Source organism: Streptomyces sp. NPDC003393 (genome assembly GCF_053589015.1).
Genome location: NZ_JBSFRB010000045.1, coordinates 1 through 57,671 on the forward strand (window position 1 = coordinate 1; position 57,671 = coordinate 57,671).

The following is a 57,671-nucleotide window of genomic DNA, read 5'->3' on the forward strand; positions in this document are numbered from 1 at the left end:
GCTGGGCAGTCTGGCGCTGGTGCTGTGCGTGCACTACGACGCCCCGGACTGGACCCCCGCGTACCGCGGGAGCGGTACTCCGCCCGAGCCGGGCGGGCCGCCGGGTCAGGCCCGGACGTCCTCCGGGATGGAGACCAGCCAGCGGGTGTCGCGGCGCGGGCGCAGGTACAGCGCCCAGTAGAGGGTGGCCACCGCCACGATGCCGCCGGTCCACAGCAGGTAGCTCGTCTCCTGCCGGCTGAGGACGTACGCGAGCACCGCGATCAGCAGGACGGGCATGGCCGGCCACAGCGGCATGCGCCAGGCGGGCGTGTGCTTGTGGGCGCCGCGGCGCGCGAGCAGGGCGGCGACCGCGACGAGGAGGTACATGCCGGTCACGGAGACGCCGGTGACGCCGTAGAGCGTGTCGAGGTTGACGAAGCACAGCAGGGCGCCGGGGACGCCCACCGCGAGGGTGGCGACCCACGGGGAGCCGAAGCGGCCCAGCTTGGAGAAGACGTCGTTGACGGGCTCGGGCCAGGCCTTGTCGCGGGCGGAGGCGAACAGCACGCGGGAGTTCTGGATGACCATGACGATGCCGGCGTTGATGATCGCCAGGGCCACGCAGAGGCTGACGAAGGTGCCGACGGCGGAGTCGGACCAGGCGATCACCATCGCGCTGAGGTCACCACTGGTCAGCTCCTCGAGGTCGGAGGCGCCCATGGTGATGGCGACGACCGGCACCAGGATGATCACCGTGGAGATCGCGAGGGTGGCGAGCACCGTGCGGGCCACGTTGCGCCGCGGGTGCTCCAGTTCCTCGGAGAGGTACACGGCGGTGGAGAAGCCCTGGGTGACGAAGAGGGCGATGGCGAGGCCGGAGACGACCAGCATGGCCGTCACGGTGTCGGTGTGCCCGCCCGAGCCGGCCACCTGCATGGACAGGAGGCTGCCGGCGCCCCGGTGGCCGTGCGTGAAGCCCAGCAGGGCGACCACGCCGGCGGCGATGACCTCCAGGACCAGGAAGATGCCGGTGATCCAGGCGTTGGCGCGCAGGTCCAGCAGGCCGGCGAGGGTGGCCAGCAGCATCACGCCGGCGCCCGTCATCGCCGGGTCGAGGTGCACGATCGGCGCCAGGTAGTCGGCCGTGCCCATCGCGATCACCGGCGGGACGATCATGACGACCAGCAGGGAGAGCACGAAGACCAGCCAGCCCGCCAGCCGCCCGGCCATCGTGGACACCATGGCGTACTCACCGCCCGCGCTGGGGATGAGGGTGCCCAGCTCGGAGTAGCAGAAGGCCACGGCGATACAGAGGAGGGAGCCGATGGCGATGGTCAGGGCGGTGGCGGTGCCGAGCGAGCCGAACAGGTCCGGGACGACCACGAAGAGGGTGGAGGCGGGGGTGACGCAGGAGAGGGTGAGCAGGGTGCCGCCGACGACGCCGATGGAACGCTTGAGCGTCTGAGGGCTGTCGGACGCCTCGGCGAGGTCGGTCTCGACAGGGTGGAGCGTGTCGGTCATGCGGCGGTTCCGATCGACGTGAGCGGCTGAGGGTGGGGACGGGAGCGCTATCGCCTCCGGCGGATCGTCCTCGTGTCTGTGTCGTCCGCTCCCGGCGCTGCATGGAACCTCGGCGAAAACCGCTGCGTCAATGGCCGGTCACCTTCGGATTCCGCACTTGCGGAACGACAGATTCGACATCACTTTCCCAGGCAGCGACGCCTCGTCGGCGAGATCATCAAAATATTTCAGGCCGTGACCTTGCTTTCGCAGGCGGTGAAGCCACAAGACCTTCACTACCCGTTTCGCCCAGGCTGCACGAGAACCGAAGCGAACGCGTCAAAAAAATGTCACCGCGTCCGATATCCGGACGACAAGGGAGGCTCCCGGGACTGTCGGAGCGCCCCGCTAGAGTCGGCAGCCGCAAACGGATCACGGCAATGGGTGGGGAATCATGAAGCTGAAGCACAGCACGGTGTGGGTGGGATTCACGGCGGTGACGCTGCTCGCCGCCTCCGCGTGCGGCGCGGAGACGACGAAGAGGGCCGCCGAGGCCGCCGACGACGCACAGGGCCTGATCAAGGCCGCGCTGACCCGGGCGACGGACCGGACGCAGGACCTCGGCTCGGCGGATGTGCGCATGAGCACGGACCTGGGCAGCGGCACCGGTCCGGTCACCATGGAGGGCACCTACTCCTGGGGCCACGGTTTCGCCTTCGACGTCGAGATGGACACCAAGGCCGCCCAGCTGGGGCAGCTGCACGCCGCTCCGAAGACCCGCACGATCTTCGTGGACGGCGCCTACTACTACGACATCGACCCGCAGCCCTCCGGCCCGCTCAAGGGCAAGGAGTGGATGAAGATCGACGCATCGGCGCTGTTCGGCGAGAAGGGCGCCCAGGCGTTCGACGGCGGCAGCGGCGCGGGCAGCCCCGCGGCCTCGATGAAGGGCCTGAAGTACGCGAGCGACGTCGACGACCTCGGCAAGGAGACCGTCGACGGGCAGCGGACGCACCACTACAAGGCCGTCATCGACCAGGCGCACATGGGCAAGTTCAAGGAGGCCTACGGCAACCAGGACAACCTCTTCGGTTCCCTCACGGGCGGCGGCGACTCCATCGAGATGGAGGTGTGGGTCAACGACAAGGACCTGCCGGTGCGCATGACGGAGCGGTTCGGCAAGGCCACGGTCACCATGGACTTCGAGAAGTTCGGTGCCGCGGCGGCCGTCAAGGCCCCGCCCGCCGTGCAGACCGGCGACCTCACCGAGGCGGTGAAGGCGCAGCAGAAGCAGCAGGGCTGACGGCACGACGGTGCCCCGCCCTCCCGGTGGAGGCGCGGGGCACCGTCGTCGGGGCCGGTTCAGTGGTTGCGCGGGAAGCCCAGGTCCACGCCTGCCGGGGCGTCGGCCGGGTCGGGCCAGCGGGTGGTGACGACCTTGCCGCGGGTGTAGAAGTGCGTGCCGTCGTTGCCGTAGATGTGGTGGTCGCCGAAGAGCGAGTCCTTCCAGCCGCCGAAGGAGTGGTAGCCCACCGGAACCGGGATCGGCACGTTGACGCCGACCATGCCGGCCTCGATCTCCAGCTGGAAGCGGCGGGCGGCGCCGCCGTCGCGGGTGAAGATCGCGGTGCCGTTGCCGAACGGCGAGGCGTTGATCAGGGCGACGCCGTCCTCGTAGGTGTCGGCGCGCAGCACGCACAGCACCGGGCCGAAGATCTCGTCCTGGTACGCCTTCGCGCTGGTCGGAACCCTGTCCAGCAGCGACAGACCGATCCAGTGACCGTCCTCGTAGCCCTCCACGGTGTAGCCCGTGCCGTCCAGCACCACCTCGCAGCCCTCGTCCGCGGCGCCCTTCACGTAGGAGGCCACCTTGTCGCGGTGCGCCTTGGTGATGAGCGGACCCATCTCGGAGGACGGGTCGTCGCCCGGACCGATCTTGATCTTCTCGGCGCGCTCGCGGATCTTCTCCACCAGTTCGTCGCCGATCGCGCCGACCGCGACGACGGCCGAGATGGCCATGCACCGCTCGCCCGCCGAGCCGTAGGCGGCGGAGACGGCGGCGTCGGCCGCCGCGTCCAGGTCGGCGTCCGGCAGGACCAGCATGTGGTTCTTGGCGCCGCCGAGGGCCTGGACGCGCTTGCCGTGGGCGGCGGCGGTGGTGTGGATGTAGCGGGCGATCGGGGTGGAGCCGACGAAGGAGACCGCCTTGACGTCCGGGTGCTCCAGGAGGCGGTCGACGGCCACCTTGTCGCCGTGGACGACGTTGAACACGCCGTCCGGCAGGCCCGCCTCGGCCAGCAGCTCGGCGAGCCTGACGGACGCCGACGGGTCCTTCTCGCTGGGCTTGAGCACGAAGGTGTTGCCGCAGGCGATGGCGATGGGGAACATCCACATCGGGACCATCGCCGGGAAGTTGAACGGCGTGATGCCGGCGACCACGCCCAGCGGCTGCCGGATGGAGGCCACGTCCACCCGCGTGGCGACCTGGGTGGACAGCTCTCCCTTGAGCTGCACGGTGATGCCGCACGCCAGGTCGACGATCTCCAGGCCGCGCGCGACCTCGCCGAGCGCGTCGGAGTGCACCTTGCCGTGCTCGGCGGTGATCAGCTCGGCGATCTCGTCGCGGTGGGCGTCCAGCAGGGCGCGGAACCGGAACAGGATCGCGGTCCGCTGGGCCAGCGAGGTCTGGCTCCACGCGGGGAACGCGTCCTTGGCGGCGGCGACCGCCGTGTCCACCTCCTCCACGGAGGCGAACGCGACCTTCGTGGTGACCGCTCCGGTCGCCGGGTCCGTGACCGGCCCGTACGTCCCCGAGGCGCCTTCGGCGGTCTTCCCGCCGATCCAGTGGTTGACGATCTTCGTCATGCCGGGTTACTCCTTCGCAGATGGCGGCGTCGGGTCGAGACGTGCCGTTCGTACAGCTCGTGGGCCGTGGCCGCGGGCCCTGGGGTCGCGGTCTCGCCCCGTATCCATCCCACCAGGGGCCGCCCCCCGGGCGCGCCCGACAGAGTGTCTGCGGTTGTGGTCGCCGCGTAGACACATGGAGCCGCATGAACACCGCGCGGAGTGTGCGGTGCCCACCGGGCGGGACGGGGGCGGCGGGTCGTGCGGGAGGGGGCGGGTGACCTCCGGCGCGGGGCCGTAGCGGGCGGGGAGTCGGCGCTCGCACTTCGCTCCTGCCAGGGCGAAGCGGCCTCCCGCACCGGAGGCGATCGGTGGCCGGACGGCGCGGGGCCCGGGTGCGTCCACCCAACGTGCTCTGCCCGCCCGGCTCTTGGGACTGCTGGACCGCTGTGCCGTGATGTATCCGGGTGCACCCCGCACCGTACAACCGCCGCCCGCCCGGAACGCGCGCCACTCGCGGGAACGGCCCGCGAATGTGTGTGCGCGCCCGTCGCTGGGACCACGGCGTACGGCGCGAAGGACGCGGCCGGTCACCCGGCCTCGCCTCCTCCCCGCACCGCCCCGGCCTCCAGGGCGGCCTCCACCTCGGCCGGGGTGGGCATCGCGGAGGAGCACTCCAGCCGGGAGGCGACGATCGCGCCGGCGGCGTTGGCGTACCGCATGATCCGTTCCAGGTCCCACCCGGCGAGCAGTCCGTGGCACAGCGCGCCGCCGAAGGCGTCGCCGGCGCCGAGCCCGTTGAGCACGTCGACCGGGAGCGGCGGCACCTCGGCCGACTCGCCCGTGGCACTGACGGCGAGGACGCCCTTGGGCCCCTGTTTCACCACGGCGAGTTCCACGCCGGCCGCCAGCAGGGCGCGGGCGGCGGCGTGCGGCTCGCGGAGGCCGGTGGCGACCTCCACCTCGTCGAGGTTGCCGACCGCGACGGTGGTGTGCCGCAGGGCCTCGGCGTAGAAGGGGCGGGCGACCCGCGGGTCGGCCCAGAACATGGGGCGCCAGTCCAGGTCGAAGACGGTGGTGCCGGCCCTGGCCCGGTGAGCGAGCGCGGCCAGGGTCGCCGTGCGGCTGGGCTCCTGGCTGAGGCCGGTGCCGGTGACCCAGAAGACGCTCGCGTCGAAGACGGCGTCGAGGTCGAGTTCGTGGGCGTCGATCTCCAGGTCGGGCGCCTTGGGCTGCCGGTAGAAGTAGAGCGGGAAGTCGTCCGGCGGGAACACCTCGCAGAAGGTGACCGGCGTGGGCAGTCCGGGCACCGGCGTGACCCAGCGGTCGTCGACGCCGAAGCCGCGCAGCGCCTCGTGCAGATAGGCGCCGAACGGGTCGTCGCCGGTACGGGTGATCACCGCCGTACGGCGGCCGAGGCGGGCGGCGGCGACCGCCACATTGGTCGCCGAACCGCCGAGGAACTTGCCGAAGGAGGACACCCGGGCGAGCGGCACACCCGTCTGGAGCGGGTAGAGGTCCACGCCGATCCGTCCCATGGTGATCACGTCGTACGCCATCGGCTTCCGCGTCCCTTCGCTCGACTCCCCCGGTTGTAGTGCCGTACCCGGAAGGCTGTCAATAGTTTGTCCGGACATTCGGACGAGTGGAGGGGGGTCCGGGATCGTCAAGGTGCTCCCCCGCGTCAGCCCTGTCACGAAAGCAACGCTTCCGTCACACCTGTCTCAGATGTACGGGGCCTTGGTCACGCCCGGTCGACAGGCCCTCGCCATGGGCGCTCCGCGTCGTTCACCGAGCACAGGCTTGTGATCGCCGACGCGGCGCCCGGCTCCCCCGACGGCCCTCCGGCCGCCGCCGTGGCGTGTACAGGGAGGTGCAGTCATGACCGACCGAAAACTCTGGTCGTACAAGGACATCGCGGCTCACATCCGGGTGCAGCCGGACACCGTGCGGTCCTACCGCAAGCACGGTCTGCTGCCGCCGCCGGACCATGTGGAGGGCGGCAGGCCCTACTGGTACCCGGACACCGTCCGCGCCTGGGTGGCCTCCCGGCCCCGCAACCGGGGCCGGGGAGCCGGCTGAGACACGCTTCCGGCGCCCGCCGGGCCCTGCGCCCCTGCGCCCCTCGGTCCTGGTTCCCAGATGCCTCAGCAGCGTGACCTCATGGCCGTGAGCCGGCTCAGCGCCACGGTTCGATGACCGTGACCCCCGCTGCCGGTGCCGTTCCCATCGCCGCGAGCGCGTCCGGGACGGCCGTCAGGGGGATGGTCGACGTCACCAGCAGATCAGGGCGCAGGACGCCCGCCTCGACCAGACGCAGCATCTCCGGATAGGAGTGCGCGGCCATGCCGTGACTGCCGAGGAGTTCGAGCTCCAGCGCGATCGCCCGGGCCATCGGGACCGGGGTGGTCCCGGTCGCGGAGGGCAGCAGACCGACCTGGACGTGCCGGCCGCGGCGGCGCAGGCCGTTCACCGAGGCGGCGCAGGTGGCGGGCGAGCCGAGCGCGTCGAGGGAGAGGTGGGCGCCGCCGCCGGTGACCTCACGGATCCGCTCCGCGGTGTCCCGTCCGTCGGAGGCGTCCACACACGCCGTCGCACCGAACTCGCGGGCCAGCTCCAGGGCCCGCCCCGATATGTCCACCGCCACGACCCGCGCCCCGCAGGCCGCCGCGATCATCACCGCGGACAGGCCCACGCCCCCGCAGCCGTGCACGGCGACCCACTCTCCGGCGGCGAGGCGGCCCTGCTGCACCACCGCGCGGTAGGCCGTGGCGTAGCGGCAGCCGAGTGAGGCGGCCGTGGCGAAGGAGAGCCCGTCGGGCACGGCGACGAGATTCACGTCCGCGTGGTCGAGCGCCACGTACTGGGCGAAGGAGCCCCAGTGGGTGAATCCGGGCTGGCTCTGGCGCTCGCAGACCTGCTGGTCGCCCGCCGCGCAGGCGGGGCAGCTGCCGCAGGCGCAGACGAAGGGCACGGTCACACGGTCGCCGGGCCGCCAGCGGCGCACCCGGTCACCGACCGCCTCGACGACACCGGCGAGTTCGTGCCCCGGCACGTGCGGCAGCGTGATGTCGGGGTCGTGCCCCTGCCAGCCGTGCCAGTCGCTGCGGCACAGGCCGGTCGCCCCGAGCCGGACCACGACCCCGTGGTCCGCGGGCCGCGGATCGGGCACCTCCCGGACCCGGGCGGGCTCCCCGTACCGCTCGAACACCACAGCCCGCATCCGTCGCCTCCCCTTCGCGGGATCACCGCAAGATCATCACCCCGAGATCCCGCCGCCGGCAGCGACGGAGATCGACGTCCGGGGCGAAACGCTACCCGGTGAGTCGCGCCGATCCTTTGGGTTCATACCCCCTAGGGGTATAGTCTGAAGAAAAGAGGGTCCTCCTGGGCCCCGCAGACCCCACCTGCCCGACGTACGTCATGCGCGGGCGCATCCGACGAGGAGAGCACATGACCGTCCAGACCGAGACTCCGGACACCGTCACCACCGTCTACAAGGTGAGCGGGATGAGCTGCGGCCACTGCGAGGGCTCCGTCTCCGCCGAGATCTCCGGGCTCCCCGGCGTCAGTGCCGTCAAGGCCGTCGCCTCGACCGGCGACGTCACCGTCACCTCCGCCGCCCCGCTGGACGAGGCCACGGTGCGGGCCGCCGTGGACGAGGCGGGCTTCGAGCTCGTCGGCCGCGCCTGACCGGCGCGCGCGGCACACCACGTATCTCTCGACACCGGGCCGCATCGACCAGCTGATACTGGCTCTGTGCGGCCCGGTCCGACTCTGGAGTACGGACATGACCAGCGTCACCAGCACCACCACCGACAGCACGGCCACCGGTGGCGGCACCACCGCCGGACACCCCACGGCGGAACCGGCGGCGTCCACGAGGACCGGCGGACAGGCCGGCTCGCCGGACACCCCCGTCTCCCAGGTGGAGCTGCTCATCGGCGGGATGACCTGCGCCTCCTGCGCGGTCCGCGTGGAGAAGAAGCTCAACCGGATGGACGGCGTCACCGCGACGGTGAACTTCGCCACCCAGAAAGCCCGGGTCACCTACCCCCAGGGGGTACAGGTGTCCGATCTGATCACCACCGTCGTGAAGACCGGGTACACCGCCGAGGAGCCACCGCCACCGGACCCGGAACCCGCGGCGCAGGATCCCGAGCGGGCCGCCGCCCCGGATCCCGGGACGACCGCTCTGCGACAGCGGCTGGTCGTCTCCGCGCTGCTCGCCGTGCCGGTGATCCTGCTGTCGATGGTCCCGCCGCTGCAGTTCGACAACTGGCAGTGGCTGGCGCTGACGCTCGCCGCGCCGGTCGTGGTCTGGGGCGGACTGCCCTTCCACCGGGCGGCCCTCACCAACGCCCGGCACGGCGCCGCCACCATGGACACACTGGTCTCGGTCGGCACGCTGGCCGCCTTCGGCTGGTCGCTGTGGGCGCTGTTCCTCGGTGACGCGGGCACGCCCGGCATGCACGACGAGTTCCGCCTCACCGTCTCCCGGATGGACGCCGCCTCCACGATCTATCTGGAGGTCGCCTCGGGCGTCGTCGCGTTCATCCTCCTCGGCCGCTATCTGGAGGCACGTTCCAAGCGCCGGGCGGGTGCCGCGCTGCGCGCCCTGCTGGAGCTGGGCGCGAAGGACGTGGCGGTGCTCCGGGGCGGCCGGGAGGTCCGGGTCCCGGTGTCCGAGCTGGCCGTCGGCGACCGGTTCGTGGTCCGGCCCGGCGAGAAGATCGCCACCGACGGCACGGTCGTGGAAGGCGCCTCGGCGGTCGACGCCTCGATGCTGACCGGCGAGTCCGTGCCGGTGGACGTGGCGCCCGGCGGCGCCGTCACCGGTGCCACCGTCAACGCCGGCGGCCGGCTGGTCGTCGAGGCCACCCGGATCGGCGCCGACACCCAGCTCGCGCGGATGGCGAAGCTGGTGGAGGACGCGCAGAACGGCAAGGCGCAGGTGCAGCGGCTGGCCGACCGGATCTCGGCGGTGTTCGTGCCGATCGTCCTCCTCATCGCCGCGGGCACCCTGCTGACCTGGCTGTTCGCCACCGGTGACGTCACGGCCTCGTTCACCGCCGCCGTCGCGGTGCTGATCATCGCCTGCCCCTGCGCCCTGGGCCTGGCCACGCCGACCGCGCTGATGGTCGGCACCGGCCGGGGCGCCCAGCTCGGCATCCTGATCAAGGGTCCCGAGGTGCTGGAGTCCGCCCGCCGCGTCGACACGATCGTGCTGGACAAGACCGGAACGGTCACCACCGGCCGGATGACGCTCCAGGAGGTCCGCGCCGGGCAGGACACCGACGAGAAAGAGCTGCTGCGGCTCGCGGGCGCCCTGGAGCACGCCTCCGAACACCCGGTCGCCCGGGCGATCGCGGCCGGCGCCGAGGAGCGCGTCGGCCCCCTGCCCCCCGTCGAGCGGTTCGAGAACGTTCCGGGGCGGGGCGTGCGCGGGCAGGTGGACGGACATGACGTCGTGGTGGGGCGCCTGATCGAGGAACTCGGGGAGCTGCCCGACGAGGTGGCCCGGGCCCGCGAGGAGGCCGAGGCGCAGGGCCGCACGGCCGTCGTGGTCGGCTGGGACGGCGTGGCACGCGGTGTCGTGGCCGTGGCGGACACGGTCAAGGAGACCAGCGCCGACGCCGTACGGCAGCTGCGCGCGCTGGGGCTGCGGCCGGTGCTGCTGACCGGCGACAACCGCGCGGTCGCCGAGTCGGTGGCGCGGACGGTCGGGATCGACCCCGGCGACGTGGTGGCCGAGGTGCTGCCCGAGGACAAGGTGGCAGCCGTCGAGCGGCTGCGGGCCGAGGGGCGGACCGTGGCCATGGTCGGGGACGGCGTCAACGACGCCGCCGCGCTGGCCACCGCCGACCTGGGCCTGGCGATGGGCACCGGCACGGACGCCGCCATCGAGGCGGGCGACCTGACGCTGGTGCGCGGGGACCTGCGAGTGGCCGCGGACGCCATCCGGCTCTCCCGGCGCACGCTCGCCACGATCAAGGGGAACCTGGTGTGGGCCTTCGGCTACAACGTGGCCGCGCTGCCGCTGGCCGCCGCCGGGCTGCTCAACCCGATGATCGCGGGGGCGGCGATGGCGTTCTCCTCGGTGTTCGTGGTGACGAACAGTCTGCGGCTGCGGACGTTCCGTTGAGCCGGCGGCGCTCGGGACCGCGGGAGAAGTACTCGGGACCGAAGTAAGAGTCCCTCTAGAGTCAGGCGCGCTCCTCACATAAGCTCTTCACAAGGCTCGCGCATCATCCTTACGCTTGGGTCTCGATCGCCATACCAGGCCTCTTGCGTATCTATAAGGACATATGCAAGAGACACAGATCACAGTGATGTGAACGTAACCATCGAAGGGGTTCGAAGGTCTAAGTTTGGCGATGTCAGGAAGGCGTCTTGGGGGGCGCCGACTGACATCTGGGGATGTCTTGGGGGACTTCCTCAGAGATGCGTTGCCGGGGCACGTACACCGGGAAGCTTTGAGCGGCCCTCCCGGGCGTGCGCTGTCCCGGCAGATCGCACGCCCGTGCGGCCGTGTACGCGGCCGTACGGCAGTGCAAGGGGGACGGCGAGTTCGGCTCGCCGAGCTCACAGCGGTTCAGGCGCTGGTTCTCATGGACGCCCGGCCGGATCCCGTGGGGGGAATCCGCACCGGGACACGGGAAGGCGCCCTGGCCGTCGGCCCGTGGGGGGACCGGCGCACCGGGGCGCCTTCCGCTTGTTCATGGCGCTGTTGTCGTGGCTGGGCCACCGCTCCGGGGGGCGAACCGAGGTCCGCCGAGCCGGGCGGTTGCCGCTCGAGCGGGAAAAAATCGGCCACGGCCACGGAAGGGCACCGCCCGTGCGGTGCCCCTCAGAACGGCAGGTGTGTCAGCGCTCCTCGACCGGGACGAAGTCCCGCTCCACCACACCCGTGTAGATCTGGCGCGGGCGGCCGATGCGGGAACCCGGCTCCTTGATCATCTCGTGCCACTGGGCGATCCAGCCCGGCAGGCGGCCCAGGGCGAACAGGACCGTGAACATCTCGGTCGGGAAGCCCATGGCCCGGTAGATCAGGCCGGTGTAGAAGTCGACGTTCGGGTAGAGCTTGCGCTCGACGAAGTAGTCGTCGGAGAGCGCGTGCTCCTCCAGCTTCAGGGCGATGTCGAGGAGCTCGTCCTCCTTGCCCAGGGCCGAGAGCACGTCGTGCGCGGCGGCCTTGATGATCTTGGCCCGCGGGTCGAAGTTCTTGTAGACCCGGTGGCCGAAGCCCATCAGACGGACGCCGTCCTCCTTGTTCTTCACCTTGCGGATGAAGGTGTCGACGTCGCTGCCGGAGTCGCGGATGCCCTCCAGCATCTCCAGGACGGACTGGTTGGCGCCGCCGTGCAGCGGACCCCACAGCGCGTTGATGCCGGCCGAGATGGACGCGAACATGTTCGCCTGCGAGGAGCCGACCAGGCGGACCGTGGAGGTCGAGCAGTTCTGCTCGTGGTCGGCATGCAGGATCAGCAGCTTGTCCAGGGCGGCGACCACGACCGGGTCCAGCTCGAACTCCTGAGCGGGGACCGAGAAGGTCATGCGCAGGAAGTTCTCGACGTAGCCGAGGTCGTTACGCGGGTAGACGAACGGGTGGCCGATCGACTTCTTGTACGCGTAGGCCGCGATCGTCGGAAGCTTGGCGAGCAGCCGGATGGTGGAAAGGTTGCGCTGCGTCTCGTCGAAGGGGTTGTGGCTGTCCTGGTAGAAGGTGGACAGCGCGGAGACGACCGACGACAGCATCGCCATCGGGTGGGCGTCGCGCGGGAAGCCCTTGTAGAAGTTCTTGACGTCCTCGTGCAGCAGGGTGTGCCGCGTGATGTCGTTCTTGAAGGAGCTGAGCTCGTCGACGGTCGGCAGCTCACCGTTGATCAGCAGGTAGGCCACCTCCAGGAAGGTGGAGCGCTCGGCCAGCTGCTCGATCGGGTAGCCGCGGTACCGGAGGATGCCCTGCTCGCCGTCGAGGTAGGTGATGGCGGATTTATAGGCCGCGGTGTTGCCGTAGCCGCTGTCGAGTGTCACCAGACCGGTCTGGGCGCGGAGCTTCCCGATGTCGAAGCCCTTGTCGCCGACGGTGCTGTCGACCACCGGGTAGGTGTACTCGCCGCCGTCGTACCGCAGTACTACAGAGTTGTCGCTCACGTCTTCCCTCACCGACGTAGTGCCTCATCTTCGAGGTGCCCTGACTGTCTCTACCATCCCCCATTTGGCTCAGGAGAGTGCACTCGGGGTCGACCATTGGGCCTATTGGCGGCACTCAGTGCCGTCAACCTGCTCATCCTGCCCCCTCGATCCGGTGACGGGAAGTGGTCTGTGACCTTCGCGACTCGTTTGATCGATCATTTTTGCCGACGCCCGGGGCCACACCCGGACGGCAGGGGCCCTCGGGGGCAGGTCAGGGCCCGGTCCGGGCCGGTCAGGACACCGCGAGCCGGAAGTCCAGGGCCGTACAGCGCCGGCCCGCCGAGACCGTGCGCACCGCCTGGCCGATCGCCTTGCGCGAACCGACGAGGACGACCAGCTTCTTGGCCCGCGTCACCGCCGTGTACAGGAGGTTCCGCTGAAGCATCATCCAGGCGCCGGTGGTGACCGGGATCACCACGGCGGGGTATTCACTTCCCTGTGAACGGTGGATGGTGACCGCGTACGCGTGCGCCAGTTCGTCCAGTTCGTCGAATTCGTACGGAACCTCCTCGTCCTCGTCCGTCAGCACCGTCAGGCGCTGGTCGACCGGGTCGAGCGAGGTGACCACGCCCACGGTGCCGTTGAACACACCGTTCTTCCCTTTCTCGTAATTGTTGCGGATCTGGGTGACCTTGTCGCCGACCCGGAAAACCCGTCCGCCGAACCGTTTTTCGGGCAGCTCGGGCCGGCCGGGGGTGATGGCCTGCTGGAGCAGGCCGTTGAGCGTGCCCGCGCCGGCCGGGCCGCGGTGCATGGGAGCCAGCACCTGCACGTCCCGGCGCGGGTCGAGTCCGAACCGGGACGGGATCCGTCGCGTCGCCACGTCCACCGCGAGCCGGCCGGCCTCCTCGGTCTCGTCCTCGACGAAGAGGAAGAAGTCCTTCATGCCGTCGGTGACCGGGTGCTGCCCGGAGTTGATCCGGTGCGCGTTGGTCACCACGCCCGACTGCTGGGCCTGGCGGAAGACCCGGGTGAGCCGGACGGCGGGGACGGGACTCCCGTCCGCGAGCAGGTCCCTCAGCACCTCGCCCGCGCCGACGCTGGGCAACTGGTCGACGTCCCCGACGAACAGCAGGTGGGCGCCCGGCGGCACCGCCTTGACCAGCTTGTTCGCGAGCAGCAGGTCCAGCATGGAGGCCTCGTCGACCACCACCAGGTCGGCGTCCAGCGGACGGTCCCGGTCGTAGGCCGCGTCGCCGCCGGGCTTGAGCTCCAGCAGGCGGTGCACGGTGGACGCCTCGGCGCCGGTCAGCTCGGCGAGCCGCTTGGCGGCGCGGCCGGTCGGGGCGGCGAGGACCACCTTCGCCTTCTTGGCGCGGGCCAGCTCCACGATCGAGCGCACCGTGAACGACTTGCCGCAGCCGGGCCCACCGGTCAGCACGGCCACCTTCCGCGTCAGCGCCAGTTTGACGGCGGCCTCCTGCTCCGGGGCGAGGTCGGTGCCGGTGCGGCCGCGCAGCCAGCCGAGCGCCTTGTCCCACGCCACATCCCGGAAGGCGGGCATCCGGTCCTGGTCCGTGCGCAGCAGCCGCAACAGCTGGGCGGAGAGGGCCACTTCCGCGCGGTGGAAGGGGACCAGATACACGGCGGTGACCGGGTCACCGCCCTGCGGGTCCGGCACCTTCTCCCGTACGACACCGGGGTCCTCCCCCGGCTCCGCCGGCTCGGCGGCCAGCTCGGCGAGGCATTCGATGACCAGTCCGGTGTCCACCTGGAGCAGCTTGACCGCGTCCGCGATCAGCTTCTCCTCGGGGAGATAGCAGTGCCCCTGGTCGGTGGCCTGCGACAGCGCGTACTGCAGGCCCGCCTTCACCCGCTCCGGGCTGTCGTGCGGAATGCCGACGGTCCGGGCGATCTTGTCGGCGGTGAGGAAGCCGATGCCCCACACGTCGGCGGCCAGCCGGTACGGCTGGTTCTTCACCACGGAGATCGAGGCGTCGCCGTACTTCTTGTAGATGCGCACGGCGATGGAGGTGGAGACCTCCACGGTCTGGAGGAAGAGCATGACCTCCTTGATCGCCTTCTGTTCCTCCCAGGCGTCGGCGATCTTCTTCGTCCGCTTCGGGCCCAGTCCGGGGACCTCGATCAGCCGCTTGGGCTCCTCCTCGATGATCCGCAGCGTGTCCAGCCCGAAGTGCTGCGTGATGCGGTCGGCGAAGACCGGACCGATGCCCTTGACCAGCCCGGAGCCGAGATAGCGGCGGATGCCCTGCACGGTGGCCGGGAGCACGGTCGTGTAGTTCTCCACGTGGAACTGCTTGCCGTACTGCGGGTGCGACCCCCAGCGCCCCTCCATCCGCAGGGCCTCGCCGACCTGCGCGCCCAGCAGCGCGCCCACGACGGTCAGCAGGTCACCGGCGCCCCGGCCGGTGTCGACCCGGGCGACCGTGTAGCCGTTCTCCTCGTTGGCGTACGTGATGCGCTCCAGCACGCCTTCGAGCGTGGCGAGTCGCCGTTCACCGGGGGCCGCGGATGGCTGGTTGGGCATGATCCGACGGTACCCGTGGGGTGTGACAGAAGGCGCCCCCTCCCGCCCGGCCCAAGGGCTCGCCGAAATCGGCAGGCGCCCCGGGGACGGGACGTGAAAAGGTGCCGTCCGGCCCGGCAACGGCATGGCGGAGGGGGAACATGGGACTGTCCTACAGCTATGACATCCACCTGCGTCCCGGGAACGTGGCTCGCGCGCTGACCGAGGTGGCACGACTGGCGCCACCGGGGCGCGAGGTGCCACCGCTGACGGTCACCCTGCCGGGCGGTGACCGGGTCGTCCTCCCGTTCACGTCCCGCTTCGGGAGCGAGCCGGTCGACTGTTCCGCGGAAGACACGCTCGAACTCGACACGTCCCTCATGTTCCCGGCGGACGACGCGGTGCGCGCGTACGCGCGGGAGTGCGGTCATGAGGTCGAGGACGGACGGGTCCGGATCGGATACGTCTATCTGACGATCCGCTTCCGGTCCTTTCTCCACCCGGATTACGCGTCCATGGAGTTCTGGGCGGCGACGTCGCGGATGAGCAGGCTGTTCGCGCGGTCGGCCCGCGTCAGAGAGGTGTTCACCAGCCTCGCGGCGGCCGCGGGCGGCGCGTGCTGTCTCTTCGACATCGGCGACGGCAGCCCGGAGCAGGTGTGCTGGCACGACGGTGAGACGGCCGGGGACCTGCTCGGCAGTCCCCTCCCGGCCTTCCTGTCCCAGGATCCCGGCCACTTCACCGCTCCGCCGCACCACGGCGACGTCCGGGACTGACCTCCGCCGGCGACACCCCGGACTGACCCACTCCGCCCGTCGGTCACGATTGGGTCTCGGCAGCCTTCCGACCCCTTGCGTCCGCTCGTGTAATCGTTTCCAATCCTCGGTGTAATCGATTCCATGAGGAGGTGGATCGGGCATGGCGAGCATCAAGGACGTCGCCGCCGAGGCGGGGCTGTCCGTCGCCACGGTGTCGCGGGTGCTCAACGGGCACCCCTCGGTCAGCGAGGACGCGCGCCGGCGCGTGACGGCCGCCGTCCAGGCGCTGGGGTACCGGCCGAACGCCGTCGCCCGGTCCCTGCGCACCGATCAGACCCGCACACTCGGACTGGTCATCAGCGACGTGATGAACCCGTACTTCACCGAACTGGCGCGCTCCGTCGAGGAGGAGGCCCGCGCGCTCGGCTACAGCGTCATCATCGGCAACGCCGACGAGCGGCCCGACCTCCAGGACCACCACGTCCGCACCCTGCTCGACCGCAGGATCGACGGCCTGCTGGTCTCCCCCACCGACGGCGGCTCCCCGCTGATGCTGGACGCCGCGCGCGAGGGGATTCCGATGGTGTTCGTCGACCGTTGGATCAAGGGCGTGGACGTGCCGGTCGTCCGGGCGGACGGGCAGTCGGCCGTACGGGAGCTGGTCGGCCATCTGCACCGGCTCGGGCACCGGCGGCTGGCCATCATCGCGGGACCCGCGGCCACCACCACCGGCCGCGAGCGCGTGGACGCCTTCCGCGCGGCGCTGGCCGACTACGGCATCCCCCTCCCCGACTCCTACACCGGCCAGGGCGACTTCCAGGCCGAGAGCGGACGGCGGGTCACCGAGGGCTTCCTCGACCTGCCCGATCCGCCCGAGGTCGTCTTCGCCGCCGACAACCTGATGGCGCTCGGCGCGCTGGACGCGATCCGCACGCGCGGGCTGCGGGTGCCCGACGACATCGCGCTCGGCGCGTTCGACGACATCCCGTGGTTCGTGCACACCGATCCGCCGATCACGGCCGTCGCCCAGCCCACCGGCGCACTGGGGCGCGCCGCCGTACGGGCCCTGGTCGACCGCATCGAGGGCCGCACCCCCCGGTCCGTCACCCTCCCCGCCCGTCTCGTCGTACGCCGCTCGTGCGGCGAGCCCCCCGCAACGAACAGGAGCAAGCCGTGAGCAACCCGGACGAGTTGCTGCGCATCGAGGGCATCCGCAAGACCTTCCCGGGCGTGGTGGCGCTGGACGGCGTCGACTTCGACCTGCGCCGCGGCGAGGTGCATGTGCTGCTCGGTGAGAACGGCGCCGGCAAGAGCACCCTGATCAAGATGCTCTCCGGCGCCTACACCCCCGACGCCGGGCGGATCCTGGTCGGCGGCGAGGAGGTGCGCATCCAGGGCGCCCAGGACTCCGAACGCCTCGGGATCGCCACCATCTACCAGGAGTTCAACCTGGTCCCCGATCTGACGGTCGCCGAGAACATCTTCCTGGGCCGCCAGCCGCGCCGCTTCGGGATGATCGACCGCAAGCGCATGGAGGCCGACGCCGCCGTCCTCCTGGAGCGGGTCGGCGTGAACGTGTCGCCACGCGCGCGCGTGCGGGACCTCGGCATCGCCCGCCTCCAGATGGTGGAGATCGCCAAGGCGCTCAGCCTGGACGCCCGCGTGCTGATCATGGACGAGCCGACCGCCGTGCTCACCTCCGAGGAGGTCGACAAGCTCTTCTCGATCGTGCGCGCCCTGCGCGCGGACGGCGTCGGGATCGTGTTCATCACGCACCACCTGGAGGAGATCGCGGCCCTCGGCGACCGGGTCACCGTCATCCGCGACGGCCGGAGCGTCGGCCAGGTGCCCGCGGCCACACCCGAGAACGAACTCGTACGGCTCATGGTGGGCCGCTCCATCGAGCAGCAGTACCCGCGCGAACGGCCCGAGACCGGTCCCGCGCTGCTCACCGTGGAGGGCCTCACCCGGGACGGCGTCTTCCACGACGTCAGCTTCCAGGTGCGCGCCGGGGAGGTCGTCGGCATCGCGGGCCTGGTGGGCGCCGGCCGTACGGAGGTGGTCCGCGCGGTGTTCGGCGCCGACCCCTACGACAAGGGCGCGGTGAAGGTCGCGGGCGCCAAGCTCAGGCGTCACGACGTCAACGCGGCCATGGCGGCCGGCATCGGTCTCGTGCCCGAGGACCGCAAGGGCCAGGGCCTGGTGCTGGACGCCTCCGTCGAGGAGAACCTCGGGCTCGTCACCCTCCGCTCGGCCACCCGCGCGGGACTCGTCGACCTCAAGGGGCAGCACCGGGCCGCCGAGCGCATCGCCGGGCAGCTGGGCGTCCGGATGGCGGGCCTGGGCCAGCACGTGCGCACCCTGTCCGGTGGCAACCAGCAGAAGGTCGTCATCGGCAAGTGGCTGCTGGCGGACACCAAGGTGCTCATCCTCGACGAGCCGACGCGCGGCATCGACGTCGGCGCGAAGGTCGAGATCTACCAGCTGATCAACGAACTGACGGCGGCCGGCGCCGCGGTGCTCATGATCTCCAGCGACCTGCCCGAGGTGCTCGGCATGAGCGACCGGGTGCTGGTGATGGCCCAGGGCCGGATCGCCGGCGAACTGCCCGCCGACCAGGCCACCCAGGACGCCGTGATGGCCCTCGCCGTCAGCACTCCCACGACCCCCACCACGTCCACGACCGGAACGGAGGCCTCCCGTGGCCACTGACACGCTCAAGAGCACGACGGGCGCGGGGGGCGCCTCGGGCGGCCTGCGCCGCCTGCTGCTCGACAACGGCGCGCTCACCGCGCTCATCGTCCTCGTCATCGCCCTGTCGGCGCTGTCCGGTGACTTCCTGACGACGGACAACCTGCTCAACATCGGCGTCCAGGCGGCCGTGACGGCCATCCTCGCCTTCGGCGTGACCTTCGTCATCGTCTCCGCGGGCATCGACCTGTCGGTCGGTTCGGTGGCGGCCCTGTCGGCCACCGTGCTGGCCTGGAGCGCCACCTCGGCCGGGATCCCGGTCGCCCTCGCCGTCGTCCTGGCCGTCGCCACCGGCATCGCCTGCGGCCTGGTCAACGGCATCCTGATCTCCTACGGCAAGCTGCCGCCGTTCATCGCGACGCTGGCCATGCTGTCGGTGGGCCGCGGTCTGTCCCTGGTCATCTCCCAGGGCTCCCCGATCGCCCTGCCCGACTCCGTCTCGCACCTGGGCGACACGCTCGGCGGCTGGCTGCCGGTGCCCGTGCTGGTCATGCTCGTCATGGGCCTGATCACGGCGTTGGTGCTGGGCCGGACCTACATCGGCCGCTCGATGTACGCGATCGGCGGCAACGAGGAGGCGGCCCGCCTGTCGGGTCTGAAGGTCAAGAAGCAGAAGCTCGCGATCTACGCCCTGTCCGGTCTGTTCGCCGCCGCCGCGGGCATCGTGCTCGCCGCCCGGCTGTCCTCCGCGCAGCCGCAGGCCGCCAACGGCTACGAGCTGGACGCGATCGCCGCCGTCGTCATCGGTGGCGCCTCACTCGCGGGCGGCACCGGCAAGGCCTCGGGGACGCTGATCGGCGCGCTGATCCTCGCGGTGCTGCGCAACGGCCTCAACCTGCTGTCGGTGTCCGCCTTCTGGCAGCAGGTCGTGATCGGTGTCGTCATCGCACTGGCCGTCCTGCTGGACACCGTGCGCCGCAAGGCCGGGGCGACCCCGGCGGCCGCGGGCACGGGCGGCGGCGGAAACAAGGGCAAGCAGGCGGCGACGTACGGACTGGCGGCCGCGGTCACCGTGGCCCTGGTGGCCGCGACCTCCCTGCTGCACACCGGCTCCGGCTCCGCCACCCCGAAGATGGGCCTGTCGCTGTCCACGCTGAACAACCCCTTCTTCGTGCAGATCAAGTCCGGCGCCCAGGCCGAGGCGAAGAAGCTCGGCGTCGACCTGACCGTCACCGACGCCCAGAACGACGCCTCCCAGCAGGCCAACCAGCTCCAGAACTTCACCAGTTCGAACTTCGGCGCGATCATCGTCAACCCGGTGGACTCCGACGCCGCGAGCAACTCGGTGAAGGCCGCCGACAAGGCGAGCATCCCGGTGATCGCCGTCGACCGCGGCGTCAACAACGCGAAGACGGACGCCCTGGTCGCCTCCGACAACGTGGCCGGCGGCGAGCTGGCGGCCAAGAGCATCGGCGAGAAGCTGGGCGGCAGGGGCAAGATCGTGATCCTCCAGGGCCAGCCCGGCACCTCCGCCGCCCGCGAGCGCGCCGCGGGCTTCGCCAAGGGCTTGAAGGCCTACCCGGGCATCCAGGTCGTCGCCCAGCAGCCCGCCGACTTCGACCGCACCAAGGGGCTGGACGTGATGTCCAACCTGCTCCAGGCCCACCCCGACGTGCAGGGCGTGATCGCAGCCAACGACGAGATGGCGCTCGGCGCGGTCAAGGCGCTGGGCTCGAAGGCCGGCAAGTCCGTGCAGGTCGTCGGCTTCGACGGCACCCCGGACGGCCTGACCGCCGTGAAGAACGGCACGCTGTACGCCTCGGTGGCGCAGCAGCCGAGCCAGCTGGGCCGGATCGCCGTGGACAACGCGCTCAAGGCGGTCCAGGGCAAGACGGTCGAGTCGACGGTGAAGGTGCCGGTCAAGGTGGTAACGAAGGAGAACGTGGCCGGCTTCAACGGCTGACCCGGCGGCCCGCCCCCGGCGAGGGGGCGGGCCCGGTGTGAGGAGACACATGTACGACTACGACCTCCTGGTCGTGGGGTCGGCCAACGCCGACCTGGTGATCGGCGTCGAGCGGCGGCCCGCGGCCGGGGAGACGGTGCTCGGCTCGGACCTGGCCGTCCACCCCGGCGGCAAGGGCGCCAACCAGGCGGTGGCCGCCGCCCGTCTCGGGGCCCGTACGGCCCTGCTGGCCCGGGTCGGCGACGACGCGCACGGCCGGCTGCTGCTCGACTCGCAGCGGGCGGCCGGCGTCGACCCGGTGGGCGTGCTGGTCGGCGGTGCGCCGACCGGGGTCGCGCTGATCACGGTGGACCCGTCCGGCGACAACAGCATCGTGGTCTCACCGGGCGCCAACGGCCGGCTCACCCCGGAGGACGTCCGGGCGGCGGCCGGTCTGCTGCGGGCCTCCCGGGTGGTCTCGGCGCAGCTGGAGATCCCGCTGGAGACGGTGGTGGAGGCGGTACGGAACCTGGCGTCCGGCAGCCGTTTCGTGCTGAACCCCTCGCCGCCGCGCCCGCTGCCCGAGGAACTGCTCCGGGCCTGCGATCCGCTGATCGTCAACGAGCACGAGGCGAAGGTGATCCTCGGCGGCGAGGAGGCGGGCGACACCCCGGAGGACTGGGCGCGGGCCCTGCTCGCCCGCGGCCCGCGTTCGGTGGTCGTCACCCTGGGCGCCGAGGGTGCGCTGGTGGCCTCCGCCGAGGGCACGGCCCGGGTGCCGTCCGTGAAGGTGGAGGCCGTGGACACCACGGGCGCGGGCGACGCGTTCACCGCGGCCCTGGCCTGGCGGCTGGGCGCCGGGGCGTCCCTGGCGGAGGCGGCGGCCTACGCGGCCCGGGTCGGGGCGGCGGCCGTGACCAAGCCGGGCGCCCAGGAGTCGTATCCGACGGCGGAGGAGGTCGACGCGCTGTGCGGTGCCGACCCGGGGGCCACGGCATCCGACGGCCGCTTCGCGGCGGGCCGCACCCCCGGCCAGGAGCCGGGCGGCGCACCCGACGTTTCCGGGCGAGGAGGATCGCGGTGAAGAAGGCGGGCATCCTCAACCGTCACCTCTCGGGCGCGCTGGCCGAACTCGGTCACACCGACGAGGTGCTGGTGTGCGACGCGGGCATGCCGATACCGGACGGACCACGCGTGGTGGACCTGGCGTTCCGCGCCGGGGTGCCGTCGTTCGCCGAGGTCCTGGACGGCCTGCTGGCGGAACTGGTGGTGGAGGGGGCCACGGCGGCCGAGGAGGTGCGCGGCGCCAACCGCGCCCTGCTGGAGGGCCGTTTCCCCGACCTGGCCCTGGTCCCGCACGAGCGCCTGAAGGAACTGTCGCGCGGGGCGCGCCTGGTGGTGCGCACCGGCGAGGCCCGGCCGTACGCGAACGTGCTGCTGCGGTGCGGGGTCTTCTTCTGAGCCGTTCGAGCCGCCCGGTCGCCGGGTGACCGGACAATACGAGGGGGCCTGGTCCGTGGACCGGGCCCCCTCGGCTTTCCCCTCCTGCTTCCCCCCTGCATCGGAACCCTCCTGTGATCCCCCCAGATCCCCCTCGAGATGCTCCGATGACAGATACGACACGCGGCGTGCCGGGAGGGTTGCACGGCGCGTCGGGATTTTTTCGCGGGGACTTCAGGGGCTGCCGGGCCCCGCTGCCCTCACGGCCTCCGCCGCCGTCCGCCGCGGCGCGGCGACCGTCCGGCTCGGCTTCAGCCGGGCAGGTACGCCACGGCACGGCCCGCCCGCTCCGGGGCGCCGAGGAGGCGCGGCTCGCCCTCGCCCGCGCGGCGCCGCGGCAGCCGCTCCGGCCGGAGGACGTCCGCGGACCGGTTTCCGCGCCCGTGCCGGCCGAGGCGCGGCACGGGCCTCCGCGACGTCATTCGATCACGTGTGCCACGAATCGCCGTGCCGTCTCCGCCAGCACCTCGCGTCCGTCCCTGGCCCACAATCCGTCGTTGAACAGCTCCACCTCGATGGGCCCGCTGTAGCCGGCCGCCTCCACGTAGCCCTTCCACTGCCGCATGTCGATCGCGCCGTCGCCGATCTGGCCGCGGCCGTTGAGGACGCCGGCCGGGAGGGGGGTCGTCCAGTCGGCGAGTTGGAAGGTGTGGATGCGGCCGCCGGCGCCCGCGCGGGCGATCTGCTCGGGGGCCCGGTCGTCCCACCAGATGTGATAGGTGTCCACGGTCACGCCGACCTGGTCGGCGGGGAAGCGTTCGGCGAGGTCGAGGGCCTGGGCGAGGGTGGAGACCACGCAGCGGTCGGCCGCGTACATGGGGTGCAGCGGCTCGATGGCGAGGCGCACGCCGCGCTCGGCCGCGTAGGGGCCGAGGACGGCGAGGGCGTCCGCGATGCGCTCCCTGGCTCCGTGCAGGTCCCTGCTGCCGGCGGGGAGTCCGCCGGAGACCAGCACCAGGGTGTCCGTGCCGAGCGCGGCGGCCTCGTCGATCGCCGCGCGGTTGTCGTCCAGCGCCCCGGCCCGCTCGGCCGGGTCGATCGCGGTGAGGAAGCCGCCCCGGCACAGGGTGGTGACGGTCAGGCCCGCGTCCCGCACGAGCTTGGCGGCGGCATCCACGCCGTACGCCCGCACCGGCTCGCGCCACAGGCCCACGCCCGCGACGCCCAGCTCGTGGCAGGCCTCGGCCAGTTCGGGCAGCGACAGCTGCTTCACCGTCATCTGGTTGATGGAGAAACGGGACAGCTTCCGGTCGTTCACGCGTTCACCCCGTACAGCGACAGCAGGTTCCTCATCCGGTCCTCGGCGAGCACCGGGTCCGGGAACAGGCCGAGCCCGTCGGCGAGTTCGTAGGCGCGGACCAGGTGCGGCAGGGAGCGGGCCGACTGCAGGCCGCCGACCATCGTGAAGTGCGACTGGTGTCCGGCGAGCCAGGCCAGGAGGACCACGCCCGTCTTGTAGAAGCGGGTGGGGGCCTGGAAGAGGTGGCGGGAGAGTTCGACGGTCGGGTCGAGCAGGGCCCGGAAGCCGGCCGTGTCGCCGGTGTCCAGGATTCTTACCGCCTCGGCCGCGAGCGGGCCCAGCGGGTCGAAGATGCCCAGCAGCGCGTGGCTGAAGCCCCGCTCGTCGCCGGCGATCAGCTCGGGGTAGTTGAAGTCGTCGCCGGTGTAGCAGCGCACGCCCCGCGGCAGGCGGCGGCGCAACTCGACCTCGCGCCGGGCGTCCAGCAGGGAGATCTTCACGCCGTCGACCTTGTCGGGGTGGGCGGCGACGACCTCCAGGAAGGTGTCGGTGGCCGCGTCCAGATCGGCCGAGCCCCAGTAACCCTCCAGGGCCGGGTCGAACATGGGCCCGAGCCAGTGCAGGATCACCGGCTCGGTGGCCTGGCGCAGCAGGTGACCGTAGACCTCGAGGTAGTCGTCGGGGCCCTGGGCGATGGCGGCGAGGGCGCGCGAGGCCATCAGGATGGCCTGGGCGCCCGCCTCCTCGACGACGGCGAGCTGCTCCTCGTAGGCGGCCCGGACCTCCTTGAGCGTGCCAGCGGTGATCTGGTCGGTGCCGACGCCGCAGGCGATGCGTCCGCCCACGGCGCGGGCCTCCGCCGCCGACCGGCGGATCAGTTCGGCCGCGCCGGCCCAGTCCAGGCCCATGCCGCGCTGCGCGGTGTCCATGGCCTCGGCCACACCGAGTCCGTGGCTCCACAGGTGGCGGCGGAAGGCGAGGGTGGCGTCCCAGTCGACGACGGCGGGGGCGTCGGGGCCGGCGTCGGCGAGCGGGTCGGCGACGACGTGCGCCGCGGAGAAGACCGTGCGTGAGCTGAGCGGGGTACCCGGCGAGATCTCCAGCGGCCGGGTGCGGGGCTCGTAGGGCCTGAGGCCGCCGTGGGCGTCCGGGAGGTGGATGGTCACAGTGCGATCTCCGGTACGTCGATGCGGCGGCCCTCGGCCGCGGACCTCAGGCCCAGCTCGGCGAGCTGCACGCCGCGGGCGCCGGCGAGCAGGTCCCAGTGGTAGGGGGCGTCGGCGAAGACGTGCCTGAGGAACAGCTCCCACTGGGCCTTGAAGCCGTTGTCGAACTCGATGTTGTCGGGCACCTCCTGCCACTGGTCGCGGAAGGCCTCGGTGGCGGGAACGTCCGGGTTCCACACCGGCTTGGGGGTGGCCGAGCGGTGCTGGGCGCGGCATCGGCGCAGGCCCGCGACGGCGGATCCCTCGGTGCCGTCCACCTGGAACTCCACCAGCTCGTCGCGGTTGACCCGGACCGCCCAGGAGGAGTTGATCTGAGCGACGGTGCCGTCCTCCAGCTCGAAGATGCCGTAGGCGGCGTCGTCGGCGGTGGCCTCGTACGGCTTGCCGTTCTCGTCCCAGCGCTGCGGGATGTGGGTGGCGGTGAGCGCCTGGACGGAGGTCACCCGGCCGAACAGCTCGTGCAGGACGTACTCCCAGTGCGGGAACATGTCCACGACGATGCCGCCGCCGTCCTCGGCGCGGTAGTTCCAGGAGGGGCGCTGGGCCTCCTGCCAGTCGCCCTCGAAGACCCAGTAGCCGAACTCGCCGCGCACGGACAGGATCCGGCCGAAGAAGCCGCCGTCGATCAGGCGCTTGAGCTTCAGCAGGCCCGGCAGGAAAATCTTGTCCTGGACGACGCCGTGCTTGACGCCCTTGTCGTGGGCGAGCCGGGCGAGTTCGAGGGCACCCTCCAGACTCGTGGCGGTCGGCTTCTCGGTGTAGACGTGCTTGCCGGCGGCGATCGCCTTGCGGATCGCCGCCTCCCGGGCCGAGGTGACCTGGGCGTCGAAGTAGATGTCGACGGAGGGGTCGGCGAGGACGGCGTCCAGGTCCGTCGAGAAGTGCTCCAGGCCGTGCCGGCGCGCGAGCGCCTCGAGCGCGTGCTCACGCCGGCCGACCAGGACGGGTTCCGGCCACAGCACGGTGCCGTCGCCGAGGTCGAGTCCGCCCTGCTCGCGCAGGGCGAGGATCGAGCGGACCAGGTGCTGGCGGTGGCCCATGCGCCCGGTCACGCCGTTCATGGCGATCCGCACCGTCTTGCGTGTCACGTCAGTCCCTCCGTACGCCGTCGCGTGCCGCGTGGGCCCCAGCGGTCTCTCTGGCAAGCTCGGGCAGCAAGCGCTTTCTATGCACGAAGAAGCTAACCTCTCCGCAGCGGTGGGGACAAGAGCCTGCGCGAACGCTCTTGTTCGAGGGGGCGAACAGGCGGTTGTATACGCCCGACGAGATGCGCGACCGGAGGACGACGAGATGACGGTGACCCTGGCGGACGTGGCGGCCCGCGCCCAGGTCTCGCCCGCGACGGTGTCGCGCGTGCTGAACGGCAACTACCCGGTGGCCGCCTCCACCCGGGAGCGCGTCCTGAAGGCCGTCGACGAGCTGGACTACGTGCTCAACGGGCCCGCCAGCGCCCTGGCCGCGGCCACCTCCGACCTGGTCGGAATCCTGGTGAACGACATCGCCGACCCGTTCTTCGGGATCATCGCGAGCGCGATCCAGTCCGAGATCGGCGGTCCCGGGGGCCGGGCGGGCGGGGAGAGGCTGGCCGTGGTCTGCAACACGGGCGGCTCACCGGAGCGCGAGCTGACCTATCTGACCCTGCTGCAACGGCAGCGGGCCGCGGCCGTCGTCCTGACCGGCGGGACCGTGGAGGAGGGACCGCAGGCGGAGGCCATCGCGACGAAGCTGCGCAAGCTGGCCGACGCCGGCACCCGGGTGGTGCTGTGCGGCCGGCCCCCCGTGCCGGACACCCGGGCCGTCGCCCTCACCTTCGACAACCGCGGCGGGGCACGCCGGCTGACCGAGCACCTGATCGGCCTGGGCCACCGCCGCCTGGGCTACATCGCGGGACCGGAGGAGCGGACGACCACCCGCCACCGCCTGGAGGGACACCGCGAGGCGCTGGCGGCCGCCGGTGCCGAGGACGACCCGCGCCGGACGGTGCACGGCCGCTACGACCGCCGCTCCGGCTACGAGGCCACACTGGAGCTCCTGCGCCGCGACCCCGCGCTCACGGCGGTCGTCGCCGCCAACGACTCCGTGGCGCTGGGCGCGTGCGCGGCCCTGCGCGAGTCCGGGTTGCGCATCCCGGAGGACGTCTCCGTGGCGGGCTTCGACGACCTTCCCTTCAGCGTCGACGCGGTGCCCTCCCTCACCACGGTCCGCCTCCCCCTCACGGACGCGGGCGCCCGTGCCGGCCGCATCGCCATGGGCCGCGAGGACCCCCCGCCCGGCGGAATCGCCGCCGTCCGGGGCGAGCTGATGGTGCGGCAGTCGTCGGGGGTGCCGCGCGGCTGACCCGGGACGGGCGACGTGGCGGAGCGCCGTGCCGGGAGGCCCGGGGGCGCGCGGGGCCGGCCGGGGGCACGACACCTCCGTTCGCCTCTCGCCGCGGGCGTGCGGGTGGGGGCGCGGGTAGGGTCGCGGGGTATGAAGCTGGCGTTCTCCACGCTCGGGGTTCCCGGGCTGCCCATGCCGGACGTGGTGCGGCTGGCCGCGTCGTGCGGGTATCACGGTGTCGAACTGCGCGCCCATCCGGAGGAACCCGTGCACCCCGGGATCGGGTCCGCGGAGCGGGCCGAGGTGGCCGAGGCCTTTTCGGCGGGCGGTGTGGAGATCCTGGGGGTCGCGGGGTACGCGCGGGTCGCCGCGCCCGGTGACGACGACGCCGTACTGCGGGAGATCCGCGAACTGCTGCGGCTGGCGGGGGATCTGGGCGCGCCCTTCGTCCGGGTCTTTCCGGGCGCCGACCCGGCGCTGCCGCGCGAGGAGGGGGACTCCCTCGCCGCACGGCGGATGGCCGCCGCCGCCGAGTACGCCGCCGAACTGGGGGTCCGCCTCCTGCTGGAGACGCACGACTCGCACCGCACCGGCGCCGACGCCCTCCGCGTCCTCGGCCCGGTCGGTCACCGCGCCGCCGGTGCCCTGTGGGACGTGATGCACACCTGGCTGGGCGGCGAGCAGCCCTCGGACACCTTCGCCGCCCTCCGCCCGTATCTCGGATACGTGCAGGTCAAGGACATCGCGTCGGCCGAGGACACGACGCCGCTGCCTCTGGGGGCGGGGGTGCTGCCCCTCGCCGAGTGCGTGGACGTGCTCTGCCGCGGCGGCTGGGACGGCTGGCTGTGCTGGGAGTACGAGAAGCGGTGGTACGAGGCGGCGGCCCCGCTGCCCGAGCTGCTCGGCGCCGGCCGGGAGCATCTGGCCCGGCTGCTCAACGAGTCGGCCTAGCCTCACGGGCCGGCGTGGTCCCGTCCCGCCCGGCCCTCCGGGCCGCCTCGCGCACCCTCGCCTCCAGGCGCGCCTTGGCCCGCGGCCAGTCCGCAGCCGTGACCGAGAAGATCGCGGAGTCCCGCAGCCGGTCGTCCTCCCCCGGCGCCCAGGAGCGGGACCAGTTGCGCAGCACGCCTTCGAAGCGGGCGCCGACGCTCTCGATCGCGGCCCGGGAACGGCTGTTGCGGGCGTCGGTCTTGAGGTCGACGCGGGAGACCCGCCACTCCTCGAAGGCGTGCCGGAACAGCAGGTACTTCGCCTCGGCGTTCACACCGGTGCCCTGCGCCGAGCGGGCGAGCCAGGTGAAGCCCACCTCCACGGCGTCCAGCCGGTCATCGGTCCGCCAGCAGCGCGGCTCCCAGTACGCCGTGGTGCCGACCGCCCGTCCCGTGGCCAGGGAGATCTGCGCGTAGGGGGCGAGCCGGCCGGTGGCGGCGCGGGCGAGTTGGGCGTCGATGTAGTCCGCGACCTCGTGGGTACGGGGCACCCAGGTGTACCCGTACGTGTCCCGGTCCTCCTCCGCCGCCTCCGCCAGTTCGGCCGCGTGCCGGTGCTCCAGCGGCTCCAGCCGCACGAGGCCGCCCTGCAGCACCGGCCCGTTCAGGATGTACGTCACGGCGGGAGTCTGACGCACCCGTCCGGCGGCGTCGAACGGATTTCAGGGTGCCGCCTCCCCCCGGGGCCGGCTCCCTCCGCCTGTGGTCGTCGCCGGGCCGACGGACGGCACGGACGGCCCCGAACGGCCGTACGGGGTGCGTATGCGGTCCGGTCGGGGCGGGCGGTCGTGACATGCCGCCCGCCCCGGCCGGGACGCCGGTGCTCACATGTTGATCATGTGACCCGCCAGGCCGTGGATCGCCTCCTTGACCGCCTCGCCGAGTGTCGGGTGGGCGTGGACGTTGCGGGCGACCTCGTGGACGGTCAGGTCCCACTGCTGGGCCAGGGTGAGTTCCGGCAGCAGTTCGGTGACCTCGGGGCCGATGAGGTGGGCGCCGAGAAGTTCGCCGTGCTTCTGGTCGCTGATGACCTTCACGAAGCCGACGGCGTGGCCCAGTCCGTGGGCCTTGCCGTTGGCGCTGAAGGGGAACTTGACGACCTTGACGTCGAAGCCGCGTTCGCGCGCCTGGGCCTCGGTCCAGCCGAAGCTGGCGACCTGCGGCTGGCAGTAGGTGGCCCGCGGGATCATGACGTAGTCCAGCTCCATGGTCTCCGCGTCCGCGATGGTCTCGGCGGCCACGATGCCCATGGCCTCGGCGGCGTGCGCCAGCATCAGCTTGGCGGTGACGTCACCGATCGCGAAGATGTGCGGCACGCTGGTGCGGCACCGGCCGTCGACGTCGACCGCGCCGCGCTCGGTCAGGCGGACACCGGTGTTCTCCAGGCCGTACCCCTGGACGTTCGGCGCGAAGCCGATGGCCTGGAGGACCTTGTCCGTCTCCAGGACCCGGCGGTCACCGCCCTTGTCGACCGTCACCCGGACGCGCTCGCCGGAGTCGTCGATGGCCTGGACGGCGGTGCCCGTGAGGACCTCGATGCCGAGCTTGCGGTAGTGCCGGGCGAGCTCCTTGGAGACCTCCTCGTCCTCCAGCGGGACCATGCGGTCGAGGAACTCCACGATGGTCACGTCCACGCCGTAGCTGCGCAGCACGTACGCGAACTCGACGCCGATCGCGCCGGCACCGGCGATGACGATGCTGTTCGGCAGCGTCTCGCTGAGGATCTGGCTCTCGTAGGTGACCACCCGGTCCGACAGCGAGGTGCCGGGCAGCAGCCGCGGGCTCGCCCCGGCCGCGATGATGCAGTGGTCGAAGGTCACCGTCTCGGTGCCGCCGTCGGCGCGGGCCACGACCAGGGTGTGGTCGTCGGTGAAGGTGCCGCGCCCGTCGAACTGGGTGATGGCGTTCTTCTTCATCAGGTAGTGAACGCCCTTCACCCTGCCGTCCGCGACCTTGCGGCTGCGCTGGTAGGCGGGCCCGAAGTCGGCCGAGACGTCGTCGCCGACGGCGATGCCGTAGGCCTTGGCCTCGTTCTGGACGAACTGGACCATCTCGGCGTTGCGCAGCAGGGCCTTGGAGGGGATGCAGCCGACGTTGAGGCACACCCCTCCCCAGTAACGCTCCTCCACGACCGCGGTGGTGAGGCCGAGCTGAGCGCTGCGTACGGCGGCGGTGTAACCGCCGGGACCTGCTCCCAGGACAAGAACGTCGAAGTGTTGGCTCACAAGGCCACCTTCGTCCGAACCGGACGGACCTACAACCGGGATGCCTCGCCACCTACTGTGACCTTGCCCTCACCGATCACCGCGGATGGGGCCGGGGCGGCCGCGGACCGGCGGCGGCCCGGCGCGAGCGAGGTCAGCGCCACGCCGCCGACCAGCAGTGCCGCCGCGCACCAGCCCAGGCCGGTGACCGGCTCGCCGAGGAACAGACCCGCGGAGGTCATGCCGAACACCGGCACGAGAAGGGAGAAGGGGGCGACCGTGGAGGCGGGGTGGCGGCGCAGCAGCAGGCCCCACGCGCCGAAGCCGAACACCGTGGTGACCCAGGCGACGTAGAGGACGGTGGCCCCGCCCTGCCAGTCCAGGGCGCGCAGCGCGGCCAGGTCGCGGGCGGGGCCCTCGGTCAGCAGGGAGAGGCCGAGCAGCGGCAGGACCGGGACCGTGCTGACCCAGACCATGAAGTTCAGGGCGTCGGGCGGGGCCGCCTTGCGGGTCAGCACGTTCGAGACGCCCCAGCAGGCCGCCGCCGCGATCACGAGGGCGAAGGCGCCGAGGGGGCCCGAGGTGCCCTCGTCCACGGCGGCCACGGCGATCCCGGCGAGTGCCACACCCATGCCGGCCAGCCGCAGCCGGGTGGGCCGTTCGCCCAGCGCCGCGAACGCGAACAGGGCGGTGAAGACCGCCTGTATCTGGAGGACCAGCGAGGACAGTCCGGCCGGCATCCCGGCGTCCATCCCCACGAACAGCAGCCCGAACTTGGCGACCCCGAGGACCAGTCCCACCGCCACGATCCACTTCCAGGCCACCTTCGGGCGGCCCACGAAGAGGACGGCGGGCAGCGCGGCGGCCAGGAAGCGCAGCGCGGAGAACAGAAGAGGTGGGAAGTGGCCGAGGCCGACCTCGATGACGGTGAAGTTCACACCCCAGACGGCGGTGACGAGGACGGCGAGAAGCACATGAGGCGGTCGCATGCGTCGAGGATCACTCGCGCCGACCGTGAAGCACCAGCGATGATTGCTGCACTGTTGGATGAAGCATCGCTAACCGGATCGCCGACCGGATCCGCTCGCCCGCCCCCTCACCGGATCCGCCGGACGGCATGCGCTCACCGTCCCGCTCACCTGTTCACCTGGCCCAGGAGGAACCGTGCTCGATCTCCAGCGTCTGCGCGCCCTGCACGCCGTGTCCGTGCACGGGACCGTCGGCGCGGCCGCCACCGCGCTCGGCTACACCTCCTCCGCCGTCTCGCAGCAGATCGCCAAGCTGGAGCGGGAGACCAGGACGGTGCTGCTGGAGCGCGAGGGGCGCGGGGTGCGGCTCACCGACGAGGCGCACCGACTGGTCGCGGCGGCAGGGGAGTTGCTGGCGATCGTGGAGCGGGCGGAGACCGAGCTGGAGGAGCGGCGCGGGGTGCCGGCCGGGCGGCTGACGATCGCGGCGTTCGCCTCGGCGGCGCGCGGGCTGCTGCCGCCCGTGCTGGCCGACCTCGCCCGGCGGCACCCCGCGCTGGACGCCCGGCTCAGCGAGGTCGACCCGCATCTGTCGGTGGACCTGGTCGCCAAGGGCGCCGTCGACCTCGCCGTCGCGCACGACTGGGACATCGCGCCGCTGCCCGCGCCGGCCGGGGTGGAGCAGGCGGTGATCGGGGACGACCTGTGCGACCTGCTGGTACCGGTGGGGCATCCGTTCGCGGGCCGTACGGCCGTGCGACGCTCCGAACTGGGCTGGGAGCGGTGGATCTGCCAGCCGCCGGGCCGGGTCTGCCATGACTGGCTGCTGCGCACCCTGCGCGCGGCCGGTCACGAGCCGGACGTCGTCCACCAGGCCGAGGAGAACCCGACGCTCGTCGCCCTGGTCGCCGCCGGGCTCGGCGTCGCGCTCATCCCGCGCCTGGGCCGCGGTCCGCTGCCCGAGGGCGTCGTCGAGGTCCCCCTGGATCCCATGCCGGTGCGCCGCCTGTACGCCCTGTGGCGCGCCGGTGCCGCCCGCCGCCCGGCCATCGCGGAGACGGTCCGCACCCTGCGCCACCACTGGCCGGCGGTCGCGTCGCAGCACTAGAGCCCGTTGGGCGCATCGATGCGGTGCCGGCGCCGGCCGCCGGGGCGAGCGCCGGCCCCCCTCTCCCGCGCACCGCACCCGTCGTCCCGTCGTCATCGGCGCTCCCCCTCCCACGGTGCCGGTGACGGCCCCTCACCTCGCATGCCGGTGCTGCGCGTTCTCTTGACTGGCAGAAACTTCCCGGATATTGGTGACTCCTCGGAAGTTTCCTTCAGCGACTCAGCCGACTCTCCAGCGGACCCCTCCGGAAGGAGCGCACGTGCACGACGCCAGCACGGACGACCCGGGAAGACCCAAGAACCCCGCACGCCCCTCCCGACGTACCGTCCTCGCCGCCACCGCCGGTCTCACCGCGGCCCTCGCGGTCCAGGGCACCGGCACCGCCCACGCCGCATCCCACGACGACAGGAAGCTGCACGCCCTCCTCTCCCGGATGACGCTGGAGGAGAAGGTCGGCCAGCTCTTCGTGATGCGGGTCTACGGCGCCTCGGCCACCGCCCCCGACCAGGCCGACATCGACGCCAACCTCGACGAGATCGGCGTCCGCACCGCCGCGGAGCTGATCGCCAAGTACCGCGTCGGCGGCATCATCTACTTCGCCTGGGCGCACAACACCCACGACCCCCAGCAGATCGCCGATCTGTCCAACGGGATCCAGCGGGCCTCCCTCGAGCAGCCGCGCGGCCTGCCGATGCTCGTCGCCACCGACCAGGAGCACGGCATCGTCTGCCGTGTCGGAAAGCCCGCCACGCTCTTCCCGGGCGCCATGGCGATCGGCGCCGGCGGCTCCCCCGCCGACGCCCGTACGCTCGGCCGGATCTCCGGCGCCGAGCTGCGCGCCATGGGCATCAACCAGGACTACTCCCCCGACTCCGACGTCAACGTCAACCCGGCCAACCCGGTCATCGGCGTGCGCTCCTTCGGGGCCGACCCGGAGGCCGTGGGACGGCTGGTGGCGGCCGAGGTGAAGGGCTATCAGGGCTCCCGGGTCGCGGCGACCGCGAAGCACTTCCCCGGGCACGGCGACACCGCCACCGACAGCCACTACGGCTTCCCGGTCATCACCCACAGCCGCGAGCTGTGGGAACAGCTGGACGCCGTGCCGTTCCGGGCCGCGATCCGGGCCGGCATCGACTCGATCATGACAGCCCACATCCAGTTCCCCGCGCTCGACGACTCCGGCGACCCGGCCACCCTCTCCGAGCCGATCCTCACCGGCATCCTGCGCGGTGAGCTGGGCTACGACGGCGTCGTGATCACCGACTCCCTCGGCATGGAGGGCGTCCGCACCAAGTACGGCGACGACCGGGTGCCGGTACTGGCGCTGAAGGCGGGCGTGGACCAACTGCTCAACCCGCCCTCCCTGGACGTCGCCTGGAACGCGGTCCTGGCGGCCGTCCGCAGCGGGGAGCTGACCGAGGCCCGGCTCGACGAATCGATCCTGCGCATTCTGCGGCTGAAGGCGAGGCTGGGCCTGTTCGACGAGGCGTACACCACCCAGGCCCGCGTCGGCCGCACCGTCGGCACCCGGGCCCACCTGGCCGCGGCCGACCGCATCGCCGAGCGGACGACCACGCTGCTGGTCAACGAGAACGGTCTGCTGCCGCTGTCGCGCCGCAGCCACAACAAGATCCTCGTCGTCGGCGCCGATCCGGCGTCCCCCTCGGGTACCACGGGACCGCCCACCGGCGTGCTCGCGGCCGCGCTGACCGAGCTGGGCTTCACGGCCACCGCGCTGTCCACCGGCACCGCCCCGTCGGCGGCGACCGTCGACAAGGCCGTGGCGGCGGCCGCGGACGTGGACGCCGTGGTGGTCGGAACGTACAACGTCACGGCGGGCAGCGCGCAGCGGACGCTGGTGGAGCGGCTGGTGGCGACGGGCAGGCCGGTGATCGCGGTCGCCGTCCGCAACCCGTACGACGTCGCCCAGCTCCCCTCCGTGCCCGCCTTCCTCGCGGCCTACTCCTGGACCGACGTGGAAGTGCGCGCCGCCGCCCGGGTGATCGCCGGCTGCGTCGATCCTCGCGGCAAGCTGCCGGTGCCCGTGCAGCGGGCGGACGATCCGACGCAGGTCCTGTATCCCATCGGACACGGCCTGTCCTACTAGCCGGGCTCGCGCGGCGGACGTACGACACGTACGCAGCGCACCCGGCGCGCACCACCCCCGAACGGACCGAACCGCCCGGCAGGTCTGGCGTGGCCCCGCTGCGGCGGGCCACGCTGGACGGGGCGACCGGGGGGACGACGATGCGCAGGAGTGGGGCCGCGGGGGTCGGGTACGCGCTGCTCGCGGTGCTGTTGACGGCGTGTCAGCACTCGCCCTCCGGCTCCGCCGGCCTGCCCACGACGGCCGCGTCGCGGCCCGCCGGCCACGGCGCGGTGTTCCTCGGGACCGGAGAGTGCAGCTCCTTCGGCACCACGGACTTCACCGAGGTGCCCTGCACGAGCGAACGCGCGGCGGCCCGGGTGACCGCCCGGCACGACGGGAGCCCCGACGCCGGCCCGCCGTGTCCGGCGAACACCGACTTCGTGCTGCACATCAGTGCCCGGCGGCCCGCCTCCGACGAGGACGGCGACGATGTGATCCCGCAGGGCTACGCCTGCATGCGCAACCTGGAGCCCCCGCACCCGGGCGACCCGGGCGGCGGGGCGGCCCGCGCACCGTCGTCGGGGACTGCGTCCACGGCGCGGGCCGAGGCCAGGTGCGGGAGACCGCGTGCGACGGCTCGGGCCGCCGGAAACCCGAGTACGAGGTGGTCCGCGCGGTGCGCACCCGCGACCGGTGCCCGCCGGCGACCGCCCTGTACGTCGAGCTCGGCGGGACGGACCCGGTCGGCTGCGCCCGGAGAATGTGACCCCGGGCGCAGCCCCGGCCCGTTCGGGGGCGTGGCGGGCGACAGGGCCTACTACGGCCGGAGCGCCGGCTCCCGCTCCACGTCCCGCGCGTCCAGCTTCGCGTCGTGGCGGGCCAGCGGCCTGGCCGCCGCCGGGTCGGCCAGGACCGCCGGGGAGGCGACCCCCGCCCACTGGAGGATCCTGGCCGTGGCGAGCGCCTTCTGGTCCGGCACGAGGCCCGCGACGTTCGCGCCGTGGTTCATGCCCGGCGCCGTGAAGACGTACGCGTCCCGTGCGCCGTGCCCGAGGCGGAACCGCTCCGCGCCCCACGGGTCGTTCTGCCCGTAGACGAAGAGCATGTGGTGCGCGTGGTGGCGGACCCAGGTGTCCACGTCCCGCATCGCCCACGGCTGGAACCGCATCGGGATGGACCGCGGCACGAAGTTGCGCGGCGGCTGGTAGCCGTAGCGGATCAGCTTCTTCTCGATGTACGGGAAGTGGATGGTGGGCGCGCCCAGTTGGGTGCCCGCCTGGTAGTAGTACGGGGTGTAGGTCTCCAGGCCCTGGTCGGTGTAGGCCGAGAAGCCGGAGATGGTGTCCACGGAGTCCCAGATCGCCTGGTCGGTGGCGTGCTTCGCGTCCGCGGGGATGGTGTCGCAGTCCGTCAGCAGGCTGTACTGCCAGAAGCCCCACACGTAGTCGAGGACGACGGCCTCGTAGGCCCGGTCCAGGCTGCCGACGGTGGTGAAGGTGTAGCCGTTGTCGGCGGCGTACCGCGCGTACTTCTGCTCCAGCGGCTCGCGGCGCACCAGCGCCTCGCGCTGCACGGCGTTCAGCCGGTCGCGGCACTCCTTGGTGCCGACGGAGGCGAAGAAGCGGTCGTAGGCGGAGTCCTCCTGGTTCACCACGTCGTTGGGGGCGACGTAGGCGACCACGCCATCCATGTCGCGGGGGTAGAAGCGCTCGTAGTAGGTCGCCGTCATGCCGCCCTTGGAGCCGCCGGTGGCGATCCAGTTGTGGGTGTAGACCTGCTTCAGCGCCCGGAAGAGGCGGTGCTGGTCACTGGCGGCCTGCCAGATGTCCAGCTTGGACCAGTCGGCCGGACTCGGCCGGGACGGGGTGAAGAACCGGTACTCCAGGGAGACCTGGTTGCCGTCCACGATCTGCGTCGGCTCGCGGCGGCTCGGGGTGGTGGAGACGTTGTAGCCGCCGGTGTAGAAGACGGTCGGACGGTCGACTCCCTTGTGCAGCACGGTGATCCGCTGCTGGAAGGTGGCCCCCGCCGGGTCGCGGTGGTCGATCGGCTGGGTGTAGTTCAGGACGAAGAAGCGGTAACCCGGGTAGGGCTTCTCCTCTATCAGGCTCATGCCCGGGATGGCCAGGAGCCGGTCCTTGATGTCGGTGTCGGTGCTGCTCGTGGTGGTGTCGGTGGCCTCCGGCTGGGCCGCGGTGGCCGCCCCCGCCGTGCTCAACGTGCCGATGAAGACCGTGAGCGCGAGCAGCCATCTGAGCGCCTTGCGCATGCACACTCCCCTGTGAGACAGATGTGCGCCGGAAGTTATCGGAGCAACTCGGGTGCACACCAGGGGAGTCGGGGAAATCCTGGCGCGGTGTCAGTGCATCAGCACAGGATCCAGCCGCTCGTGTACGACCCGGCCCCCACCGATCCGGACACCCGTACGCACCGGTGGCCCGCGTGCACGGTGACCGGGCCGGCGTGGTACGAGAAGCGGCCCCTGTCGGTGACGGGCCGGTTGCCGCGGGCCTGCACGGTGACGGACATCGACTGCTTGTGGCCGGGGTGGTCCGGGGTGGTGACGGCACAGACGTAGCCGCCCCGCCGGTAGACGTGCAGGGAGCCGGTGGAGAACGGCAGTGTCCTGACCTCCCGGCCGGAGCAGGTGGAGGCCGCCGCCTGCGCGGTGCCGGGCACGGCGAGCGCCAGCGTCGCCGATCCGGTCAGGACGGCCAGGCCGAGAGCCAGCCGCCGGCGCACTCCTCCACTGTTCACTGTCGCCCCTCCCCGAACATCACTCCCACACACGTACGGGTGTACGGACGCACGGCACACGTCGAAAGGTTGCGCGCCGCGCGGGCCCGGGTCGGCGAACGCGCCGGCCCGGGTCGCGGGGGTGTGCAGGCCCGGGTCGCAGGGGTGTGCAGGTCCGGGCCTCGCGGAGCGCGCCGGCCGCTGTCGCGCGGTGCGGTCGGGGAGGCGGTCAGCGGGAGGCGCTGACCGGCTCCTCCGGCTCGGCTGCGCCGGCGAACGTCCGCCACAGCTCGGCGTACCGTCCGCCGAGGGCCAGCAGTTCGTCGTGCGTGCCGTCCTCGGCGACCCGGCCGTGGTCCATGACCACCACCCGGTCCGCGCGGGCGGCCGTGGTCAGCCGGTGGGCGACCACCAGTGTGGTGCGGCGGCCCGCGAGGCGGTCGGTGGCCTGGTTGACCTGGGCCTCGGTGGCCAGGTCCAGGGCGGCGGTCGCCTCGTCGAGCAGGAGGACGTCGGGGTCGACCAGTTCGGCCCGGGCGAGTGCGATGAGCTGACGCTGCCCGGCGGACAAGTTGCGGCCGCGCTCGGCGACCTCGTGCAGGTAGCCGCCCTCGAGCGTGGCGATCATCTCGTGCGCGCCGACCGCCCGCGCCGCGGCCTCCACCTCGGCGTCGGTGGCGTCCGGACGGCCGTAGGCGATGGCGTCGCGGACCGTGCCGGGGAAGAGGTACGCCTCCTGCGGCACGACCCCGAGCCGGTGCCGGTACGCCGTGAGGTCCAGGGCGCGCAGGTCCGTGCCGTCGACCGTGATCCGGCCGCCGGTCGGGTCGTAGAACCGGGCCACCAGCTTGACCACGGTGGACTTGCCCGCGCCGGTCTCGCCGACGAAGGCGACGGTCTGCCCGGCGGGGATGCGCAGGTCGATCCCGGTCAGCGCCTCCTCGGCGCCGTCGCCGGCGCCGTAGGCGAAGTGCACGTCCTCGAAGGCGATCTCGCCGCGCAGCGCGGGGACGTCCCGGGGCTCGGCGGCGGCCGTGGTGGACGCCGGCTCCTGGAGCAGTTCCTGGATGCGGCCGAGGGAGACGGTGGCCTGCTGGTAGCCGTCGAAGACCTGGGAGAGCTGCTGGACGGGCGCGAAGAACAGGTCGATGTACAGCAGGTACGCCACCAGCGCGCCCGTGGTCAGCGTGGCCGCCTCCACCCGGCCCGCGCCCGAGATCAGCACGGAGGCCGCCGCGACCGAGGACAGCAGCTGCACGAAGGGGAAGTACACGGAGATCAGCCACTGGCCCCGGATACGGGCCCTGCGATAGCTGTCGCTGCGCTCGGTGAACCGCCACGCGCCGTCCCGCTCCCGCCGGAAGGCCTGCACGATCCGCAGCCCGGCCACCGACTCCTGGAGGTCGGCGTTGACCACGGACACGCGCTCGCGGGCCAGCCGGTACGCCTTCACGCTGGCCCGGCGGAAGAAGAAGGTCGCGACGATCAGCGGCGGCAGCGTCGCGAAGACGACCAGGGCCAGCTGCACGTCGATCAGGAGCAGGGCGACCATGATGCCGAAGAAGGTGACGACCGAGACGAACGCCGTGACCAGGCCGGTCTGGAGGAAGGTGGACAGGGCGTCCACGTCCGTCGTCATGCGGGTCATGATCCGGCCGGTCAGCTCGCGCTCGTAGTAGTCCAGGCCGAGCCGCTGGAGCTGGGCGAAGATCTTCAGCCGCAGCGTGTACAGGACGCGTTCGCCGGTGCGGCCGGTCATCCGGGTCTCGCCGGTCTGCGCCGCCCACTGCACCAGCACGGCCAGCAGGCCGAGCAGGGCGGCCGTCCAGACCGCGCCGAGGGCCATCCTGCTCACGCCCTGGTCGATGCCGTGCCGGATCAGTACGGGCAGCAGCAGGCCCATCCCGGCGTCCACGGCGACCAGGAGCAGGCTGACGAGCAGCGGCAGCCCGAAGCCGCGCAGGAGCCGGCGCAGGCCGTAGGAGTCCTCGGGCCGCACCGCCTGTTTCTCGTCGACGTCCGGGGTGTCGGTGGCGGGCGGCAGGGCCTCCACCTGGGCCAGGAGTTCCGGGGTCGCGGGGCTGCCCGACAGGGCGGCGTCCTTCGGTTCCCGGTCGCCGGTCCACAGCCTCGGGGTCACCCCGCGCTCGGCGTCGAACTCGGCGTCCAGCTCCTCCCGTACGGAGGTGTCCTCGGCCGGGGCCACCGGCTGGGTGTGGCCGGGCGAGACGCCACCGAGCTCGTCGGGGTCGGTGAGCAGGCGGCGGTAGAGGGCGCAGCGCTCCTGGAGCTCGTCGTGGGTACCGAGGTCGGCGAGCCGGCCCTGGTCGAGGACGGCGATGCGGTCGGCGAGATGGAGGGTGGAGCGCCGGTGCGCGATGAGCAGGGTGGTCCGGCCCCGCATGACCTGGCCCAGCGCCTCGTGGATCTCGTGCTCGACCCGGGCGTCCACGGCGGAGGTGGCGTCGTCCAGGACGAGCAGGCGCGGGTCGGTGAGGATGGCGCGGGCGAGTGCGATGCGCTGGCGCTGGCCGCCGGAGAGGGTCAGGCCCTGTTCGCCGACCTTGGTGTCGTACCCCTCGGGCAGCTCGGCGATGAAACGGTCCGCCTGGGCGGTGCGGGCGGCGGCCTCGATCTGCTCCTGGGTGGCGTCGGGGCGGCCGTAGGCGATGTTGGCGCGAACGGTGTCGGAGAAGAGGAAGGAGTCCTCGGGGACCAGGCCGATCGCGGCCCGCAGGGAGTCCAGGGTCAGCTCGCGCACATCGTGCCCGCCGACGAGGACGGCACCGTGGGTGACGTCGTAGAAGCGCGGCAGCAGCAGCGAGACGGTGGACTTGCCGGAGCCGGAGGAGCCGACCACGGCGAGGGTCTCACCGGGGCGGATCTCGAAGGACAGGCCGGTCAGCACCGGGCGGCCGTCGGTGTAGCCGAAGGACACGTCGTCGAACTCGACGGTCGCGGGCGCGTCGGCGGGCAGCTCCTTGGTGCCGCCGGTCAGCGTCGGCTCGGTGTCGATCAGCTCCAGGACCCGCTCGGTGCCGGCCCGTGCCTGCTGCCCGACCGTGAGGACCACCGCGAGCATCCGGACCGGGCCGACCAGCTGGGCGAGGTAGGTGGAGAACGCCACGAACGTGCCGAGCGTGATGTGGCCGCGCACGGCGAGCCAGCCGCCGAGCGCCAGCATGGCGACCTGGCCGAGGGCGGGGACGGCCTGGAGGGCGGGGGTGAACCTCGCGTTCAGCCGGATGGTCCGCAGCCGCCCGGCGAACAGCCGCCGCCCGACCGCCCTCAGCTTCGCGGTCTCCTGCTCCTCCTGCCCGAACCCCTTCACCACGCGGACCCCGCTGACCGCGCCGTCCACGACCCCGGCGACCGCGGCGGCCTGCGCCTGCGCGTACCAGGTGGCGGGGTGCAGTCTGGTACGGCTGCGGCGGGCGATCCAGCCGAGCGCGGGCGCCACGGCCAGGGCGATCAGGGTCAGCGGCAGCGACAGCCAGGCCATGATCGCCAGGGAGATCAGGAACAGCAGCACGTTGCCGATGGTCATCGGCAGCATGAAGAGCAGGCCCTGGATCAGCTGGAGGTCGCTGGTGGCGCGGCCGACCACCTGCCCCGTGGACAGTTCGTCCTGGCGGCGGCCGTCGAGCCGGGTGATCGTCTCGTACATCTCCGTCCGCAGGTCGTGCTGGACGTCGAGGGCGAGCCGGCCGCCGTAGTAGCGGCGGACGTAGGTCAGGGCGTAGACGACGAGGGCGGCGCCGACCAGGGCGCCCGCCCACGGGGCCATGGCACGGCTGTGGTCGCCGACCACGTCGTCGATGATCACCTTGGTGATCAGCGGGACGACGGCCATCACGGCCATGCCTCCCAGGGAGGCGCCCAGGGCCAGAACCACGTCCTTGGGGCTGCGCCACGCGTACGCGGCGAGTCTGCGCACCCAGCCTCGTGTCTGCCCCGGTTGCGCTGCCACGTCGGTGCCTCCCTGACGACCTGATCTACCGGAAGGCACCAACACGGGCGGAAGCGGATTTCATCCCCGCGCGAGGTGCGGAAGGTCGGCGTGGCGGCGGTCACGGCGCTCAGGAGGGTGCCCGGACGACCGGGGGGCGACCTCCTCGTGAGCGTCAGCCGGTCGGCGGCACCGGCACGAACGGCCCGCCTGGGCGAGGTCGCCGGGATGTGGCCCGGTGGAACCGTGTACCGCAGTCCCGGGGATGCTCGGGCGATGCCCCGAATGGTCGTCACGCCGTGGTCCGTGGTGCCTCGTCCTCGGTGAGCACCGTGATCGTGCGGCCGGTCCGGCGCCCAGGGCCCGGCGCCTTCGGCTTGCCGACGCCGTGCGGGGCGAGGGGGCCGGAGGCCGAGCGCCGGAGGAACGAGCCCCGCGCTCCCCGCGCGTGCGGGGCGGTTCCCTGCGGTCGTGCACGCGGTCGGGCTTCGGGTTCGCTCCATCAGGTGGTGTGGACCACGGACGGGGCCGATCCCCCGTGACCTGCCGGAACCATGGGAGCGCCACGGCCGGCCGGCCGTGGCGCTCCGTTTCCGTGACGTCCGTCTGGAGAGTTCCGTGAAGATCCGTTCCTGGTCCCTCGCCGCCGCGCTCGCCCTGACCGCCCTGCTGCTGCCCGCCCATGCGGCGTCGGCCGCCCCGGCCGCGCCCCCGTCCTGTCCCGACGGGTCCGTGTGCTTCTGGAGCAAGGAGGGGTTCAAGGGCGACTACTGGGAGTGGACCGCGCGCAGCGGCTACCGCGACATGCCGCCCCGCCTTCACGACCACGTGGGCTCGGCCGTCGCGAGCACCCGGGCCTGCTTCGTGAACTGGCAGCCGCTCGAGAGGCGCGACGTCTTCAACGGCGACTGGCGCTCCCGCTACCTGGGCGACTTCGGCGGCCGGATCGACGGGGTGGGCCCGGGCGCCTGCTGACCTGCCGGGGAGCACGTGCGGTACCTCGCGAAGATCAGCGGTGACGAGTGCACCGGCCGTCTCGGGCCGGAGCCGGCGCGCCGCGAGATCCGCCCTGCCGTGCGGGAGACCCTGCGGCTGCTCGAACCGGGCCTCGCGGTGGTCGCCGACCGGCTGGGCGACCTCCTCGCCTGGACCTCCGCCTACGAGGCGGTCGTAACCGGCACGGGACTGCTGGACGGGGACGAGCCGAACCTCACGCGGTACGTCTTCACCGACCCGCGCGCCCGGTCCCTCTTCCCCGACTGGGACGAGGTCGCCGACGAGCAGGTCTTCGACGTGTGGCTCGGCCCGAAGGCGGAGCACGCGGAACGGCTCGCGGCGGAGCTGGCGCCCGCCGCCGGACCGGAGTTCACCCGCCGGATGAACCGCCACAAGGTCCCGGAGCGGGGCGTGCTGCGCCTGCGCCACCCCGCCGCCGGCGACCTGCGTCTGCGCCGGGAGTTCCTCGAACTCCCCACGGACGCCCAGCTGCTGCTGGTCCTCCTGCCCGACGACGAGGCGACGGCCCGGGCCCTCACCCGCCTCCGCGACCACACGGGCCACGGACACCTGAGGGCGGTCTCGTAAGGGCTCAGCCCAGGTGCGTGGGCGCGAACATGCGCAGCACCGCCGGGAGGACGACGACCGAGGGGCCCGGGGTGGAGAGGGACTTGGCGAGATCCCGTTCCAGGGTCTCGGGGGTGCTCCGGACGCCCGGAACGCCGAAGGACTCGGCCAGTGCCACGTAGTCGGGGCGGGTCAGCTCCGTCGCCGTGGGCTCGCCGAAGGCGTCGGTCATGTACTCGCGCAGGATGCCGTAGCCGCCGTCGTCGACGATCAACCAGGTGACGTTCAGGTCGTACTGGCGCGCCGTGGCCAGTTCGGCGATGGAGTACAGGGCGCCGCCGTCGCCCGAGACGGCCAGGACCGGACGGGTCGGGTCGGCCGCCGCCGCGCCGAGTGCCGCCGGGAACCCGTAGCCGAGGCCGCCGGCGCCCTGGGCCGAGTGCATGGTGTTGGGCGCCTTGGCGTCGAAGGCGGACCAGGCCCAGTAGGCCAGGATCGTCATGTCCCAGAAGGACGGCGCGTCGGCGGGCAGGGCGCGGCGCACGGAGGCCAGCACCCGCTGCTCCAGGGCGAGTTCCTGGCCGGCGATCCGGTCGGCGACCTTCGCGAGCAGCTCCCGCACCCGGTCCGGCGCCGAGGCGTCCGCGCGCTCCTCCACCGTCTCCAGCAGCGCCTGGAGGGCCGGGCGGGCGTCCGCGTGGATGCCGAGGGCCGGGTGGTTCGACTCCAGCTTGCCGAGGTCGGCCTCGATCTGGATCACTCGGCCGCGGGGCGTGAACGTGTGGTAGTTCGAGGAGAGTTCGCCCAGGCCCGAGCCGACCACGAGCAGGACGTCCGCGTCCTCGAGGAAGTCGGTGGTGTGGCGGTCCTCCAGCCAGGACTGGAGGGACAGCGGGTGCTCCCAGGGGAAGGCGCCCTTGCCGCCGAAGGTGGTGACGACGGGGGCGTTCAGCTTCTCCGCCAGCGCCCGCAGCTTCCCGGCGGCGTCCGCGCGGACCACTCCCCCACCCGCGATGATCGCCGGACGGGCCGCCTTCGACAGCAGGTCGGCCGCCACCGCGGTCAGCTCCGGGCGCGGCGGCAGGTCGTCCGGGGTGGCGTCCATCGCGGTCACCACCGGCAGCCGTGTCTCGGCGAGCAGCACGTCCTGCGGGATCTCCACCCACACCGGCCCGTGCGGGGCGGTCAGCGCCGACTTCCAGGCCTCGGCGATCGCGGACGGGATCTGGGACTGGGTGCGGACGGTGTGGACCGACTTCACCACGCCTCGGAAGGAGGCCGCCTGGTCGGGGAGTTCGTGGAGGTAGCCGTGGCGGCCGCCGCCGAGCCCGGCCGTGGGGATCTGGCTGCCGATCGCGAGGACCGGCGCGGAGGCCGCCGCCGCTTCCTGGAGCGCGGCCAGGGAGGTGAGGGCTCCCGGGCCCGTCGACAGGAGCAGCGGCGCCGCCTCACCGGTGATCCTGCCGTACGCGTCCGCCGCGAAGCCCGCGTTGTTCTCCACCCGCAGGCCCACGTAGCGCAGCGAGGATCTGCGCAGGGCGTCGAACATGCCCAGGGCGTGCTGGCCGGGCAGGCCGAAGACGGTCGTCGCGCCGAGCCCGGCCAGTGTCTCCACGACCAGGTCTCCGCCGTTCCGGCCGCGAGGGGGGTTCAGCGCGGCCTCCGTCTGCCGGTCGGTCGGGCGGAGTACCAGGTCGTGGTCGTGGGTCACAGCTCTCGGTCCTTCGGGGGAGAGTCAGGCGTTGCGGGCCGCCGCGATCTGGCGGCTCATGATGGTGGTCAGTTCGTAGGCCGTGTGGGAGGCCGCGACCGAGGTGATCTCCGCGTGGTCGTAGGCGGGCGCCACCTCGACGACGTCGGCCGAGACCAGGTTGCAGGACGCCAGTCCGCGCAGGATCTCCAGCAGTTCCCGTGAGGTCATGCCGCCGGCCTCCGGCGTGCCGGTGCCGGGCGCGTGGGCCGGGTCCAGGCAGTCGATGTCGATGGAGATGTAGAGCGGGCGGTCGCCGATGCGCCGGCGGAGCTGGTCGGCGACCTCGTCGGCGCCCCGGCGGTAGACGTCCGCGGAGGTGACGATGCCGAAGCCCATCTTCTCGTCGTCGGTGAGGTCCTGCTTGCCGTAGAGCGGGCCGCGGGTGCCGACGTGGGAGAGGGCGGAGGTGTCGAGGATGCCCTCCTCCACCGCCCGCCGGAACGGGGTGCCGTGGGTGTACTCGGCGCCGAAGTAGGTGTCCCAGGTGTCGAGGTGGGCGTCGAAGTGGAGCAGGGCCACCGGGCCGTGCTTCCTGGCGACGGACCTGAGCAGCGGCAGGGCGATGGTGTGGTCGCCGCCGAGGGTCATCAGGCGGGCGCCGGTGCCCAGGAGGTCGTCGGCGGCGGCCTCGATGGTGTCCACGGCCTCGTTGATGTTGAACGGGTTCACGGCGATGTCGCCGCCGTCCGCGACCTGGGCGAGGGCGAACGGCGAGGCGTCCTGCGCCGGGTTGTAGGGGCGCAGCAGCCGGGACGCCTCACGGATGGCGTTGCCGCCGAAGCGGGCGCCCGGCCGGTACGAGACGCCGGAGTCGAACGGCACGCCGACCACGGCGACGTCGGCGGTGCCGACCTCGTCCAGGCGGGGCAGCCGGGCGAAGGTCGCGGGGCCGGCGTACCGCGGGACGCGGGAGGAGTCGACGGGACCGCGGGGCGTCTCGTTGCTGCTCATGGTGAAATGCCTTCTTTCTGCGCTTCGTCGCGCATGTACTGCTTGCCGTCCGACTCTACTGGTGAGCCGGAACCGGGTCGGACGCGAGTTCGGAGCCGCGGCCGGCGAGCCGCTCCCGCCAGACGGCGAGGACGGCCTCGTCGGTGGGCCGGGTCGCCAGGGACACGGCGACGTAGGCGACCAGGGAGGACAGCAGGCCGTAGTAGACCGGCTCGTTGGCCAGGATGCCGTAGCCCGCCATCAGGCCGACGACCGCGAGGCCGCCGACGACCACGGAGGTCAGCGCGACCTGCGCGGTGCCGCGCTTCCACAGCAGCCCGCCGAGGATCGGCACCAGCAGCCCGCCGACGAGCAGGTTGTAGGCCACGGTCAGGGCCTCGACGACGTCGTTGAGCGCGATGGTGGTGGCGATCACCGCGACACCCATGACCAGGATGAAGGCGCGGTTGCCCGCCAGCATGGCGGCCAGATAGACGACGATCACTGTGTAGTCGACGGCCATGGAGGGGCCCTCCTTCGCGCACATCCCGGTGGCGTGTCGTTTGCGGGTGGGGGACGTCGGCAGCGGTTCGCGGGGACATCCGCCCGTACCCGCGGCTGCCGGTCCGGACCGACATTAGGTGGCCGAAAAGCGACTGCGAAGTGTACTTTTCATCCATTCGCCCGGGTCGAAACGGAGGGAACGCACATCGTGTCGGAGGCACCGTCGCCGTCCGCCCCCGCGGTCCCGCCGACCCCGCCGGTCCCGCTCTCGGCGCTGCTCGCCCGCGAGGACCTGGCCCTGCGGCAGATCGCCGGGCCGTCCGCTTCCGGCACCGTGATCCACTGGGCGCACACCTCGGAGATGGCCGACCCGTACCCGTATCTGCTCGGCGGCGAGCTGCTGCTGACGGCGGGCGTCCACGTCCCGCGCGCGGCGGTCGCGGAGGCCGGGGAGGGGTACTTCGACGCCTACGTCGCGCGGATCGTCGCCGCGGGCGGCGCGGCCCTCGGCTTCGGTCTGGCGCCGGTGCTCGACACGGTGCCGGCCGCCCTGGCGGCCGCCTGCGACGCCCGCGGCCTGCCGCTGCTCGAAGTGCCGCCGCAGACCACCTTCTCCGGCGTCGCCCGCGCGGTCTGGCAGCTGATGGCCCAGGCCCGCCTGGCCGAACTCCGCCGGATCACCGAGGCCCAGCAGAGCCTGGCCGCCGCCGCGTCCCGCCCGGACCCGGTTCCGTCGGTGCTGCGCCGGCTGGCCAAGCGGGTGGGCGGCCGTACGGTGCTGTACGGCCCCGAGGGCACCCGGGTCGCCGAGGCCGGGCGTCAGGAGCAGCCGCCCCAGGTGCGGGACGCGCTGGACGGGCTGGCCCGGGTCGTCACCAGCCGCGCCCGCTCCTCCGCCACCGACACCGTCGCGGGCCGCCACCTCGCCGCCTACACCCTGGGGGCCGGCCACGGCTTCGTGCTCGCCGTCGACTCCCCGCACCGCGAACCGGGCGACCACACCATCGCCTCCGTGGCCGCCGTGCTGCTGACCCTGCTGACCGGCGAGCACCAGAGCGGTGCGGGCGCGGCTCGCTCCTCGGCGCTGGTACGACTGTTGCTGGGGGCCCCGCCCGAGGAGGTCGCGCCGCTGCTCGGGGACGGGCGGTGGCTCGTCGTGCACGCGCGTCCCGGTGCGCAGGCCGCCGACGCGATGGCGGCCTCCGCGCTGGGCGCCGCGCTCGGGTCGGCGCTGGTCGACCTCGCGGACGGCGTCGTACGGGTCCTCGTCCCCGCCGACCGCGAACCGGACCCGCAGCCCGGCTGGACGCTCGGCGTCAGCGCGGCCGTCGCCCCGGCCGACTGGCCGGCCGCCGACACCCAGGCGGCCCGCGCCCTGGCCCGCGCGCACGCCACCCGCGCCGCGCTGGTCCGGCACGGCGCCCCCGGCGGCGCCGGCGGCCTCGCCGACCTGATCCCGCCCGCCGAGGCCGACGCCCACGCCCGCGCCCTGCTGGCCCCGCTCACCCCGGTCCTCGCCGAGACCCTGCGCACGTGGCTCTCCCTGCACGGCAGCTGGGACCGCACCGCGGTCGCCCTGTCCGTGCACCGCAACACGGTCCGCCAGCGCGTCACCCGCTGCGCCGGTCTCCTGGGCGCCGACCTGGACGACCCGGACACCCGCATGGAGCTGTGGTTCGCCCTGCGCAGGTGCTGAGCCGCACGGCCCCAGGGGCACGAGCGGCGTGAGCCCCGTCCCAGCGGCCGGAACACCGGCGACGCGCGCGGATCACTGCATCACAATGGGTGGCATGCCGATAACCGGGACGCCCAGCCGCGCCGAACTCCTCGACCACCTCGTGAAGACCCGTATCGCCGGGAACGTCGCCACCCCCCGCGAGAACAACCTCTCCCACTACCGCAAGCTGTCGAACGGCGACCGCAACTTCTGGCTCGGCCTGGAACTCGGCGACCGCTGGAGCGACGAGCAGGACGTCCTGGCGGTGATGGCGGAACGGGTCGGCGTCAGCGACGACCCGGAGCACCGGTACGGCCAGGACACCATCGACCCCGAGCTGACCGTGGCCGCACTGGAGCGGATGGCCGGCAGGCTGCGCAAGGCGGCCGACGGCCGGCAGCGGGTGCTGTTCGCCACCGGTCACCCCGGCGGACTGCTCGACGTGCACCGCGCCACCGCCGCCGCGCTGCGCGCCGCCGGGTGCGAGATCATCGTCATCCCGGACGGACTCCGGACCGACGAGGGCTACGTGATGCAGTTCGCGGACGTGGCGGTGCTGGAGCACGGCGCGTCACTGTGGCACACCCACTCCGGCGAGCCGATGCGCGCGATCCTCACCGGCCTGGAGCGCGAGGGGCGCCCGCTGCCGGACCTGGTCGTCGCCGACCACGGCTGGGCGGGCTGTGCCGGACAGCACGGCGTGGACTGCGTGGGCTACGCCGACTCCAACGACCCGGCGCTCTTCCTGGCCGAGGCGGAGGGGACGGTGCAGGTGACGGTCCCGCTCGACGACCACGTGGTCAGCCCCCGGTACTACGACCCGATGACGGCGTATCTGCTGGACCAGGCGGGCCTGGCCGGCTGACCGCCCCGACGGGCCCTCACCGCTTCCGGGGCACGCGGACCACGCCCTCCTGGATGACCGAGATCGCCAGACGCCCGTCCTGCGTGTAGATGCGGGCCTGGCCGAGGCCCCGTCCACCGTGGGCGGAGGGGGACTCCTGGTCGTACAGCAGCCACTCGTCGGCCCGGAAGGGCCGGTGGAACCACATGGCGTGGTCCAGCGAGGCCCCGACGACGTCGCCGACCGCCCAGCCGCCCCGGCCGTGCGCGAGCAGGACCGAGTCCAGCAGTGTCATGTCGGAGACGTAGGTGGCGAGCACGACGTGCAGCAGCGGCTGGTCTATGGCGCCCTCGAGCTTGCCGTTGGTGCGGAACCACACCTGCGAGTGCGGCTCGCGCGGCTCGCCGAACCTGCCGTACGGCGGTTCGGCGACGTAGCGCAGGTCGACCGCCTCGCGGGCCTCCAGGAAGCGCTCGACGACCTCGGGGGCGAGGTGGCCGTAGTCCCGCATGCGCTCCTGCGAGGTGGGCAGGGTGGCCGGGTCCGGGGCGGGCGGCATCGGGGCCTGGTGGTCCAGGCCCTCCTCGTACGTCTGGAAGGACGACGAGAGGTGGAAGATCGGCTGCCCGTGCTGGACGGCGACCACCCGGCGGGTGGTGAAGGAGCGGCCGTCGCGGATGCGGTCCACCGTGTAGACGATGGGCGCGCCGGGGTCGCCGGGCCGCAGGAAGTAGGCGTGCAGCGAGTGCGCGTGCCGGTCCTCGGGAACCGTGCGCCCGGCGGCGACCAGTGCCTGCGCCGCGACCTGCCCGCCGAAGACGCGCGGGACCACGGCGGAGCGCGACTTCCCACGGAAGATGTCCTGCTCGATCCGCTCGAGGTCGAGCAGATCGAGCAGCGACTGAAGTGCCTGACTCATGCGTCAGTTGTATCCTGCACCGATTTCGCGGATCCGTCGGGGCCCTTACAGGCCCATGTCCTTGGCGATGATCGTCTTCATGATCTCGCTGGTGCCGCCGTAGATCCGGTTGACGCGGTTGTCCGCGTACAGGCGGGCGATCGGGTACTCGTTCATGAAGCCGTAGCCGCCGTGCAACTGGAGGCACCGGTCGATGACGCGGTGGGCGACCTCGGTGCAGAACAGCTTCGCGGAGGCGGCCTCGGCGGCGGTCAGCTCGCCGGCGTCCAGGGCCTCGGTGGCCCGGTCGACGACGGCCTCGGCGGCGTCCACCTCGGCCTGGCAGGCGGCCAGCTCGAACTTGGTGTTCTGGAAGGCGGCGACCGGCTTGCCGAAGACGGTGCGCTGCTGGACGTACTCCTTGGCGAACCGGACGGCGGCCTTGGCCTGCGCGTAGGCGCCGAAGGCGATGCCCCAGCGCTCGGAGGCGAGGTTGTGGCCGAGGTAGTAGAAGCCCTTGTTCTCCTCGCCGAGGAGGTCCTCGACGGGGACCTTGACGTCGACGAACGCCAGCTCGGCGGTGTCGGAGGTCTTCAGACCGAGCTTGTCGAGCTTGCGGCCCACGGAGTAGCCCTCGGCCTTGGTGTCCACGACGAAGAGGGAGATGCCGAAGCGGCGGTCGTCCTCGCGCGGCGCGGAGGTGCGGGCGCAGACGATCATACGGTCGGCGTGCACGCCACCGGTGATGAAGGTCTTGGCGCCGTTGAGGACGTAGTGCGTGCCGTCCTCGGAGAGCTTGGCGGTGGTCTTCATGCCCGCGAGGTCCGAGCCGGTGCCCGGCTCGGTCATCGCGATGGCCCACATCTCCTCGCCGGTGACGAACTTCGGCAGGTAGCGCTTCTTCTGCTCGTCGGTGGCGAGCAGCTTGATGTACGGCAGGCCCAGCAGCACGTGCACACCGGAGCCGCCGAAGGAGACGCCGGCCCGTGCGGTCTCCTCGTACAGGACGGCCTCGAACTTGTGCGTGTCCAGGCCGGCGCCGCCGAACTCCTCCGGCACGTTGATGCCGAAGACGCCCAGCTCGCCCAGCTTGTAGTAGAACTCGCGCGGGGCCTGTCCGGCGGCGAACCACTCGTCGTAGACGGGGACGACCTCGGCCTCGATGAAGGCGCGGAGGGTCTCCCGGAACGCCTCGTGATCCTCGTTGAACACCGTACGGCGCACGCCGCCACCTCCACGGACATCGTCACTGTCTAAGCGCTTGCTCACACAAACGTACCGGCGAGTACGGCCAGGAGTAAAGAAGGGGACTTCGTAACGCTCGTCACGCGAGAGACCCAGGGGGCGCGGCGAACCGCGCGGGCGACCACGACACGGCCGCGGCCGCCCGCGCCGGACGACCACCCCACCCGGAAGGCGCCCAGGGGCGCGGCGGCGAAGCCCCGCGGCCCCTCCCCCGCTCGGCCCTCCGCAGGCGGATCGCTCAGCCCGCCGCGGGCTGACTCGCCGCGGCGAAGGCGCCCCGCGCCATCCGGTGCAGCAGCTCCGCCGTCGCCCCCCGCCCCGGCAGGAACCCGCGCCGCCCCAGGTGGGGCGTGGAGTTCAGCAGGCCGAAGACGGAGTGGACGGCCGAGCGCGCGGCCGGCTCGGCCAGGTCGGGGTGGACCTGGCGGACCACCTCCACCCACAGTTCGACGTACTGCCGCTGGAGCTGGCGCACCAGCTTGCGGTCGCTGTCCCGCAGGCGGTCCAGCTCACGGTCGTGCAAGGTGATGAGGGGACGGTCGTCGAGCGCGAAGTCGATGTGCCCCTCGATGAGCGAGTCGAGGACCGCCTCCGCACCCGCCACCTGACCGGCCTCCGCCAGGCGTCGCTTCGCACCCATCAGCAGCCGGCCGCTGATGCCCACCAGCAGCTCGGCGAGCATCGCGTCCTTGCCCGCGAAGTGCCGGTACAGGCCCGGTCCGCTGATGCCCACCGCGGCGCCTATCTCGTCGACCCCGACGCCGTGGAAGCCGCGTTCGGCGAAGAGCCGCGCGGCTTCCCTGAGGATCTGCTCGCGGCGGGTGGGGGCGTCGGTTCGCGTGGTCATGAAAACAATTCTAGACAGGATGGTTAGCGCTCGTTAACCTGGAGGAAATGGGTTAACGCTCATTAACAGTGGACCACGTCGAACCACCGGGTGAGGGGACCACAGGAATGCACGAGGCACCGGAGCTGACGAGCGCGGCCGACCCCGCGTCGGAGGCCTGGCGGGCCAACGAACAGGCACACCGCGCGCTCGTCGAGGAGCTGCGCGGCAAGCTCGCCGCCGCGCGGCTCGGCGGCGGCGAGAAGGCGCGGGCCCGCCACACCGCGCGCGGGAAGCTGCTGCCGCGCGACCGCGTGGACACCCTGCTCGATCCGGGCTCGCCCTTCCTGGAGCTGGCCCCGCTGGCCGCCGACGGGATGTACGACGGACAGGCCCCGGCGGCCGGGGTGATCGCCGGGATCGGCCGGGTCAGCGGGCGCGAGTGCGTGATCGTCGCCAACGACGCCACCGTCAAGGGCGGCACGTACTACCCGATGACGGTGAAGAAGCACCTGCGCGCCCAGGAAGTGGCCCTGGAGAACCGCCTGCCGTGCCTGTACCTCGTCGACTCCGGCGGCGCCTTCCTGCCGATGCAGGACGAGGTCTTCCCCGACCGCGAGCACTTCGGGCGGATCTTCTACAACCAGGCCCGGATGTCCGGCGCCGGGATCCCGCAGATCGCCGCCGTCCTCGGGTCGTGCACCGCCGGCGGCGCGTACGTCCCGGCGATGAGCGACGAGGCCGTGATCGTCCGCAACCAGGGCACGATCTTCCTGGGCGGGCCGCCGCTGGTGAAGGCGGCCACCGGTGAGGTGGTGACCGCCGAGGAGCTGGGCGGCGGCGAGGTGCACTCCCGCGTCTCCGGCGTCACCGACCATCTGGCCGAGGACGACGCCCACGCCCTGCGGATCGTGCGGAACATCGTCGCCACCCTCCCCGCGCGCCGGTCGCTGCCCTGGGAGGTCACCGAGCCGGTGGAGCCCAAGGTCGATCCCTTCGGGCTCTACGGCGCCGTGCCGGTCGACTCCCGCACCCCCTACGACGTCCGCGAGATCATCGCGCGTCTGGTCGACGGTTCGCGGTTCGCCGAGTTCAAGGCCGAGTTCGGGCAGACCCTGGTCACCGGGTTCGCCCGGATCCACGGCCACCCGGTGGGGATCGTCGGCAACAACGGCATCCTGTTCTCCGAGTCCGCCCAGAAGGGCGCCCACTTCATCGAGCTGTGCGACCAGCGCGGGATCCCGCTGCTGTTCCTGCAGAACATCTCCGGCTTCATGGTGGGCCGCGACTACGAGGCCGGCGGCATCGCCAAGCACGGCGCCAAGATGGTCACGGCCGTCGCCTGCACCCGCGTGCCCAAGCTGACCGTCGTCGTCGGCGGGTCCTACGGCGCGGGCAACTACTCGATGTGCGGCCGGGCCTACTCCCCCCGCTTCCTGTGGATGTGGCCGAACGCCAAGATCTCGGTGATGGGCGGCGAGCAGGCCGCCTCCGTGCTCGCCACCGTCAAGCGGGACCAGCTCGAGGCACGTGGCGAGGAGTGGCCGGTGGAGGACGAGGAGTCCTTCAAGTCCCCCGTCCGCGCGCAGTACGAGCGCCAGGGCAACGCCTACTACGCCACCGCCCGCCTCTGGGACGACGGCGTGATCGACCCGCTGGACACCCGCCAGGTCCTGGGCCTCGCCCTGACCGCGTGCGCCAACGCCCCGCTGGGCGACCCCCAGTTCGGCGTCTTCCGGATGTGAGGGGGACCTCGTAGACATGTTCGAAACAGTTCTGGTGGCCAACCGCGGCGAGATCGCCGTCCGCGTCATCCGCACCCTGCGCGCGCTCGGGGTGCGCTCGGTGGCGGTCTTCTCCGACGCCGACGCGGACGCCCGGCACGTCCGGGAGGCCGACACGGCCGTGCGGATCGGCCCGGCGCCCGCGGCCGAGAGCTACCTGTCCGTCGAGCGGCTGCTTCAGGCCGCCGCCCGGACCGGTGCCCAGGCCGTCCACCCCGGGTACGGCTTCCTCGCGGAGAACGCCGGCTTCGCGCGCGCCTGCGAGGAGGCGGGGCTGGTCTTCATCGGCCCTCCGGCGGACGCGATCTCCCTGATGGGCGACAAGATCCGCGCGAAGGAGACGGTGCGGGCGGCCGGCGTGCCGGTCGTGCCCGGCTCCAGCGGCTCCGGACTCACCGACGAACAGTTGGCCGAGGCCGCCCGCGGGATCGGCATGCCGGTGCTGCTGAAGCCGTCCGCCGGCGGCGGCGGCAAGGGCATGCGGCTGGTGCGGGACGAGGCCGTGCTGGCGGACGAGATCGCCGCCGCCCGCCGCGAGGCCCGCGCCTCCTTCGGCGACGACACCCTGCTCGTGGAGCGCTGGATCGACCGGCCCCGGCACATCGAGATCCAGGTCCTGGCCGACGGCCATGGCCACGTGATCCACCTCGGCGAGCGCGAGTGCTCCCTCCAGCGCCGCCACCAGAAGATCATCGAGGAGGCGCCCAGCGTGCTCCTCGACGAGGAGATCCGCGCGGCGATGGGCGAGGCGGCGGTCCAGGCGGCCCGCTCCTGCGGCTACCGGGGCGCGGGCACGGTGGAGTTCATCGTCCCCGGCGGCGACCCGTCCTCGTACTACTTCATGGAGATGAACACCCGTCTCCAGGTGGAGCACCCGGTCACCGAGCTCGTCACCGGCCTGGACCTGGTGGAGTGGCAGCTGCGGGTGGCGGCCGGCGAGCGCCTGCCGTACGCGCAGGAGGACGTCGCCCTCACCGGTCACGCGATCGAGGCCCGGCTGTGCGCGGAGGACCCCGCGCGCGGCTTCCTGCCCTCCGGCGGCACGGTGCTGCGGCTGCGCGAGCCGCAGGGCGACGGCGTGCGCACCGACTCCGGGCTCAGCGAAGGCACCGAGGTCGGCAGCCTGTACGACCCGATGCTGTCCAAGGTGATCGCGTACGGCCCGGACCGCGCGACCGCGCTGCGCAAGCTCCGCGCGGCACTCGCGGAGACGGTCACGCTGGGCGTGCAGACCAACGCCGGGTTCCTGCGCCGGCTGCTGGCCCACCCCGCGGTCATGGCGGGCGAGCTGGACACGGGGCTGGTCGAGCGGGTGGTCGACGAACTGGTCCCCGCCGACGTACCGGAGGAGGTCTACGAGGCGGCCGCGGCCGTCCGGCTGGACGCGCTGCGGCCCAAGGGCCCGGGCTGGACGGACCCGTTCTCCGTGCCGTCCGGCTGGCGGCTGGGTGGTGAGCCCAAACCGGTGGCCTTCCCCCTGCGCGTCAACGACCCGGTGACGTACGCCCCGCGCGGCACCCACGCGGTCACCGCGGACACGGTCTCCGTCACGCTCGACGGGGTCCGCCACACCTTCCACCGCGCCGCGGACTGGCTGGGCCGCGACGGCGACGCCTGGCATGTGCGCGACCACGACCCGGTGGCCGCCTCCCTCGTCCGCGCGGCCCACTCCGGCGCCGACTCGCTGACCGCCCCCATGCCGGGCACGGTCACGGTGGTGAAGGTCGCCGTCGGCGACGAGGTGGCCGCGGGCCAGAGCCTGCTGGTGGTCGAGGCCATGAAGATGGAGCACGTCATCTCCGCCCCGCACGCCGGCACGGTCACCGAGCTGGACGTCACACCGGGCACCACCGTCGCCATGGACCAGGTGCTGGCGGTCATCGCGCCGGCGGAGGAGGAAACGGCATGAGCACTCCGGAACTTGGTCTTCCCATGGCCGTCCCGGCCCCTGGCCTGCCCGCCCGGGTCAGGATCCACGAGGTCGGCCCGCGCGACGGTCTGCAGAACGAGAAGGCGACCGTGCCGACGGAGGTCAAGGCGGAGTTCATCCGCCGCCTCGCCGACGCGGGCCTGACCACGATCGAGGCCACCAGCTTCGTCCACCCCACGTGGGTGCCTCAACTCGCCGACGCGGAGCAGCTGTTCCCGATGGTGAGCGGGCTTCCGGTGGACCTGCCCGTCCTCGTCCCGAACGAGCGCGGCCTGGAGCGGGCCCTGTCGCTGGGCGCGAGCCGGGTCGCCGTGTTCGCCAGCGCCACCGAGTCCTTCGCGAAGGCCAACCTCAACCGGACGGTGGACGAGGCGCTGGCCATGTTCGAGCCGGTGGTGCGGCGGGCCAAGGACGGCGGCGCGCACGTGCGCGGCTATCTGTCGATGTGCTTCGGCGACCCGTGGGAGGGGCCGGTGCCGGTCGCCCAGGTCGTCCGCGTCTGCCGGGCGCTGCGCGACATGGGCTGCGACGAGCTGAGCCTCGGCGACACCATCGGCGTCGCCACGCCCGGCCATGTGCTTCGGCTGCTGGCCGCGCTGAACGAGGCCGGTGTGCCCACCGACGTCATCGGCGTCCACTTCCACGACACCTACGGCCAGGCCCTCGCCAACACCCTGGCCGCACTCCAGCACGGCGTCACCACCGTGGACGCCTCCGCGGGCGGCCTCGGCGGCTGCCCGTACGCCAAGTCCGCCACCGGCAACCTCGCCACCGAAGACCTCGTGTGGATGCTGCGGGGCCTCGGCATCGACACCGGAGTCGACCTCGGCCGTCTCGTCGCCACGAGCGAGTGGATGGCCGGGCGGCTGGGCCGGCCCAGTCCCTCCCGCACCCTGCGTGCTCTCTCCCACAAGGAGCAGTGACCGACCATGAACCACCGACTGACCCCTGAGCTGGAGGAACTCCGCCGCACGGTGGAGGGGTTCGCGCACGACGTCGTGGCGCCGAAGATCGGCGACTTCTACGAGCGGCACGAGTTCCCCTACGAGATCGTCCGCGAGATGGGCCGCATGGGCCTGTTCGGCCTGCCGTTCCCGGAGGAGTACGGCGGCATGGGCGGCGACTACCTCGCGCTCGGCATCGCCCTGGAGGAACTGGCCCGGGTGGACTCGTCCGTGGCCATCACCCTCGAGGCGGGCGTCTCCCTGGGCGCCATGCCGATCCATCTGTTCGGCACCGAGGAGCAGAAGCGCACCTGGCTGCCCAAGCTGTGCACGGGCGAGATCCTCGGCGCCTTCGGCCTCACCGAGCCCGACGGCGGCTCGGACGCGGGCTCCACCCGGACCACGGCACGGCTGGACCCGGACACCGACGAGTGGGTGATCAACGGCACCAAGTGCTTCATCACCAACTCCGGCACCGACATCACCGGCCTGGTGACGGTGACGGCGGTGACGGGCCGCAAGCCCGACGGCAAGCCGCTCATCTCCTCGATCATCGTCCCCTCCGGCACACCCGGCTTCACGGTCGCGCCCGCCTACTCGAAGGTCGGCTGGAACGCCTCGGACACCCGTGAGCTGTCCTTCCAGGACGTCCGGGTGCCGGCCGCCAACCTGCTGGGCGAACAGGGCCGCGGCTACGCGCAGTTCCTGCGCATCCTCGACGAGGGCCGGATCGCGATCGCGGCGCTGGCGACGGGGCTGGCCCAGGGCTGTGTGGACGAGTCGGTGAAGTACGCGAAGGAGCGCCAGGCCTTCGGCAGGCCGATCGGCGCCAACCAGGCGATCCAGTTCAAGATCGCCGACATGGAGACGAAGGCCCACACCTCCCGGCTGGCCTGGCGGGACGCGGCCTATCGCCTGGTGGCCGGCGAGCCGTTCAAGAAGGAGGCGGCCCTGGCGAAGCTGTACTCGTCGACGATCGCGGTCGACAACGCCCGCGACGCCACGCAGATCCACGGCGGCTACGGCTTCATGAACGAGTATCCGGTCGCGCGCATGTGGCGCGACTCCAAGATCCTGGAGATCGGCGAGGGCACGAGCGAGGTGCAGCGGATGCTGATCGCCCGGGAGCTGGGGCTCACCGGCTGACACTCCGGCAGCGGGCCCCGGCCGGAGAGCCGCCGGGGCGGACGGGCGCGGCGTCCCGCCCTCTGGACACGAACTGAGGTTAGGCTAACCTACCTTCGAACCTGTCCGGCGGGCGCTCCGCCCCGTTCGAAAGCAGTCACACCCATGCCCTTTGCCCGTGCCACCCACCTCTCCCGCCGCGGCATCCTCGCCGCGGGCGGCGCCCTCGGCCTCGGGGCCGCGCTCGCGGCCTGCGGCACCGACGACGCGAAAAGCGGCGGCCCGGGCAGCGGGACGGCGGCCGCCAGGTCCGGCCCGTGGACCTTCGAGGACGACCGCGGGCAGACCGCCAAGGCCGACCGGGTCCCGGCGAACATCGTGGCGTTCGTGGGCGTCGCGGCCGCGCTGTACGACTACGGCGTCCGGGCCAAGGGCGTCTTCGGCCCCACGACGGCCAAGGGCGGCAAGGCCGATGTGCAGGCCGGCGACATGGACGTCAGCAAGGTGACGGTCCTCGGCAACGAGTGGGGCCAGTTCAACATCGAGAAGTACGCGGCCCTCGCGCCCGACGTCCTCATCTCCACGATGTTCGACGACGCCGGCACCCTCTGGTACGTCCCGGAGGAGTCCAAGAAGAAGATCCTGGCGGTGGGCGCCCCCAGCGTCGGCATCTCCGTGTACGACCGTCAGCTGCCCGAGCCGCTCCAGCGCATGCTGGCGCTCGCCGAGTCGCTCGGCGGGGACGTCACCGGCGACAAGGTCCGGCAGGCCAAGAAGCGCTTCGAGGACGCGGCCGCCCGGTTGCGCGCCGCCGCCAAGGCCAAGCCGGAGATCAAGGTGATGGCCGGATCGGCCAGCCAGGACCTGTTCTACGTCTCCGGCACCAACCTCTCCATC

44 protein-coding genes and 2 pseudogenes (1 of these 46 running past the window's edge) are annotated in these 57,671 nt (G+C 72.4%); 24 read left to right on the forward strand and 22 right to left on the reverse strand.

The genetic code is table 11. From position 1 onward, the window contains the following. Positions 1-105: 105 nt before the first annotated feature. The gene (locus ACWDUZ_RS31875) at positions 106-1,503 is read right to left on the reverse strand and encodes an APC family permease (RefSeq protein ID WP_451635276.1); all 1,398 of its coding nucleotides are present in this window, start codon (positions 1,501-1,503) and stop codon (positions 106-108) included. Positions 1,504-1,936: 433 nt separating this feature from the next. Between ACWDUZ_RS31875 and ACWDUZ_RS31880 the strand changes: the two genes are divergently transcribed. After that, the gene (locus ACWDUZ_RS31880) at positions 1,937-2,785 is read left to right on the forward strand and encodes a hypothetical protein (RefSeq protein WP_451635277.1); all 849 of its coding nucleotides are present in this window, start codon (positions 1,937-1,939) and stop codon (positions 2,783-2,785) included. A 59-nt stretch (positions 2,786-2,844) separates the two neighbouring features. On the opposite strand, the gene mmsA is transcribed toward ACWDUZ_RS31880, so the two are convergent. Continuing rightward, positions 2,845-4,347, reverse strand: a complete 1,503-nt coding sequence (mmsA, locus tag ACWDUZ_RS31885) for a CoA-acylating methylmalonate-semialdehyde dehydrogenase (protein ID WP_451635278.1) — start codon at positions 4,345-4,347, stop codon at positions 2,845-2,847. A gap of 569 nt (positions 4,348-4,916) precedes the next feature. Continuing rightward, positions 4,917-5,885: a 5-dehydro-2-deoxygluconokinase gene (gene iolC / locus ACWDUZ_RS31890; protein ID WP_451635279.1), complete on the reverse strand. Its 969-nt coding sequence runs from the start codon at positions 5,883-5,885 to the stop codon at positions 4,917-4,919. Between the two features lie 322 nt (positions 5,886-6,207). On the opposite strand from iolC, the gene ACWDUZ_RS31895 reads away from it, so the two are divergent. Beyond that, complete coding sequence (locus ACWDUZ_RS31895) at positions 6,208-6,408, forward strand: helix-turn-helix transcriptional regulator (protein WP_451635280.1); 201 nt, start codon at positions 6,208-6,210, stop codon at positions 6,406-6,408. Positions 6,409-6,505: 97 nt separating this feature from the next. Here the strand turns inward: ACWDUZ_RS31895 and ACWDUZ_RS31900 are convergent, their stop codons facing one another. Then, on the reverse strand, positions 6,506-7,549 hold the full coding sequence (locus ACWDUZ_RS31900) for a zinc-dependent alcohol dehydrogenase family protein (protein ID WP_451635281.1): 1,044 nt from the start codon (positions 7,547-7,549) through the stop codon (positions 6,506-6,508). A 230-nt stretch (positions 7,550-7,779) separates the two neighbouring features. Here ACWDUZ_RS31900 and ACWDUZ_RS31905 point away from each other — a divergent pair, with 230 nt between their 5' ends. Beyond that, positions 7,780-8,019 (forward strand): heavy-metal-associated domain-containing protein, encoded by a 240-nt coding sequence (locus ACWDUZ_RS31905; protein ID WP_451635282.1) that lies wholly within the window; start codon positions 7,780-7,782, stop codon positions 8,017-8,019. Positions 8,020-8,116: 97 nt separating this feature from the next. After that, on the forward strand, positions 8,117-10,471 hold the full coding sequence (locus ACWDUZ_RS31910) for a heavy metal translocating P-type ATPase (RefSeq protein WP_451635283.1): 2,355 nt from the start codon (positions 8,117-8,119) through the stop codon (positions 10,469-10,471). Between the two features lie 722 nt (positions 10,472-11,193). Here ACWDUZ_RS31910 and ACWDUZ_RS31915 read toward each other — a convergent pair. Continuing rightward, entirely contained in the window at positions 11,194-12,483 is a 1,290-nt protein-coding gene (locus ACWDUZ_RS31915; RefSeq protein ID WP_358868560.1) for a citrate synthase, read from the reverse strand. A 274-nt stretch (positions 12,484-12,757) separates the two neighbouring features. Further along, positions 12,758-15,013, reverse strand: a complete 2,256-nt coding sequence (gene recD2, locus ACWDUZ_RS31920; RefSeq protein ID WP_451635284.1) for an SF1B family DNA helicase RecD2 — start codon at positions 15,011-15,013, stop codon at positions 12,758-12,760. Positions 15,014-15,153: 140 nt separating this feature from the next. Between recD2 and ACWDUZ_RS31925 the strand changes: the two genes are divergently transcribed. From ACWDUZ_RS31925 to rbsD, 6 genes are all read left to right on the forward strand, one after another. Next, positions 15,154-15,768 (forward strand): hypothetical protein, encoded by a 615-nt coding sequence (locus ACWDUZ_RS31925; RefSeq protein WP_451635285.1) that lies wholly within the window; start codon positions 15,154-15,156, stop codon positions 15,766-15,768. Positions 15,769-15,910: 142 nt separating this feature from the next. Further along, a complete protein-coding gene (locus tag ACWDUZ_RS31930) occupies positions 15,911-16,927 on the forward strand; it encodes a LacI family DNA-binding transcriptional regulator (protein ID WP_451635286.1) in 1,017 nt (338 codons plus the stop codon). Beyond that, on the forward strand, positions 16,924-18,462 hold the full coding sequence (locus ACWDUZ_RS31935; protein ID WP_451635287.1) for a sugar ABC transporter ATP-binding protein: 1,539 nt from the start codon (positions 16,924-16,926) through the stop codon (positions 18,460-18,462). Before ACWDUZ_RS31930 ends, ACWDUZ_RS31935 begins: the two co-directional genes overlap by 4 nt. Then, positions 18,452-20,404: an ABC transporter permease/substrate-binding protein gene (locus tag ACWDUZ_RS31940; protein WP_451635288.1), complete on the forward strand. Its 1,953-nt coding sequence runs from the start codon at positions 18,452-18,454 to the stop codon at positions 20,402-20,404. Before ACWDUZ_RS31935 ends, ACWDUZ_RS31940 begins: the two co-directional genes overlap by 11 nt. 49 nt (positions 20,405-20,453) lie before the next feature. Beyond that, positions 20,454-21,467 carry a ribokinase gene (locus ACWDUZ_RS31945; RefSeq protein WP_451635289.1) on the forward strand — a complete coding sequence of 338 codons (1,014 nt, stop codon included), beginning with the start codon at positions 20,454-20,456 and terminating at the stop codon, positions 21,465-21,467. Further along, entirely contained in the window at positions 21,464-21,844 is a 381-nt protein-coding gene (rbsD, locus tag ACWDUZ_RS31950) for a D-ribose pyranase (RefSeq protein ID WP_358868554.1), read from the forward strand. The genes ACWDUZ_RS31945 and rbsD overlap by 4 nt, the downstream gene beginning before the upstream one ends. Before the next feature lie 290 nt (positions 21,845-22,134). Here the strand turns inward: rbsD and ACWDUZ_RS31955 are convergent, their stop codons facing one another. From ACWDUZ_RS31955 to ACWDUZ_RS31970, 4 genes are read right to left on the reverse strand one after another with little or no spacing between them, the layout of a single operon-like run. Then, positions 22,135-22,305, reverse strand: a complete 171-nt coding sequence (locus ACWDUZ_RS31955; protein WP_451635290.1) for a hypothetical protein — start codon at positions 22,303-22,305, stop codon at positions 22,135-22,137. Then, positions 22,302-23,102 (reverse strand): sugar phosphate isomerase/epimerase family protein, encoded by an 801-nt coding sequence (locus ACWDUZ_RS31960; RefSeq protein WP_451635329.1) that lies wholly within the window; start codon positions 23,100-23,102, stop codon positions 22,302-22,304. The genes ACWDUZ_RS31955 and ACWDUZ_RS31960 overlap by 4 nt, the downstream gene beginning before the upstream one ends. Before the next feature lie 35 nt (positions 23,103-23,137). Then, entirely contained in the window at positions 23,138-24,289 is a 1,152-nt protein-coding gene (locus ACWDUZ_RS31965; protein ID WP_451635291.1) for a dihydrodipicolinate synthase family protein, read from the reverse strand. Then, positions 24,286-25,437 (reverse strand): Gfo/Idh/MocA family protein, encoded by a 1,152-nt coding sequence (locus tag ACWDUZ_RS31970; RefSeq protein ID WP_451635292.1) that lies wholly within the window; start codon positions 25,435-25,437, stop codon positions 24,286-24,288. Before ACWDUZ_RS31970 ends, ACWDUZ_RS31965 begins: the two co-directional genes overlap by 4 nt. A gap of 202 nt (positions 25,438-25,639) precedes the next feature. Between ACWDUZ_RS31970 and ACWDUZ_RS31975 the strand changes: the two genes are divergently transcribed. Then, on the forward strand, positions 25,640-26,686 hold the full coding sequence (locus ACWDUZ_RS31975; RefSeq protein ID WP_451635293.1) for a LacI family DNA-binding transcriptional regulator: 1,047 nt from the start codon (positions 25,640-25,642) through the stop codon (positions 26,684-26,686). A gap of 132 nt (positions 26,687-26,818) precedes the next feature. Next, on the forward strand, positions 26,819-27,619 hold the full coding sequence (locus tag ACWDUZ_RS31980) for a sugar phosphate isomerase/epimerase family protein (RefSeq protein ID WP_451635294.1): 801 nt from the start codon (positions 26,819-26,821) through the stop codon (positions 27,617-27,619). Here ACWDUZ_RS31980 and ACWDUZ_RS31985 read toward each other — a convergent pair. The 3 genes from ACWDUZ_RS31985 to ACWDUZ_RS31995 all read right to left on the reverse strand — a co-directional run bounded on the left by ACWDUZ_RS31985 (position 27,603) and on the right by ACWDUZ_RS31995 (position 30,850). Then, entirely contained in the window at positions 27,603-28,277 is a 675-nt protein-coding gene (locus ACWDUZ_RS31985; protein ID WP_451635295.1) for a GNAT family N-acetyltransferase, read from the reverse strand. The genes ACWDUZ_RS31980 and ACWDUZ_RS31985 overlap by 17 nt on opposite strands. A gap of 204 nt (positions 28,278-28,481) precedes the next feature. Next, positions 28,482-29,882 (reverse strand): dihydrolipoyl dehydrogenase, encoded by a 1,401-nt coding sequence (gene lpdA / locus ACWDUZ_RS31990; protein ID WP_451635296.1) that lies wholly within the window; start codon positions 29,880-29,882, stop codon positions 28,482-28,484. A 29-nt stretch (positions 29,883-29,911) separates the two neighbouring features. After that, complete coding sequence (locus ACWDUZ_RS31995; protein ID WP_451635297.1) at positions 29,912-30,850, reverse strand: EamA family transporter; 939 nt, start codon at positions 30,848-30,850, stop codon at positions 29,912-29,914. Positions 30,851-31,025: 175 nt separating this feature from the next. Here ACWDUZ_RS31995 and ACWDUZ_RS32000 point away from each other — a divergent pair, with 175 nt between their 5' ends. The 3 genes and pseudogenes from ACWDUZ_RS32000 to ACWDUZ_RS32010 all read left to right on the forward strand — a co-directional run bounded on the left by ACWDUZ_RS32000 (position 31,026) and on the right by ACWDUZ_RS32010 (position 34,792). Further along, positions 31,026-31,937 carry a LysR family transcriptional regulator gene (locus ACWDUZ_RS32000; RefSeq protein WP_451635298.1) on the forward strand — a complete coding sequence of 304 codons (912 nt, stop codon included), beginning with the start codon at positions 31,026-31,028 and terminating at the stop codon, positions 31,935-31,937. 259 nt (positions 31,938-32,196) lie between these two features. Further along, positions 32,197-34,044, forward strand: a complete 1,848-nt coding sequence (locus tag ACWDUZ_RS32005; protein WP_451635299.1) for a glycoside hydrolase family 3 protein — start codon at positions 32,197-32,199, stop codon at positions 34,042-34,044. Positions 34,045-34,184: 140 nt separating this feature from the next. Next, positions 34,185-34,792: pseudogene (locus ACWDUZ_RS32010) on the forward strand (hypothetical protein). A gap of 51 nt (positions 34,793-34,843) precedes the next feature. Here the strand turns inward: ACWDUZ_RS32010 and ACWDUZ_RS32015 are convergent. From ACWDUZ_RS32015 to ACWDUZ_RS32025, 3 genes are all read right to left on the reverse strand, one after another. After that, positions 34,844-36,295 (reverse strand): S28 family serine protease, encoded by a 1,452-nt coding sequence (locus ACWDUZ_RS32015; protein WP_451635300.1) that lies wholly within the window; start codon positions 36,293-36,295, stop codon positions 34,844-34,846. Positions 36,296-36,393: 98 nt separating this feature from the next. Then, complete coding sequence (locus ACWDUZ_RS32020) at positions 36,394-36,783, reverse strand: hypothetical protein (RefSeq protein ID WP_451635301.1); 390 nt, start codon at positions 36,781-36,783, stop codon at positions 36,394-36,396. A gap of 208 nt (positions 36,784-36,991) precedes the next feature. Continuing rightward, the gene (locus ACWDUZ_RS32025; RefSeq protein ID WP_451635302.1) at positions 36,992-40,732 is read right to left on the reverse strand and encodes an ABC transporter ATP-binding protein; all 3,741 of its coding nucleotides are present in this window, start codon (positions 40,730-40,732) and stop codon (positions 36,992-36,994) included. Positions 40,733-41,329: 597 nt separating this feature from the next. Between ACWDUZ_RS32025 and ACWDUZ_RS32030 the strand changes: the two genes are divergently transcribed. Together ACWDUZ_RS32030 and ACWDUZ_RS32035 are read left to right on the forward strand one after the other, a co-directional pair. Continuing rightward, a complete protein-coding gene (locus ACWDUZ_RS32030; protein WP_451635303.1) occupies positions 41,330-41,686 on the forward strand; it encodes a peptidase inhibitor family I36 protein in 357 nt (118 codons plus the stop codon). A gap of 15 nt (positions 41,687-41,701) precedes the next feature. After that, the gene (locus ACWDUZ_RS32035; RefSeq protein WP_451635304.1) at positions 41,702-42,295 is read left to right on the forward strand and encodes an MmyB family transcriptional regulator; all 594 of its coding nucleotides are present in this window, start codon (positions 41,702-41,704) and stop codon (positions 42,293-42,295) included. Positions 42,296-42,299: 4 nt separating this feature from the next. Here the strand turns inward: ACWDUZ_RS32035 and ACWDUZ_RS32040 are convergent, their stop codons facing one another. The 3 genes and pseudogenes from ACWDUZ_RS32040 to ACWDUZ_RS32050 form a co-directional block, all read right to left on the reverse strand. After that, a complete protein-coding gene (locus tag ACWDUZ_RS32040; protein WP_451635305.1) occupies positions 42,300-43,985 on the reverse strand; it encodes a thiamine pyrophosphate-binding protein in 1,686 nt (561 codons plus the stop codon). A gap of 24 nt (positions 43,986-44,009) precedes the next feature. Continuing rightward, positions 44,010-44,978, reverse strand: coding sequence for an agmatinase (gene speB, locus ACWDUZ_RS32045; RefSeq protein WP_451635306.1), 969 nt, complete (start codon positions 44,976-44,978; stop codon positions 44,010-44,012). 55 nt (positions 44,979-45,033) lie between these two features. Then, positions 45,034-45,429, reverse strand: a pseudogene (locus ACWDUZ_RS32050) (sodium:solute symporter); the annotation flags it as partial. A 240-nt stretch (positions 45,430-45,669) separates the two neighbouring features. On the opposite strand from ACWDUZ_RS32050, the gene ACWDUZ_RS32055 reads away from it, so the two are divergent. Further along, a complete protein-coding gene (locus ACWDUZ_RS32055) occupies positions 45,670-47,157 on the forward strand; it encodes a helix-turn-helix domain-containing protein (protein WP_451635307.1) in 1,488 nt (495 codons plus the stop codon). 94 nt (positions 47,158-47,251) lie between these two features. Then, positions 47,252-48,043 carry a phosphatase gene (locus ACWDUZ_RS32060; protein ID WP_451635308.1) on the forward strand — a complete coding sequence of 264 codons (792 nt, stop codon included), beginning with the start codon at positions 47,252-47,254 and terminating at the stop codon, positions 48,041-48,043. Positions 48,044-48,059: 16 nt separating this feature from the next. Here the strand turns inward: ACWDUZ_RS32060 and ACWDUZ_RS32065 are convergent, their stop codons facing one another. The 3 genes from ACWDUZ_RS32065 to ACWDUZ_RS32075 form a co-directional block, all read right to left on the reverse strand. Then, entirely contained in the window at positions 48,060-48,941 is an 882-nt protein-coding gene (locus ACWDUZ_RS32065) for an acyl-CoA thioesterase (RefSeq protein WP_451635309.1), read from the reverse strand. Between the two features lie 45 nt (positions 48,942-48,986). Further along, on the reverse strand, positions 48,987-50,144 hold the full coding sequence (locus ACWDUZ_RS32070) for an acyl-CoA dehydrogenase family protein (RefSeq protein ID WP_451635310.1): 1,158 nt from the start codon (positions 50,142-50,144) through the stop codon (positions 48,987-48,989). A gap of 259 nt (positions 50,145-50,403) precedes the next feature. Then, positions 50,404-51,012, reverse strand: a complete 609-nt coding sequence (locus ACWDUZ_RS32075) for an SACE_7040 family transcriptional regulator (protein WP_451635311.1) — start codon at positions 51,010-51,012, stop codon at positions 50,404-50,406. A 107-nt stretch (positions 51,013-51,119) separates the two neighbouring features. On the opposite strand from ACWDUZ_RS32075, the gene ACWDUZ_RS32080 reads away from it, so the two are divergent. The 5 genes from ACWDUZ_RS32080 to ACWDUZ_RS32100 form a co-directional block, all read left to right on the forward strand. After that, complete coding sequence (locus ACWDUZ_RS32080; protein ID WP_451635312.1) at positions 51,120-52,736, forward strand: carboxyl transferase domain-containing protein; 1,617 nt, start codon at positions 51,120-51,122, stop codon at positions 52,734-52,736. 16 nt (positions 52,737-52,752) lie between these two features. After that, positions 52,753-54,684: an acetyl-CoA carboxylase biotin carboxylase subunit gene (locus ACWDUZ_RS32085; RefSeq protein ID WP_451635313.1), complete on the forward strand. Its 1,932-nt coding sequence runs from the start codon at positions 52,753-52,755 to the stop codon at positions 54,682-54,684. After that, positions 54,681-55,628, forward strand: a complete 948-nt coding sequence (locus ACWDUZ_RS32090; protein ID WP_451635314.1) for a hydroxymethylglutaryl-CoA lyase — start codon at positions 54,681-54,683, stop codon at positions 55,626-55,628. Before ACWDUZ_RS32085 ends, ACWDUZ_RS32090 begins: the two co-directional genes overlap by 4 nt. Positions 55,629-55,634: 6 nt before the next feature. Continuing rightward, positions 55,635-56,795, forward strand: coding sequence for an acyl-CoA dehydrogenase family protein (locus tag ACWDUZ_RS32095; RefSeq protein WP_451635315.1), 1,161 nt, complete (start codon positions 55,635-55,637; stop codon positions 56,793-56,795). A 144-nt stretch (positions 56,796-56,939) separates the two neighbouring features. After that, on the forward strand, positions 56,940-57,671 hold the 5' portion of the coding sequence (locus ACWDUZ_RS32100) for an ABC transporter substrate-binding protein (RefSeq protein ID WP_451635316.1). 318 nt of this gene lie beyond the right edge of the window; the window shows 732 of its 1,050 coding nt (coding positions 1-732); it begins with the start codon at positions 56,940-56,942; the stop codon falls past the right edge of the window.

Coding starts and splice junctions, on each gene's coding strand:
- ACWDUZ_RS32075 (WP_451635311.1), bottom strand. CDS start 51,012: ATGACCACGCGAACCGACGCCCCCACCCGCCGCGAGCAGATCCTCAGG.
- ACWDUZ_RS31925 (WP_451635285.1), top strand. CDS start 15,154: ATGGGACTGTCCTACAGCTATGACATCCACCTGCGTCCCGGGAACGTG.
- ACWDUZ_RS31910 (WP_451635283.1), top strand. CDS start 8,117: ATGACCAGCGTCACCAGCACCACCACCGACAGCACGGCCACCGGTGGC.
- ACWDUZ_RS31930 (WP_451635286.1), top strand. CDS start 15,911: ATGGCGAGCATCAAGGACGTCGCCGCCGAGGCGGGGCTGTCCGTCGCC.
- ACWDUZ_RS32085 (WP_451635313.1), top strand. CDS start 52,753: ATGTTCGAAACAGTTCTGGTGGCCAACCGCGGCGAGATCGCCGTCCGC.
- ACWDUZ_RS31875 (WP_451635276.1), bottom strand. CDS start 1,503: ATGACCGACACGCTCCACCCTGTCGAGACCGACCTCGCCGAGGCGTCC.
- iolC (WP_451635279.1), bottom strand. CDS start 5,885: ATGGCGTACGACGTGATCACCATGGGACGGATCGGCGTGGACCTCTAC.
- recD2 (WP_451635284.1), bottom strand. CDS start 15,013: ATGCCCAACCAGCCATCCGCGGCCCCCGGTGAACGGCGACTCGCCACG.
- ACWDUZ_RS31880 (WP_451635277.1), top strand. CDS start 1,937: ATGAAGCTGAAGCACAGCACGGTGTGGGTGGGATTCACGGCGGTGACG.
- mmsA (WP_451635278.1), bottom strand. CDS start 4,347: ATGACGAAGATCGTCAACCACTGGATCGGCGGGAAGACCGCCGAAGGC.
- speB (WP_451635306.1), bottom strand. CDS start 44,978: ATGAGCAGCAACGAGACGCCCCGCGGTCCCGTCGACTCCTCCCGCGTC.
- ACWDUZ_RS31975 (WP_451635293.1), top strand. CDS start 25,640: ATGACGGTGACCCTGGCGGACGTGGCGGCCCGCGCCCAGGTCTCGCCC.
- ACWDUZ_RS31895 (WP_451635280.1), top strand. CDS start 6,208: ATGACCGACCGAAAACTCTGGTCGTACAAGGACATCGCGGCTCACATC.
- ACWDUZ_RS31900 (WP_451635281.1), bottom strand. CDS start 7,549: ATGCGGGCTGTGGTGTTCGAGCGGTACGGGGAGCCCGCCCGGGTCCGG.
- ACWDUZ_RS32015 (WP_451635300.1), bottom strand. CDS start 36,295: ATGCGCAAGGCGCTCAGATGGCTGCTCGCGCTCACGGTCTTCATCGGC.
- ACWDUZ_RS32095 (WP_451635315.1), top strand. CDS start 55,635: ATGAACCACCGACTGACCCCTGAGCTGGAGGAACTCCGCCGCACGGTG.
- ACWDUZ_RS31905 (WP_451635282.1), top strand. CDS start 7,780: ATGACCGTCCAGACCGAGACTCCGGACACCGTCACCACCGTCTACAAG.
- ACWDUZ_RS31995 (WP_451635297.1), bottom strand. CDS start 30,850: ATGCGACCGCCTCATGTGCTTCTCGCCGTCCTCGTCACCGCCGTCTGG.
- ACWDUZ_RS32065 (WP_451635309.1), bottom strand. CDS start 48,941: ATGAGTCAGGCACTTCAGTCGCTGCTCGATCTGCTCGACCTCGAGCGG.
- ACWDUZ_RS32060 (WP_451635308.1), top strand. CDS start 47,252: ATGCCGATAACCGGGACGCCCAGCCGCGCCGAACTCCTCGACCACCTC.
- ACWDUZ_RS32090 (WP_451635314.1), top strand. CDS start 54,681: ATGAGCACTCCGGAACTTGGTCTTCCCATGGCCGTCCCGGCCCCTGGC.
- ACWDUZ_RS31955 (WP_451635290.1), bottom strand. CDS start 22,305: ATGACGTCGCGGAGGCCCGTGCCGCGCCTCGGCCGGCACGGGCGCGGA.
- ACWDUZ_RS31980 (WP_451635294.1), top strand. CDS start 26,819: ATGAAGCTGGCGTTCTCCACGCTCGGGGTTCCCGGGCTGCCCATGCCG.
- ACWDUZ_RS31960 (WP_451635329.1), bottom strand. CDS start 23,102: ATGACGGTGAAGCAGCTGTCGCTGCCCGAACTGGCCGAGGCCTGCCAC.
- ACWDUZ_RS32080 (WP_451635312.1), top strand. CDS start 51,120: ATGCACGAGGCACCGGAGCTGACGAGCGCGGCCGACCCCGCGTCGGAG.
- ACWDUZ_RS31945 (WP_451635289.1), top strand. CDS start 20,454: ATGTACGACTACGACCTCCTGGTCGTGGGGTCGGCCAACGCCGACCTG.